We start from the raw sequence: 56003 nt of genomic DNA on the forward strand, positions 1-56003 counted from the left end.
TGGCCCCCTGGCGGACGACGCCGCGATGCTGGTCGTCGGCTGGACCGGGTCCGAGGACGTGCCGGGCGAGCGCTCCGCCATGCTCGCGGACTCCGTGGAGTGGCCCGATGGGTCCTGAACGCTCCGTGCTGGACCGCGCGCGCCGGCTGCTGCGCTGGGGGACGGTGGCCCTCGTCGCCGGGCTGCTGCTGGCCCTGGTCGCCACGCTGGGTTCGCAGCGGCTGCTGGAAGCCGGTGCCGACGCCGCGGCGATCGACGACGCCCGGGTGTGGAACGAGGTGCTCCTGGCCGTGGTGGTCGTGCTGGGCGGCGTCGGCGTCGGCGTCGCCGTCACGGTCCTGCGCGAGGTGCGCCGGGGCCTGACGGTCCCGCTGGCCACCCTGGCCGCCGAGGTCCGCGCCGCCAGCACGGGCGAGCACGACCACGAGATCCCTCCGGTGGGTTCGGGCGAGGTCGCGGCCCTGGCGCGCGACGTCGAGGCGATGCGGCGCGAGCTGGTCGAGCAGGTCGCCGACGCCCGCGCGGCGCACCAGGAGGTGGAGGACGCCCACCTGCGGCTGCGCGAGCAGGCCGCCGAGCTGGAGCGGTCGAACCGCGACCTGGAGCAGTTCGCCTACGTCGCCTCCCACGACCTGCAGGAGCCGCTGCGCAAGGTCGCCAGCTTCACCCAGCTCCTGCAGAAGCGCTACGGCGACCAGCTCGACGACCGGGCCGACCAGTACATCGCCTTCGCCGTGGACGGGGCGCACCGCATGCAGCGGCTCATCCAGGACCTGCTCAGCTTCTCGCGGGTGGGGCGCTCCGGCGGCCGGCGCGAGGACGTCGACCTGTCCGACGTGCTCGACCAGGTCCTGTCCGACCTGTCGCACCGCCTCGCCGAGAAGGACGGCGAGGTGACCAGCGACCCGCTGCCGGTGGTCGAGGGGGAGCGCGGCCCGCTGACGATGCTGATGCGCAACGTCGTGGGCAACGCGCTGAAGTTCGCCCACCCGGACCGGCCGCCGCGCGTGCACGTGTCGGCCCGGCGGGTGAGCGGCCCCGACGGCGAGGAGTGGGAGCTGGCGTGCACGGACAACGGGATCGGCATCGACCCGCAGTACGCCGAACGCGTCTTCGTGATCTTCCAGCGCCTGCACCCCAAGGAGGTGTACAGCGGCACCGGGATCGGGCTCGCGCTCGTCAAGCGGGTCGTCGAGCATCACGGCGGCAGGGTGTGGATCGACCCGGAGGTGACCACCGGGACCACCGTCCGGTGGACGCTGCCGGCGGCCCGGTGACCCGGGTCCGCTGCCGGGCCAGCATCGGGTGGACCTGAGGCCGCCGTTCCGCCGACAGGGCGAGCGTTCGCCGGATGCAGGACGATGCGAGCAGGCGGCCCGCGTTCGTCGAGAGGACACCACGATGCGCATGACCACGAGCGTCCCGGAGGGCATCGCGACGCCGGACGAGCTGCACACCCGCATCGGCACGCTCCGGCTCCACGACGGGGTGCCGGACGAGGAGACGACGAGGCTGGTCTACGACAACCTCGACTTCCAGCGTGCGGTGCAGGCGTACCTGTCGAGCATCCAGATCGCCTCGATGCGTGCGATGCGCGCGGGGATCCTCGCCCAGGGTCCGGCGAACACCACGATCGTGGCGTTCGAGTCGATGATGGACTCCCGCGCGCTGTTCCTCACGCCGAACACGACCAGCGTCTACATGATGTCGTGGCTGGACCTGAGCGACGGGCCGCTCGTCGTGGAGACCCCACCGGACGTCCTGGGGGTCATCGACGACAGCTGGTTCCACTACGTGGCCGACTTCGGCAACGCCGGTCCCGACCGGGGCCGGGGCGGTCGGTTCCTCGTCCTGCCCCCCGGCCACGACGGTGAGGTGCCCGACGGGTACCACGTGGTCCGCACGCAGACCTTCGGCAACTGGGTGGTCTGGCGGGGCTTCCCGGTGGACGGCGACCCGGCGCCCGCGGTGCGGACGACCCGCGAGCGGTTCAGCATCCACCCCCTCGGCAGCGACCCCGTCGAGATGACGATGGTCGACGTGTCGGGGACCGAGCTGAACACCGTCCACCGGATGGACGCGGCACTGTTCGACGAGGTCGCCGCGACGGTGCGCACCGAACCGCCGGACGGCCAGGATCCGGAGATCCTCGGGCTGCTGGCCTCGATCGGCATCCGCCACGGTGCGCCGTTCGCGCCCGACGCGCGGATGCGGCGGATCCTGGCCGACGCGGCCGACGTCGGCGCGGCCACGGTCCGGGCGCTCGCGGCCCGGCCGCGCGACGAGGAGTACTACCTCTACCCGGGGGAGCGCGTCTGGCAGAACCCCTTCGTCGGGGGGAGCTACGAGTTCCTGCGCGACGGCGCTCGGCTGCTCGACGCCCGTGCCTACATGCACTTCTACGCCACGGGCATCACGCCGGCGATGAGCATGGCGATGGTCGGCAAGGGCTCGCAGTACGCCGTGGCGTACCTCGGCGCCGACGGAGCACCGTTGGACGGGTCGGAGACCTACGTCGTCCACCTGCCCCCCGACGTGCCGGCCCAGGACTTCTGGTCGTTCGTCGTCTACGACAACCAGACCCGGTCCATGCTGCAGACGGACCAGCGGCTGCCCGGCATCAGCAGCGCCCGGGGGGCCGAGCAGAACGCCGACGGGTCGTTCGACGTGTACTTCGGGCCCGAGCGGCCGTCGAACGGCGCGACGAACTGGGTCCAGACCGTCCCCGGGCGGGGCTGGAACATGCTGTTCCGCCTCTACGGTCCCCTCGAGACCTGGTTCGACCGGACCTGGCGGCCGGGCGACCCGACCCGGATCGACCAGGGCGGGGGGCCCGCGGCCTAGGCGGCTCCGCCCTCCCGCGGGACCGGGCGGGCGTCGACCGTGCCGCCCGGCGCCGTGCGACTATGGTGTCGTCCATGGCGGAGCAGCAGGTCGGCATCGAGGTCCTCCTGGTCGAGGACGACCCCGGTGACGTGCTCATGACCCGCGAGGCCTTCGCCGAGCACAAGGTCGCCAACACGCTGTGGGTCGTCTCGGACGGGGTCAGCGCGATGGAGTTCCTCCGCAAGGAGGGCCAGCACGCCGCCGCCCCCACCCCGGACCTGGTGCTGCTGGACCTCAACCTGCCCCGGATGGACGGCCGCGAGGTCCTGGCGTCGGTCAAGCAGGACGCCGCGCTGCGGCACATCCCGGTGGTGGTGCTGACGACCTCCGAGGCGGAGGAGGACGTGCTGCGTTCCTACAGCCTGCACGCCAACGCCTACGTCACCAAGCCCGTCGACTTCGAACGGTTCATCGACGTCGTGCGGCAGATCGACGACTTCTTCGTCTCGGTGGTGCGCCTGCCGCAGCGGTGAGCGCTCCCGGCGGCCGGGATGATCTCGGGCGCGGCGTGGGTTGTGGGTCGGCAGAGGTGCGACCGCACCCCGGAGCCGGTTCGTGAGGAGGAACGGTGCAGGACCCGCAGGGCATCTACGAGGTGGATCACGACGCGGTGGCGCGGACCCTGGGCACGGCCGACGAGGGCGGACCCGCCGCGGCGCCCGTCCTGGTGCACGCGGTGCGCGGTTTCGTGGACGCCGGTGCCACCGGGGAGCTCGCGGCGGAGCACCTCCTGGGGAGCTTCACGCCGACCCGCCTGGTGACCTTCGACGTCGACCAGCTCGTCGACTACCGGTCCCGCCGCCCGCCGATGACGTTCGACGCGGACCGCTGGGCCGGGTACGACGCACCCGTCCTGGCGCTCGACCACCTGGCCGACGACGAGGGCACCGGCTTCCTGCTGCTGCACGGGACCGAGCCGGACCTGCAGTGGGAGCGGGCCGCGGCCGCGGTGCGGCGGATCGTCGACGAGCTGGGTGTGTCGCTGACCGTCGGGCTGCACGGCATCCCGATGGCCGTCCCGCACACCCGGCCGCTGACCCTGACGGTGCACGGGACCCGGGAGGGGCTGGTCGACGAGCAGACGACCTACTTCGGCCGCGTGCAGGTCCCGGGCTCCTGGGAGGCGCTCCTGGAGTACCGCCTCGGCGAGACCGAGCACGACGCGATGGGGTTCGCGGTGCACGTCCCGCACTACCTGGGGCAGTCGCGGTACGTCCCCGCGGCGGTCCTGGCGCTGCAGCAGCTCGAGAAGGCCACCGGGCTCGCGCTGCACACCGGGGCCCTCGACGAGGCGGCGGGCCAGGCGCGGGTCGAGGTCGCCGAGCTCGTCGCGGAGAACGAGGAGGTGGCGTCCGTCGTGCACCAGCTCGAGGAGCAGTACGACGCCTTCGCACGGTCGGTGGGCCGGCAGAACCTGCTCGCCGAGGACTCGTCCCTGCCGACGGCGGAGGAGCTGGGCGCCGAGTTCGAGCGCTTCCTGGCCGAGCGCGGCGACGACTGAAGGTTCCCGCGGCCGCCCGCCCGCCGGGTCGGACGTGTCGGCTGCGTGACACCTGCCGGTCATCGCCGCCCATTCCGTGCAAACCGGTGTGTTCCATGCCACACTTGCCGCGTTGCATCGGCGGAGCAGCGCACGAGCCGGCGTCGACCGCCCGCTGCGACGGCGGGTGCCCGTCCGGGGCTCCCGTGCATCGGACGGAAGATCGAAGGATCAGCATGGCGCAGGGTTCCGTGAAGTGGTTCAACGCTGAGAAGGGCTACGGGTTCATCGCCCAGGACGACGGCGGTGCCGACGTCTTCGTGCACTACTCGGCGATCCAGACGCAGGGGTACCGCACGCTCGACGAGGCGCAGCGGGTCGAGTTCGAGATCACGCAGGGGCCCAAGGGGCCCCAGGCGGAGCAGGTCGTCCCGATCTGAGGCGTACCCGACCGGCGCAGGCCGTCTCCCCGCCGGGGAGACGGCCTGCGCCGTTCCCGGGCGCGTCGTCACGGCAACGGTGCGACCGAGCCGGTGAACCGGGCCAGCTCCTCGCCGGCGAGCACGTGCGCCGGAACGGCCAGCGACCGCAGCGCGCGGCCCAGGGCCGGCGCGCGGACGTCGAGCGAGGGCGGCCCGTCCGGGTCCGTCTCACCGTCGGGCGTCGGCGCCACCGCGACGATCGTCACGTTGCCGTACCGACGTCCCTTGAGGATCGCGGGCTCGGCCACCAGCGCGAGGCGGCCGCCGTCGATCGCGCCCGGTCCGAGGGCCTCGGCGAAGGCCGCGACCTCGCGCCGTGCCGTGGTCAGCGGCGGGCGGTCGGCGCAGTTCGCCAGCACCACCCCGCCCGGGCGCACCGCGCGGACGCACGCGCGGGCGAACGCCGTGCCGACGAGGTGGTCGGGGGTCGTGTCCCCGGCGAACACGTCCCGGACGACGACGTCGGCCAGCCCGGGGGACAGGCCCGCCAGCGCGTGCCCGGCGTCGTCCGCGCGGAGCCGCAGCGCGGGGGAGCGGGGCAGCTCGAACCAGTGGCGGACGAGTCGCAGCAGCTCGGCGTCGACGTCCACGCCGATCTGACGCGAACCGGGCCGGGTGTGATCGACGTAGCGGGGGAGGGCGCAACCGGCGGCGCCGAGGTGGACGGCACGCAGCGGGCCGTCCGGGAGCGCGTCGACGACCGCGGCCATCTGCTGCAGGTACTCGAAGGCGAGGAACCCCGCGTCGCCGAGGTCGAGGCAGGAGCTCGGTACGTCGTTGACGTAGAGGGTCAGGCGCTCGGGGTCCTCCGGGTCGGTCTCGACGCGTGCCGTCCCGGTGTCGATCGGCACCTCCCCGGCGGGCAGTGTCGGTGCCTCGCGGGAGGATCGGGGGCGACGGGCGCGCCGGGAGCGTGGAGCCATGGCCGACATTCTCCCCGAGCGGTCCGCGATCTTGACAGGAGTCGAACAGGTGTTCGACGATGAGGTGGCGGGACGAACCCGCTCTGGGGTCTGGAGGTGTGTGATGTCCGCACAAGACGACGTCCCGATGCCGGAGCGCGTCCAGCAGCTGCTCGCCCGCGCCGACGCCGAGCTCGCCGAGGCCGTCGACGCGCGGGACAGCGGCGACCGGTTCGTGCACGCGCACCTGGCGGCGCTCCGTGCGGCCGCCGCCGTGGTCGCCCGGCACGACGACGTGCCGCGCCGTGGCCGCGCGCGGCCGGTGTGGGAGCTGCTGAGCCGTGTCGAGCCCGAGCTGGCGGCCTGGAGCGTCTACTTCGCCTCGGGCGCGCGGCTGCGGGCGGTCGTGGACTCCGGCCACGGCGACCAGGTGCCCGCTCGCCGTGCCGACGAGCTGCTCGCGTGCGCCGAGGACTTCCGTGACGAGGTCGGCCTGCGGCTCGACCCGCGTGCCGGGTTCGCGCTGACGCGTCTGCGGGACCGCTCGACGGCGGCGTCGTGAGTCGCGGGCCGCGTTCGGCGGACGTGCGCCGGGACTGGGGGAGCGACGAGGACGGCGCCACGATCCTGCACGTCGACATGGACGCCTTCTTCGCCTCCGTCGAGCTGGCCCGCCGGCCGGAGCTGCGGGGGCGCCCGGTCATCGTCGGAGGACGGGACCGCGGCGTGGTGCTGGCCGCCACCTACGAGGCCCGGGCGTACGGCGTCCGGTCCGCGATGGCGATGTCCCAGGCGCTGCGACGGTGCCCCCAGGCGGTCGTGGTGCGCCCGGACCACCAGGCCTACCGCGACGTGTCGCGGTCGGTCATGGAGATGCTCGGGGACATCACCGCCGTGGTCGAGCAGGTGTCGGTCGACGAGGCCTACCTCGACGTCGCGGGGGCGCGTCGTCGCCTCGGTCTGCCGACCGAGATCGGTGCCGCCCTGCGTGAACGGGTGCGGTCCGAGCACGGCGTGACCTGCTCGGTCGGGATCGGTCGCAACAAGCTCGTCGCCAAGCTGGCCTCGACGCACGCGAAGCCGGACGGCCTGCTGCTCGTCCCGCGCGACGCGACCGAGCCGTTCCTGCGAGCCCTGCCCGTCGGGGCCCTGACCGGCGTCGGGGACAAGACCGAGGCGGTGCTGGCCCGGTGGGGCATCACCACCGTCGCCCAGCTCGCCGACTCCGAGGTGGACGTGCTGCGTACCGCGGTCGGCCCCGTCGCGGGACAGCACCTGCACGACCTCGCCTGGGGTCGGGACTCCCGTCCGGTGGTCGCCGGTCGGCCGGAGCGCAGCATCGGCGCCGAGTCGACGTTCGAGCGGGACCTGCGGGACACGGACGACCTGGTGGCCCGGCTCCGCGAGCTCGCGGACCGCGTCGCCGCAAGGCTGCGCCGGCACGACGTCCTGGCGCGGACCGTCACCCTGAAGCTCCGCACCAGCGACTTCCGCACGGTGAACCGGTCGCGGACCCTCGAGGCGCCGACGGACGTGGCCCAGGAGCTCTTCTCGGTCGCGCGGGAGCTGCTGGTCGGGGTGGACCGGGGAGGGCTCGCGGTACGGCTCGTGGGCGTCCGCGCGGAGAACCTGCGCCCGCGGTCCGGGCTGTCGAGCCAGCCCACCCTGTTCGACGCCGAGGACGACCGGGGCGAGGCCCGTCGGGAGGCCGAGATCGCCGTCGACGCGGTGCGGGCGCGGTTCGGGCGGTCCGCGGTGGCGCTGGGGGCGAGCTTCGCCCCGCCGTCGACTACCATGGACCCCTGAGCGGGCATATCCTAGAAGAACGTCAGTGGACCACAGCGAGATCGGGGGGCCCGATGCCTCTGTCGGAGTACGAGCAGCGCGTGCTGGAGCAGATGGAGCGCGCGCTGGAGAGCGACGACCCCCGGTTGGCGACCACGCTCCAGCACTCACGCCGCCGTTCTCCGCTGCGCTTCGTGCTCGCCGGGGCGGGCGTGGTGCTCGGTCTGCTGCTCCTGGTGATCGGTGCCGCGTCGCAGATGGCGTGGCTCGGCGTCGTCGGGTTCGCGCTGATGTTCGCCGGCGTGGCGTTCGTCTTCGCGGCGCCGCGCAAGAAGGGGCCGCAGGGCGTCGTCAAGGGTGACGGCACCGTGTCGCCGTCGGCGGCCTCCTCGGGGAGGACCACCCGGACGGCCAAGAAGCCCAAGAGCTCGGGGTTCCTCAACCGGCTCGAGGAGCGCTGGAACCGACGTCGCGACGAAGGCCGTTGAGCACCTGACCCGTCGGGCGCCCGCGCACGACGCCCGGCTCGCACCGCGGCGATCGCCGAACGTCCGCGTGGATGCGTGACCTGCTGGACCTGGTCGGACACCCGCTGAGCACCCGGCCGGACGTCGTCACCGACCGGACGTCGCGGTCCGTCGCGCCCGACGACCCTGCGCCAGTCCGCCGGCCACCGTCTCGGCCAGCTCGGCCAGGTCGTCGTCCTGCGCCTCCTCGACGGGGGCGGCGTACCGGCTCCGTTCGACGGCGTCGGCGATCCGCTGCAGGCCGTCGCGCACCTCGGGGGAGGGCCGTTGCCCGTGCGCCCGGGTCACCGCGGTGACGATGGCCTCCGGCGCCTGACGCGGCGTCGTCGGCGGTGGCAGGGTCACCCCGTTCTTGGCCAGCGCGGCGAGCACCTGCTCCCAGGCGCGCTCGGCGTCCACGGGGCGGTCCTCGCGCCGGCGACGCAGCAGGAAGCCGCCGGCGACGCCCGCCGCCACGACGACGATTCCGCCGACGACCCAGACCCAGGGCTCGGGGCCCTCGGGACCCCCACCACCACCGGCGGGCACCGCGACCGGTGGCTGCGAGACGACCTCGTCCTGGCCCAGACGTTCCTGCGGCGGCACCTGCTCGGGCACCTCGGGAGCCTGGTCCTGCTGACCGGCGGCGGGCCCGTCCCGCGGCGTCGTGTGGGCGGGCGGTGCGCCGGTCTGGACCGCCGGGGTCGGTTCGAACCGCACCCATCCGACCCCGTCGAAGTACAGCTCCGGCCAGGCGTGCGAGTCCTGGCCGGTCACCTGCCAGGTCGCCTGCTCCCCGGAGTCGGACTCGGACACCACCTCGCCGGGCAGGAACCCGACCGCGAGCCGTGCGGGGATGTCGAGCGTGCGGGCCATCATCGTCATCGTGGTGGCGAACTGCACGCAGTAGCCCGTCCGGTGCTGGAGGAAGTCCCAGACCGGGTCGCCCGTGCCGCCGCGCGGCAGCTCGGTGGAGTACGTGAAGGACGACGGGTCGCGCAGCCAGCGTTGCAGCGCGACGGCCTGGTCGTACGCCGTCGGTCCGTCGCCGGCGACCTCCTCGGCGAGCGCGGCCACGTCGGCGGCGCGGTCGGTCTCGGGGACCTGCAGGTACGCGTCCACCGCCGTGCCCGGACCGGCCGCGCGGAGCCGTTCCGGGTCGAGGTCGCGCGGTCGGACCGCGACGTCGAAGGTCTCGCCCTCGTCCGTCCGGTCGCCGACCACCTCGTCCCGGACCGCGTCGTAGCCCCAGGTGCCGCCGACGGTCACGCGCCGCGGCTCGCCCGGCACGGGGAGCTGGTCGTCGCGCAGCGACCCGACCGTGACCGCCACGGCCCGGGCGTCGGCCAGGGCGTCACGGTCGACGTCCTCGGGCCAGAGCAGGTCGTCGGGCCCGAACGGCTCGCCGGAGCGCTCGTCCCCGCGCTGCCACCGTCGGCCGTCGAACGCGGACGTGGTGTAGGTGCGCCAGGGACCGACCCCCTCGGTGGGGCCGGTGTAGGTCAGCACGACCTCGCTCGACCGTTCGGTCAGGCTGCCGAGCACGTCTAGGTCCTCGGCGAGCTGGATGGCGTCGCCCGAGGTGGTGAACGTCTGGTACCAGGCCCCCGCGTAACCGGGCAGCGACTCCGAGGCGGTGGCGACGAGCCCCGCGCCGGCGGCGACCACGACCGCCACGGCCGTGGTGACCACGGCCCGCAGACCCTCGGCGCGGCGTACCGAGCGCGGTGGCTGCTCACGCTGACGGGTCCGGGGGCCGCCCCGGGGCGAGACCGTCAGCAGCAGCAGCAGCGCGGCGACCACGACGACGAAGACCAGGCGCGGCACCGAGCCGACGAGGACCAGCGGCGGGGCCCAGAGGGCGAGCAGCGGCAGCCCGACGCCGGCGTGCCAGTGCAGGCCGCCCGCCAGGGCGTCGGCCAGCAGCAGCACGGCCAATGTGCCGCCCACCGTGAGCAGCGCCATCGGCAGCGTGCCCGGTACCGGGGCGACCTCGGACCGGATGATCTCGCCCGCCTCGCCCAGCCGTGCCACCACCCGGCTGACGTGCTCGGGGCCGACGATCAGGTCCGCCGCGGACGTCGGGGCGCCGTAGCGGGACAGGACGAACCACGCGGCGACCAGCGCGCCGGCGAGGGTGGGCAGGGCCGAGCCGCTCCCGGCGTCCCCCGCGACACCGCGGCGCCGCGCGCGGGCCTCCAGCAGGCCACGCGTGGTGGTCGTCGTGACCGTCACGAGCACGATGCCCAGCACCCCGGTACGCACCCACGGACCGGGCAGGACGAGCTGGGTCAGCGCCGTCATCGACGCCGCGACGGCCAGCGCGACCAGTGCGCCCGTGGCGACGAGCCGCGCGACCGGACCGGCGTACGGGGGGATCATGCGACGCGCTCCGTCAGTGCGGACCACACGCGTTCCGGCGGCGTGCCGGGGGCGCAGGTCGTCACGCGCCACCCCGCGGAGCGCAGGTCGTCGGCCGTGGGCTCCACGTCGTGGCGCATGCCCTCCGCCCGGGGGACGACCAGCAGCGCCCAGGCGACGCCGTCCGCCCCCAGCGAGGCGACCGCGTGGCGGGTCGGACCCGTGGTGGGCCCGAGGACGGCGACCGTGATCTCGGACTGCCGGCGGTCGGCCCGCAGCGCCTGGACGGTCTGCTCCAGGGCACGGGTGGCGGCCGCCCCGCGCAGGCCGCTCAGGTCCACGGTCGAGTCCAGCATCACGGCGCGACCGGTCCGGGCCCCGCTGAGGTGCGTCGCCGGCTGGTGGGTACCGCCGGTGGCGGACAACCGGGTGGGATGACCCGCCTCGAGGAAGGACGTGGCGATCGACGCGGCCAGCTCGACGGCCCACTCGCCGTCCTCGACGGTGGCGTGGGTCGGTGCGCGTCCGCCCGGCCGCTCGTCCGAGGCGGGCGCGAGCAGGCCGCTGTCGAGCAGCACCGTGACCGGACGCAGGCCCGCGCTCTCGTCGGCCCTCACCATGAGCCGGCCCTGGCGTGCCGATCCCGCCCAGTGGACCCGGCGCGGGTCGTCCCCCGGCACGTACTCGCGGATGACGGAGTCGTCGGAGGAGGCCAGCCGGGCGCCGGACGCGGCCCGGTCGACGTCACCGAGCGCCGCGCTGTGCGCGGGCACGTGCGTCGTGCGCGGCCAGACCGACACCGGCGTGCTCGCCCCGAGCGGCTGCGTGGTGCGGGCCAGGCCGAAGACGTCGCTCCGCGTGGTCAGGACGGGTCCGAGCGACCAGCGCCCCCGGCGCACCGGGGCGATCGTGTACTGCACCGCGACGCGGTCGGGGTGGGCGCGCACCCGGGCGCGGATGCCGTGCGGTCCGGCGAGCTCGTGCGCCGCCTGCTCGGACAGGCGCAGCCGGGCGAGCCGTTCGAACGCGGCTCCGGTCCGCGCCCGGGCGCGGACGACGAGCTGGGTGGTCGCGTGCTGCCCGGCCACCACGGGGTGGGGGTCGAGCCGGCGTTCCACGTCCAGCGCGCCGCGACCCGCGTCGAGCCGCTGCACGCCGAGCGAGACCCATGCGGCGAGCACCACCAGCAGGGCCGCGGCCCCGAGGCCCACGAGGTCGGGCAGGTCCAGCACGACGCCGACGACCACCAGGACGCCCCCGGCGCTGATCAGCGCCGCGCCGCGTGCCGTCGGCCGGACGCGGACCAGGCGGCGCAGCGCGCTCGTGACCTGCTCGACGTTCATCGTCAGCGGGGCTGGCGTGGCACGGCGGCGCCGCCGGGGGCGGCGTGCGCCCGGGCGGGCACCGGGGTCTGCCGGAGGACCTCCTCGATGATGCCCGGACCGTCCAGCCCGGTCAGCCGGGACTCGGTGGACAGCACCAGGCGGTGCGCCAGGACCGGGACCGCCAGCGCCTGGACGTCGTCCGGCAGGACGTGCATCCGCCCGGCCATCGCGGCGTGGGCCTTGGCGACCTTGAGCAGCTGCAGCGAGGCGCGGGGCGAGGCGCCGAGACGCAGCCCGGCGTGATCACGGGTCCGCCCCACCAGGTCCAGGATGTACTGCTTGACCGCGGGTGCCGCGTGCACCGCGCGGACCCATCCCGCGTAGCGCAGCATCGTGTCGGCGTGCGTGACCGGCTGGAGGTGGGCCAGCGGGTCTCCCGACGACTGGGCGTCGAGCATGGCCATCTCGGCCTCGTTGTCGGGGTACCCGACCGCGAGCCGGGCCATGAAGCGGTCCCGCTGCGCCTCGGGGAGCGGGTAGGTGCCCTCCATCTCGACCGGGTTCTGCGTCGCGACCACGAGGAAGGGCTTCGGCAGGACGTAGGTGGACCCGTCGACGGTGACCTGTCCCTCCTCCATGCACTCCAGCAGCGCGGACTGCGTCTTCGGCGAGGCCCGGTTGATCTCGTCGCCGATCACGACGTTGTTGAACACGGGACCGGGCCGGAACTCGAACTCACCGGTGGCCGAGCGGTAGACGTTCACGCCGGTGAGGTCGCTCGGCAACAGGTCGGGGGTGAACTGCACACGGCCGACACGGGAGTCGATCGTGCGCGCCAGTGCCTTGGCCAGGGTGGTCTTGCCCACACCCGGCACGTCCTCCACCAGCAGGTGCCCGCCGGCGAGGAGCACGGCGACGGTCAGCCGGGCCAGGTCGGGCCGCCCGGTCACGACGCCCTCCACCTGTTCGCGCACGTGGCTCGTGGTCGTCACGAGCTCGCGCAGGCCGGCCCGCAGGGCCTCCTGCCCGTCCTCGTTGGGCGGCGGCAGGGTGCCGGTGACGTGGTCGGTCTGCACGGTGCGGCCTCCGGTCGCGGGACGGTACGTCTTGCAGCCTAGCCCGTCCCGGGCGTGTCTCGTGAGTCGGGTCACCCGCTGAGGGGCTCTCGGGGAGTGGTTCCGCGGGGTGCGGTGGTGCCTGGCCCTCCACTTCACCCCCACCTCTCTGACCTGCGCAGACATGGGGAGGAAGTGCGCAGGTGGAGGGGAGGCGGCCGAATAGCCGCGCCCGGTGGAGGAAAGTGGAGTAGCGTGGAGGAAGCGGGAGCCCGAGGGGAGGTGCGGACCGTGGCAGGAACGCTGGGAGACCAGTTCCCGGGGACCGGGCTGCTGCTCGGCACGTACACCCCGAGGCTCGACGAGAAGGGGCGGCTCATCCTGCCGGCGAAGTTCCGTTCCCGACTCGCCGCCGGGCTCGTCATGACGCGGGGGCAGGAGCGTTGCGTGTTCCTGCTGCCGATGGACGAGTTCTCCCGCATGTACGAGCAGGTCCGGCAGGCGCCGGTCACCAGCCGCCAGGCACGCGACTACCTGCGCGTGTTCCTGTCGGGGGCGAGCGACGAGGTGCCGGACAAGCAGGGCCGCGTGGTGATCCCCGCGAACCTGCGAGAGTACGCGGGCCTCGGCCGGGACGTCGCCGTGATCGGCGCCGGCACCCGGGTCGAGGTCTGGGACGCCGGAGCGTGGGAGAGCTACCTGTCCGCGCAGGAGGCCGACTACTCCGACGTGGCCGAACAGATCTTCCCCGACCTGCAGTTCTAACCGACCGACGACGACATCAGCACAGCCGCGGCCCCGCACGGCGAGGCCTCTCCCCGCGAGGGTCTGGCGCACTTCCCCGGCGCCAGAACGACGCGGAGGGAGACCTGGTCGGGCGGGGCCGTCACCGACAGGAAGGAGAGGGCCCGTGAGCGACGACGCGACGCGACCGACGAGCGACCGGCACCTGCCCGTGCTCCTGCAGCGGTGCGTGGACCTCCTCGCGCCGGCCCTGGCCGAGCCCGGCAGCGTGCTGGTGGACTGCACCCTCGGCATGGGCGGGCACACCGAGGCCGTCCTCGAACAGGTCCCGACGACACGGGTGCTCGGCATCGACCGCGACCCGCAGGCGCTCGAGCTGGCGAGCCGACGGCTGGCCCGGTTCGGGGAGCGCTTCACCCCGGTCCACGCCGTGTACGACGAGATCGAGGACGTCGTCGACGAGCACGCGGGCGGCGCGGTCCAGGGAGTGCTCATGGACCTGGGGGTGTCCTCGCTGCAGCTCGACGAGCCGGAGCGCGGGTTCTCCTACGCACAGGACGCACCGCTGGACATGCGGATGGACCCGTCGCGGGGCATGACGGCCGCCGACGTGCTGAACACCTACGACGAGGCGGACCTCGTCCGCGTCCTGCGCCGCTACGGCGAGGAGAAGTTCGCCCCGCGGATCGCCCGTGCGGTGGTCCGGCGGCGCGACCGCGAGCCGTGGGCCCGCACCGCCGAGCTCGCGGACGCGGTGCGCGCGGCGATCCCCGCCGCCGCGCGTCGGACCGGCGGCAACCCGTCCAAGCGGACCTTCCAGGCGTTGCGCATCGAGGTCAACGGCGAGCTCGAGGTGCTCGAACGTGCCGTCCCGGCGGCGATCGAGGTCCTCGCCGTCGACGGTCGGATCGTCGTGGAGTCCTACCACTCGCTGGAGGACCGCATCGTCAAGCGGGCGATCGCCCGCGGCACGACGTCCAGCGCCCCGCCGGACCTGCCGGTGGAGCCCGAGACCCACCGGCCGTACCTCGAGGCCCTCACCCGGGGCGCCGAGGAGGCGGACGAGGTCGAGCGGGCACGCAACCCCCGCTCGGCGTCGGTGCGGCTGCGCGCCGCCCGCCGCCTGCGTCCCACGCCCGCCCACATGCTCGGCCAGACCCGGAAGGAGTCACGATGAGCGCTCTGCGAGCCACCACCGTCCACCCGGTCCCGCGTGGCGAACCCACCCCTCGCCGCGCGCCGCTGCGTGCCGTCGAGGGCGGTGCGGGCCGCCGCCTGGACGCCGTCCGCGCGCCCCTGCAGGCGACCTCGGGGCTGCCCTTCATGGTCCTGTGCGCCCTGGTGCTGGTCGCCGCGCTCCTGTCGGCGCTGCTGCTCAACACGACCATGGCGCGCGGTTCCTACGAGATGTCCCAGCTGCAGCGCGAGGCCGGTCTCGTGGCGCAGGACGTCCAGGAGGTGCGTGCCGAGCTGCGGGCTGCCGAGGCGTCCCTGCCCGAGCAGGCCGACCGCCTCGGCATGGTCCCCGCCGAGGAGATCACCATGCTCTCCGCCGCCGACCGTTCCGTCGTCCCGGAGCCGACGGAGCAGCCGTGACCCCGACACGCCCGGTGCGCCGCCGCACCGGACGGTCCGCGGGGGAGCACGATCGTGCTGTGCAGTCCACGAGACGACCGGACGGCCGTCGGCGCGGCGCCGTACCGGCGGCGCGCGCAGGCGCGGGCGCCGGACGTGGCCGCCCGGCGCGCCCGGCGGGACGGACGGCGGGGGATCCCGAGCGGCGCCAGCGCTGGCTGATCGTGCTGGCGGCCCTCGTCGTGTCGGTGTTCGTGGCCCGGCTGGTGGACGTCCAGGTCGTCCAGGGGCCGGCGCTCGCCTCCACGGCCCAGCAGGCGCGGCTGGCGACCCAGGTGACCCAGGCGCACCGCGGGGACATCCTCGACGCCGAGGGCCGGGTGCTGGCCACGTCCGTGGACCGCTACCGCATCGTGGCGGACCAGGTGAACATCCAGGGGTTCCGGGGCAACGGCCGCCACGACGCGGACGGCGAACCCGTGCAGGACGGCGCCCTCGGCATCGCCCAGCTGCTCGCCCCCGTGCTGGGGGAGAGCCGGGCCACCCTCGGCGCCCGGCTGAACGGGGAGGACCAGTACGTCGTGCTGGCCCGCGACGTCGTGCCCGAGGTGCAGCGCGCGGTCTCGTCGCTCGGCCTGTACGGCTTCGTGTTCTCCCACCTGACGTCGGAGCGGACGTATCCCGCCGGCACGGTGGCCGGCCCGCTGCTCGGGCACGTCAACAGCGAGCACACCGGCGTGGGCGGCCTCGAGGCCTCCTTCGACGACGTCCTGTCGGGGACCGACGGCACCCTGACCTACGAACGGGGCCGGGACGGTGCGCGCATCCCCACCTCCGAGATCGAGTCGGTGCCGGCCGAGCCGGGCGAGGACGTCCAGCTCACCCTGGACTCCGACGTCCAGTGGAAGGCGGAGGAGCTGCTCGACGAGGCCGTCGCGGACACCGGCGCGAGCTACGGGATCGCGATCGTGCAGGACCTCCGCACCGGCGACGTCGTCTCGATGGCCGACTCCGGCGACGTCGACCCGAACGGGAGCTCCGGGGACGTCGCGGACGGGTCCCGGGCGGTGAACGTGGTCTTCGAACCGGGGTCCACCGGCAAGGTCATCTCCATGGCGGCCGCGCTCGAGGGCGGCTACTGGGAACCGACCGACGAGTTCGAGGTCCCGGACACCTACACCGTGGACGGCGAGACGTTCCGTGACTCGCACCCCCACGCGGTCGAACACTGGACCCTCGCCGGGATCCTGGCCCAGTCGTCCAACACGGGCACGGTCATGATGGGCAAGGAGATCCCCTTCGCCGTGCGCTACGACTACCTGCGCAAGTTCGGCTTCGGGCAGCGCACGGCGCTCGGCCTGCCGGGGGAGAGCGCGGGTCTGCTGCCCGACGAGAACATCGACGAGATCGAGAACCGCACGCCGTACACGGTGCTGTTCGGGCAGGGCGTCGCGGTCAGCGCGATGCAGGCGACCCAGGTCTTCTCGACCGTCGCGAACGACGGCGTGCGGATGCCCGCCAACCTCGTGGCGGGCACCCGGACCGCTGCCGGGGAGGTCGTGCCCGCCGAGCGGGCGGAGGGGACGCGGGTGGTGTCGTCGCAGACGGCGCAGGACGTGCTGACCATGATGGAGGCGGTCACCGCGGAGGACGGCACGGGCACGGCCGCGCAGGTCCCGGGCTACCGCGTGGCGGGCAAGACCGGCACGGCCCAGATGTTCGAGGGCGGCGGGACCACGTACGTCGCGTCGTTCATCGGCGTGGCGCCCGCCGACGACCCCCGCTACACCGTGTCGGTGTTCCTCAAGAGCCCGCGGTCCTCGATCTACGGTGGTGTCGTGGCCGCGCCGGTGTTCAGCGAGCTGATGGGCTACGTCCTGCGTTCCGCGGGCGTGCCGCCCTCCGAGGAGCCGGCCGACCTGTTCCCGCTGACCTGGTGACGAGCCGGTACCAGGTAGGTTCTTCCCCGTGACATCCCCGACCGACCGCATCCGGCCCGCGGTGCTCGTCCCCCGCCCCGTGGCCGAGCTCGCCGCACGGTTCGACCTGACCACCTCGGACCCCGGGACGCTCGCCGAGGTGCAGGTCACCGCGGTGGCCAGCGACAACCGTGCCGTGTCCGACGGCGACCTCTTCGTGGCGCTGCCCGGTGCCCGGGCCCACGGGGCGGCGTTCGCCGCCGACGCCGTGGCCCGTGGCGCGCGCGCCGTCCTGACCGACCCGGAGGGGGCCGCAGGCCTGGGTGACCTCCCCGTCCCGGTGCTGGTGACCGAGGAGCCACGGCTGCTCCTCGGCCCGGTCGCCGCCTGGGTGCACGGCGCCCCCGCGGAGCGTCTGACGACCTTCGGCGTCACCGGCACCAACGGCAAGACGACCACGACCTACCAGCTCGACCACCTGCTGCGTGCACTGGGACGGCGTGGCGGCCTGGTGGGCACGGTCGAGACCCGCTCGGGCGACCGCGTGCTGCCCAGCCGGCTCACGACGCCGGAGGCCTCCGACCTGCAGGCGGTGCTCGCGGCGATGTGCGAGGACGGCGTGGACTCGCTGTCCATGGAGGTCTCCTCGCACGCGATCGCGATGCACCGGGTCGACGGGGTGGTCTACGACGTCGCCGGGTTCACCAACCTCAGCCAGGACCACCTCGACTTCCACGGGGACCTGGCCACGTACTTCGCCGCCAAGGCCGAGCTGTTCACCCCCGCCAGGTCGCGGCAGGGCGTCGTCGTGGTGGACGACGTCTGGGGCGAGCGGATGGCCGCCGCGGCGACCGTCCCCGTCCAGACCGTCCGGACCGGCCCGGCCCGCGAGGGCGCGCCGGCCGCGGACTGGACCGTCGCGGAGGTCGCCCCGCGCGGCACCGGGTCGGCCTTCACGCTGACCCATGCCGACGGCCGGTCCCTGCGGGCCTGGACGTCCCTGCCGGGCCACTTCAACGTCGCCAACGCCGCCCTGGCCGTCGTCATGGTGCTGGCCTCCGGGGTCGCGCTGGACGACGTCGTCGCCGCCCTCGAGGCGGGCGACGGGCTGTCCGCGCAGGTGCCCGGGCGGATGGAGGTCGTCGGACCCGGGGACGGCACCCATCCCCGCGTGGTCGTGGACTTCGCGCACAACACCGACGCCCTGGAGCTGGCTCTGGCGGCGCTGCGCCCGACCACCACCGGACGCCTCGTCGTCGTCTTCGGCGCGACCGGCGACCGTGACCCCGGCAAGCGCCCGCTCATGGGTGCGGCCGCCGTGGCGGGGGCCGACGTGGTCGTCGTCACGGACGACGACCCGCACGACGAGGACGCCGCCGCGGTCCGTGCCGCGGTGCGCGCCGGGGCGGAGGCCGCCCGGGACCGCGCCGTCGCGGCGGGCCGCGACGTCACCGTCACCGAGGTGGCACCGCGCGACGAGGCCATCCGGCGCGCCGTGCTCGAGGCGGCCGGCACCGATACGGTGCTCGTCGCCGGCCGCGGCCACGAGACCCTCCAGGAGGTCCGCGGCGTGGACCTCGAGCTGGACGACCGTGTCGAGGCGCGCGCTGCGCTGCGTGCCCGCGCAGAGAGGACCCCCACCGCATGATCGAGCTCACCGCTGCCGAGGTCGCCGCCGCGACCGCGGGGTCGTCGCACGGCGCCGGGGACGACGTGGTCGTCCGCGGCCCGGTCGTCGTCGACTCCCGGCAGGTGTCACCCGGCGCGCTGTTCGTCGCGCTCCCCGGCGAGCACGTCGACGGCCACGACTTCGCCGCGGCCGCGGTCGAGGCCGGGGCCGCCCTCGTGCTGGCCGCACGGCCCGTGGAGAACGTGCCCTGCGTCGTCGTCGACGACGTCCAGACGGCTCTCGGCGAGCTCGCCCGCGTGGTGCTGGCCCGGCTGCGCGAGCGGCACGAGGTCCGGGTGGTGGCCGTCACCGGGTCGGTGGGCAAGACCACCACCAAGGACCTGCTCGGCCAGCTCCTCGAGCCGTCCTTCGGTGCCGATGCCGTCGTGGTGCCCACCGGTTCGTTCAACAACGAGATCGGTCTGCCCCTGACGGTGCTGCGGGCGACCGCGGACACCCGGCTGCTGGTCCTGGAGATGGGCGCGGACCGGCCCGGCAACATCGCCGACCTGACCCGCATCGCCCCGCCGGACGTCGGCATCGTGCTCGCGGTCGGTACCGCGCACCTCGGCGTCTTCGGCGACGTGGAGACGATCGCGCGCACCAAGGGCGAGATGGTCGCCGGGGTTCGCCCCGGCGGTGTGGTCGCCCTCAACGCCGACGACACCCGCGTGACCGCGATGGCGGACCGCGCGGAGCCCGGCACGGAGGTGGTCACCTTCGGCACGATCTCCTCGGCCGACGTGCGCGCCCAGGACGTGACCGTCGAGGGCGGCCGCGCACGGTTCACGCTCCGCACGGCCGCGGGTTCGGCCCACGTCGCGCTGCGGCTGGTCGGCGCCCACCACGTGACCAACGCGCTCGCCGCCGCGACGGCGGCCCTCCGGCTCGGCGTCGACCTGCCGGTCGTGGCCGAGCGGCTGTCGTCGGCCACGCCGCGGAGCCCGCACCGCATGGCGGTCACCGAGCGGGCCGACGGTGTGACCGTCGTGGACGACTCCTACAACGCGAACCCCGACTCGATGCGGGCCGCCCTGCGTACCCTGGCCGTGATGGCCGGCCGGTCGCGCCGGTCGGTCGCCGTGCTGGGGGAGATGCTCGAGCTCGGCGAGGTCGCGCGCACCGAGCACGACGCGATCGGTCGGCTCGCCGTCCGGCTCAACGTCAAGCTGCTGGTCGTGGTCGGCGAGGGCGCGTACCACATCCACGAGGGGGCCCAGCAGGAGGGGTCCTGGGGAGAGGAGTCGGTGTTCGTGCCGGACCTGGACGCGGCCCGCGTGCTCCTGGCGGAGGCGCTCACGGACGGTGACGTCGTGCTGGTCAAGGCCTCGCACGGGTCCGGGCTGTGGCGGCTGGCCGACGAGCTGGTGGAGGCCGCCGGATGATCGCCGTCCTCGCCGCCGCCGGCGTCTCGCTCCTGGTCGCCCTGCTGGGCACCCCGCTGTTCATCCGCTTCCTGGTGCACCGCAACTACGGCCAGTTCGTGCGCCAGGACGGCCCGACGGCGCACTTCACCAAGCGCGGCACCCCGACGATGGGCGGCGTGGTGATCATCGCGGCGACCCTGCTGGGCGTCGCCGCCTCGATGATCCTCGCGGGCCGTCCGCCGAGCGCCTCGGCCCTGCTCGCGCTGTACCTCATGACCGGCCTGGGGCTGGTCGGGTTCCTCGACGACTTCACCAAGATCCGCAAGCAGCGGTCGCTGGGCCTGACGGCGCGCGCGAAGATCGTCGGCCAGGGCTTCGTCGGCATCTCGTTCGCGGTGCTGGCCCTGCAGTTCCCCAACGCCAACTCCCGCACGCCGGCCTCGACCAAGATCTCGTTCCTGCGGGACACCGACCTGGACCTCGCCTTCGCCGGGACGACGATCGGCCTGATCCTGTTCGTGATCTGGGCGAACTTCCTCATCACGGCATGGTCCAACGCGGTCAACCTCACCGACGGCCTGGACGGGCTCGCGACCGGGTCGTCGCTGATCGTGTTCGGCGCCTACGTGCTCGTGGGCATCTGGCAGCTCAACCAGTCCTGCCAGCGCCTCGCCGCCGCCGGACCGGGCTGCTACGAGGTGCGTGACCCGCAGGACCTGGCGATCGTGGCGGCGGCGGTCATGGGAGCCTGCTTCGGATTCCTGTGGTGGAACGCCAGTCCGGCCAAGATCTTCATGGGTGACACCGGGTCGCTGGCCCTCGGCGGTGCGCTCGCGGCGCTGTCGATCCTCACCCGCACCGAGATCCTCGCCGCCATCATCGGTGGTCTGTTCGTGATCATCGTGCTCAGCGACATCATCCAGATCGGGTCCTTCAAGCTCACCCGCAAGCGGGTGTTCAAGATGGCCCCGCTGCACCACCACTTCGAGCTGTCCGGCTGGGGCGAGGTCACCATCGTCATCCGGTTCTGGCTCATCGCGGGCCTCTTCTCCGCCCTCGGCATGGGGATCTTCTACGCCGAGTGGGTCGTCAGTTGAGGCTCACCGGTGCCCGGGTGGTCGTGGCCGGGCTCGGCGTGACCGGCCGCGCCGTCGTCGCGGCGCTCGCGGGTCGCGCGGCCATGGTGACGACGGTCGACGGCCGTGCCGGCGACGCGGACGTGACCGGGGCCGACGCGACGGACCCGCGGGTGGTCGCCGGCCTCGTCGCGGACGCCGACCTGGTGGTCGCGTCGCCGGGGTGGGCGCCGTCGACGCCGCTGCTCACCGCCGCCCGGCAGGCCGAGGTCCCGGTGTGGAGCGAGGTGGAGCTGGCCTGGCGGCTGCGGACCGGAGCCCCGTGGCTGGCCGTCACCGGGACCAACGGCAAGACGACGACCGTGCAGATGCTCGCCTCGATCCTCACGGCCGCCGGGCTGCGCACCGCCACGGTCGGCAACGTCGGCACCCCGGTGCTCACCGCCGCCCAGGACCCTGACCTGGAGGTGCTGGCCGTGGAGCTGTCCAGCTTCCAGCTCCACCACACCACGAGCATGGCGGCGGAGGCCGCGGCCGTGCTCAACGTGGCCGACGACCACCTCGACTGGCACGGCTCGGCGCAGGCGTACGCCGCCGACAAGGGCCGGATCTACCGCGGCGCGCAGGTGGCGTGCGTCTACAACGTCGCCGACCCGCGCACCGAGCAGCTCGTGCGCGACGCCGAGGTCGCCGACGGGGCGCGGGCCGTCGGGTTCACCCTCGGTCCGCCCGGACCGGGGCAGCTGGGGCTGGTCGAGGACGTGCTGGTCGACCGCGCCTTCCACGCGCCGACCGACGCCCCGGACCGGCACCGCACGGCCGCCGAGCTGGCCACCCTCGACGACCTGGCCCATCTCGGCGGCCCGCAGGGCCCGCCCCCGCACGTCGTGGCCAACGCCCTCGCCGCAGCGGCGCTCGCCCGTGCCCACGGTGTCGACGCCCGGGCGGTCCGTGACGGCCTGCGGAGCTTCTCCGCCGACGCCCACCGCGCCGCCGTCGTCCGCACCCTGGAGGGGGTGACGTACGTCGACGACTCCAAGGCCACCAACGCCCACGCCGCGGCCGCGTCCCTCGCGGCCTGCGCACCGGGCACGGGTGTCTGGATCGCGGGCGGGCTGGCCAAGGGGGCGTCCTTCGACGACCTCGTCGCGGGCCGCGCGGACCGCCTGCGCGCCGCGGTCGTCATCGGGACGGACCCGACGCCCTTCGTCGACGCGCTCGCCCGACACGCGCCCGAGGTACCGGTCACCGTGATCGATCCCGGCGACACTGGCACCGTGATGCGTCGCGCCGTCGCCGCGGCACGGCAGGCCGCCCGGGCGGGCGACACCGTGCTGCTGGCCCCGGCCGGGGCGTCCATGGACCAGTTCGCGTCCTACGCGGCACGGGGTGAGGAGTTCGCCTCCGCGGTGCGGGACCTGACGTAGGGAGCACGATGGCGGTCACGTCTGCCGCACGCCGCACCGACCGGCCGTGGCTGGGGCAGTGGAACTCCGCCGTGACGAGCTACTACCTCGTCGTCGGGGCGACCGGGCTGCTGCTGCTCATCGGCCTGGTCATGGTGTTCTCCAGCACGACCGTCACCTCGATCGCCGCGGGGGAGCCGCCCTACGCCGCCGGGCTGACCCAGGCGCGGTTCGCCCTGATCGGCCTGCCCCTGATGCTCGTCGCCGCGCGCCTGCCGGTGCACTGGTACCGGCGTCTCGCCTGGCCCGCGCTGGCGTGCGCGATCGTGCTGCAGTCGCTGACCCTCGTCCCCGCGCTCGCCCGGGCGCAGGGCGGCAACGTCGGCTGGATCTCCCTCGGCGGGATCACCGTGCAGCCCGCCGAGGTCAGCAAGCTCGCCCTGGCCGTCTGGCTCGGTGCCGTGCTGGGCCGCAAGCAGCACCTGCTGGGCTCGTGGGCGCATGCCGTCGTGCCCGCCGTGCCCGGGGCCATGGTGGTCCTGGGCCTGGTCATCGCCGGCAACGACCTCGGGACCATGCTCGTCATCGCCGGGCTCGTCGCCGGTGCCCTGTGGGTCGCCGGGGCCCCGTGGCGGATGCTGGCCCTGGGCGGCAGCGTCGCGCTCGCCGCGGTCGTGGGGCTGTTCGTGCTGGGCAACGCGAACCGCATGGGCCGCATCCTGGCGACCTACGGCGGGTGCACGGACGCCGAGGGGGAGTGCTACCAGTCGTTGCACGGGATGTACGGCCTCGGGACCGGCGGTCTGTTCGGCGTCGGGCTCGGGGCGAGCCGCGAGAAGTGGCGGTACCTGCCCGAGGCTCACAACGACTTCATCTACGCCATCATCGGTGAGGAGCTCGGTCTCCTCGGCACGCTGCTCGTGCTGTCCCTGTTCGTCGTGCTCGGTGTCGCGATGGCCCGGATCGTGCGCCGGCACACCGACCCGTTCGTCAAGATCACCACGGCGGCCGTGGCCTGCTGGATCGTGGGCCAGGCCTTCGTCAACATCGGCGTGGTGCTCGGGCTGCTGCCCGTGATCGGCGTGCCGCTGCCCCTGGTGTCGGCCGGCGGGTCCGCGCTGGTGACCACGATGGCGGCGCTCGGCATGGTCATCAGCTTCGCACGGTCCGAACCGGGTGCCGCCGAGGCGCTCGCGGCGCGGCCCGGTGTGGTCCGCCGCTCCCTGACGGTGCTGGGCCGCGCGGGGGGCCGGGGCCGGTAGGGTCTGCCCGTGTGAAGACTTCCTCCGTGCGTTCTGTCGTGCTGGCCGGCGGAGGGACCGCCGGCCACGTCAACCCGTTGCTCGCGGTCGCCGACGAGCTGCGCGCCCGCGACCCCGAGACGTCGTTCCGGGTCCTGGGTACCGCCAGCGGTCTCGAGGCGGACCTGGTGCCCGCCGCCGGCTACCCGCTGCACGAGATCCCGCGCGTCCCGCTGCCGCGTCGCCCGAGCCCGGACCTGTTCCGCCTGCCCGTCCGGCTCCGTGCGGCCGTGCGGTCGGCCCAGGACGCGATCACCGAGATCGACGCCCAGGCGGTGGTCGGGTTCGGCGGCTACGTCTCCACGCCGGCCTACCTGGCGGCCCGCCGGCTCGGCGTGCCGGTGGTGATCCACGAGCAGAACGCCCGCCCGGGCCTCGCCAACCGGCTCGGGGCGCGCTGGGCGGCGGCGGTGGGCACCACCTTCGCCGACACGCGGATCGCCGGTGCGACCTGCGTGGGCCTGCCGCTCCGTCCGGCGATCGCGGCGCTGGTCGACGAGCGCCGGGCGGACCCGGCCGGCTCCCGCGCCCGCGGCGCCGCGGCGCTCGGGCTCGACCCCGCCCTGCCGACCCTGCTGGTCACCGGCGGCTCCTCGGGCGCGCTGAACGTCAACCGGGCCGTCACGGGTGCCGCCGCGACGCTGCTCGACGCCGGGGTCCAGGTGCTGCACCTGACGGGACGGGGCAAGGACACCGAGGTGCGGGAGGCCGTGGCGGCGCTGGCCGGCGACCACGACGTGTCGCGCTACCACGTGCGCGAGTACCTCGGTGAGATGCAGCACGCGCTGGCGGCCTGCGACCTCGTCGTCGCGCGCTCCGGGGCGGGCACCGTCTGCGAGCTGGCTGCTCTCGGCCTGCCCGCGGTGTACGTCCCGCTGCCGATCGGCAACGGCGAGCAGCGGCTGAACGCCCGCGACGTGGTCGGTGCCGGGGGCGGGATCGTGATCGACGACGCCGCGTTCACCCCGGAACGGGTCGCGGCCGAGGTGCCCGCCCTGCTCCAGGACCGGGACCGGCTTGTCGCCATGGCCGAGGCCGCGGGATCCGTCGGGGTCCGGGACGCGGCCGCACGGGTCGCGGACATGGTCGCGGACGTCGCCGGGGCAGCCCGATGAGCGCCCCGACGGACGTGGCGGCGCTCGGTCGCGTCCACCTCATCGGCATCGGGGGCGCCGGGGTCTCCGTCGTCGCGCGGCTGCTCGCCGCCCGCGGCGTCCCTGTCCAGGGGTCGGACGCGGCGGAGGGGCCTGCGCTGGCCGCGCTGCGCGCCGACGGGATCCCGGTGTGGGTCGGGCACGACGCCGGGCACGTGGTCGCCCCCGACGGCACGCCGCGGGTGGACACCGTGGTCGTGTCCACCGCCGTCCGGGAGAGCAACCCGGAGCTGGCCGCGGCGCGCGCGGCCGGGTTGCAGGTGCTGCACCGGTCGCAGGCGCTCGCCGTCCTCATGGAGGGCCGGCGGACGGTCGCGGTGGCCGGTGCGCACGGCAAGACCACCACCTCGGCCATGGTCGCCACGGTCCTGGCCGCGGTGGGCGTCGACGCGTCGTTCGCGATCGGCGGCACCGTCCGACGGCGCGACGGGGCGGGGGAGCGGACGGTCCCGGGAGGTCACGCGGGGACGGCCGACGTGCTGGTCGCCGAGGCCGACGAGTCCGACGGCTCGTTCCTCAACTACAGCCCGACGGTGGCCGTGGTGACGAATGTCGAGGCCGACCACCTGGACCACTACGGGTCGCAGGAGGCGTTCGAGCAGGCCTTTGTCGACTTCGCCGCCCGGATCACCCCCGACGGCACGCTCGTGGCGTGCGCCGACGACGCCGGCTCGGCCCGGCTCGCGGCCGCGCACCGGGCGGCGGGCGGCCGGGTCGTCACCTACGGGACCGTCCCGGAGTCCGACGTGCGGGTCCGCGGCGTCGAGGTCGGGGCCGGGACCGCGCGGGCGACCGTCTCCGGCGGACCCCTGGGCGACGCGGAGCGGCTGCTGGCCCTCGACGTCCCGGGCGCGCACAACGTGCTGAACGCCACCGCCGCGGTGGTCACCGCCGTGCTGCTCGGCGCCGGCCCGTCGGCCGCGGTGGCCGCGGCGGGCACCTTCGTGGGCACCGGGCGACGCTTCGAGCCCCGCGGCGAGGCCGGTGGCGTCCGGGTGTTCGACAGCTATGACCACCACCCGACCGAGGTGGAGGCGCTGCTGCGAGCGGCGCGGCCCGTGGCGGGAACGGGACGGGTCCTCGTGCTGTTCCAGCCGCACCTGTACTCCCGCACGCGGATCTTCGCCGACCGGTTCGCCGCCGCGCTGTCCCTGGCCGACGAGGTCGTGGTGACGGGGGTGTACCGGGCGCGTGAGGACGTCGACCCGGAGGTGACCGCGAGGACGATCACGGACCTGGCCGGTCCGACGGTCTCCGGCGGGCGGGTGCGGGCCGTCGAGGACCGGGTCGAGGCGGCGCACGCCGTGGCCCGCCTGGCCCGCCCGGGGGACGTCGTGCTGACCGTCGGGGCGGGCGACGTCACCGAGCTCGGACCCGTCGTCCTCGCCGAGCTGGCGGCGCGCCACGGCGTGGCGGACCTCCCGGGACCGGCGCCGGACGCGACGATGGGGTGATGCGTCCCCCACCTCGTCCCCGCGCGCCCGAGCGGCCACGGCCCGCCCCGGCGGCGTCCTCGGCGTCCCCGGCGGGGTCCGGACGTCGTGCGGCCGGTGCGGCACGGTCGGCCGGCAGCGCGCGGTCCGCCGCGTCCCCGGCGCGGCCCCGGCCGGTGGCGTCCGCGCCGGAGCGGGGCCCCCGCCCGGTGCCGGCGCCCGCCGCCCGCGACCCCCGCGTCTCGACCGCGATGGCCGACCGGCTCGCCGAGCGTTCGGCCATGCGCCGCCACCGGTCCTGGCGCACGGCGCTCGTGGTGGTGCTGCTGGTCGGCCTCGTGGGCGGGGCGGGCTGGGTGGTCGGGTGGTCCGACCTGCTCGCGCTCGACGCGGAGGAGGTGACCGTCACGGGGGCGGACGTGCCCGTGGTCGACGGCGAGCGGGTGCACGAGATCGCCCTGGGCGCGGCCGGCACACCGCTGCTGCGTCTCGACACGGCGGGCATGGCGGCCGAGATCCGTTCCCTGCGTGGTGTCAAGGACGTCACGCTCGCCCGGTCGTGGCCGCACGGTCTCGGCGTCGTCGTCGTCGCCCGCGAACCCGTGGCGGCGGTCCCGGACGGCACGGACTACGTGCTGCTGGACGACGAGGGTGTGCGGCTGGGCCGCCGTGCCGGCGTGCCCGAGGGGCTCCCGGTGGTGTCCGTGCCGCTGGAGAAGGAGTCCGCCCGGGCGTTGCAGGCGGCGCTGGCGGTCGTCGCCGCGCTCCCGCCCGGGCTGTCCGCGCGGGTGGAGCAGGTCAGCGCCCGCACCCAGGACGACGTGGAGACCGTGCTGCGCGACGGGCTCAGCATCCGCTGGGGCGGGGCGGACCGCCTGCCGCTGAAGGTGGAGGTCGTGCGCACGTTGCGCGCGGTCGGAGGGGACGTCGCCGTCATCGACGTCTCGTCGCCCGAGCTGCCGGTGACCCGGTGACCGCCGTCCGACCCGTCGCGACACGCCGAGGCACGTGCGGCGCGGGCGGGTTCCGGCGAAATACCGTCGTCACAAGCAGCAACCTGACATAACACTCACCTTCAACTATAACCTGAAGGTTTGACCGGTGGGGTCAGGACCCGAACGACCCGAGAGGCAACGACGTGGCAACTCCGCAGAACTACCTGGCAGTGATCAAGGTGGTCGGCATCGGCGGTGGCGGCGTGAACGCCGTGAACCGCATGATCGAGGTCGGCCTCAAGGGTGTCGAGTTCATCGCCATCAACACCGACGCGCAGGCCCTGCTGATGTCGGACGCCGACGTCAAGCTGGACGTCGGTCGCGAGCTGACGCGCGGGCTCGGGGCCGGCGCCGACCCCGAGGTCGGCCGCAAGGCCGCCGAGGACCACGCCGACGAGATCGAGGACGTCCTGCGCGGCGCCGACATGGTCTTCGTCACCGCGGGCGAGGGCGGCGGCACCGGGACCGGGGGCGCCCCGGTCGTGGCGCGCATCGCGCGCTCCCTCGGCGCGCTGACGGTCGGGGTCGTCACCCGCCCGTTCACCTTCGAGGGCCGGCGCCGGTCGGTGCAGGCCGAGCAGGGGATCGAGCAGCTCCGCGAGGAGGTGGACACGCTCATCGTCATCCCGAACGACCGGCTGCTGTCGATGTCGGACCGGAACGTGTCGGCCATCGCCGCCTTCCACTCCGCCGACCAGGTGCTGCACTCGGGCGTGCAGGGGATCACCGACCTCATCACCACCCCGGGGCTGATCAACCTCGACTTCGCGGACGTCAAGTCCGTCATGCAGGGGGCGGGGTCCGCGCTCATGGGGATCGGGTCGGCCCGTGGGGAGGACCGCGCGGTCCAGGCCGCCGAGCTGGCGATCTCCTCGCCGTTGCTGGAGGCCTCCATCGACGGTGCGCACGGCGTGCTGCTGTCGATCCAGGGTGGCAGCGACCTGGGACTGTTCGAGGTGCACGAGGCCGCGCGGCTCGTGCAGGAGGCGGCCCACCCCGAGGCGAACATCATCTTCGGCACGGTCATCGACGACGCGCTCGGCGACGAGGTGCGCGTCACGGTCATCGCGGCCGGGTTCGACGGCGGGCTGCCCAAGGCGCGCGAGGACTCCCGCGCCCTGGGGCAGGTCGCGGGCAGCTCCTCGGCGAGCCGTGCGGGCGGGGACGACGGCGCGGCCGGACGTCAGGGCTCGTCCGCGGCGAGCCCGGGCACCGGCCACGGCGGCTCCCCGGCCACGGCGCCGGTGCCCCTGCCGGCCGCCGAGCCCGCCCACGCGCGCCCGCGGCCGATCCCGGCCGGTCCGGACGACGTCCCCGCCAGCCTGGAGCCGGTGGGCAACGTCCAGCGGCCGACGAGCCTCGGCGTGGTCGAGGAGGGCGCGGGGGAGGGCGTCACGGTCGAGCGTCCGGTGGACGTGCCCCGCATGGTGGACCAGTCCCGGCCCGCCGAGGACCTCGACGTCCCCGACTTCCTCAAGTGACCTCGTCCGTCCCGTGGGCCCAGGAGGCCATGTTGCCCGAGGACTTCGGTGCCGGACTGCTCCGTGTCGACCTCGGCGCCGGAGTCGTCGCCGGCTTCACCACGCGGCACGGGGGCGTGTCGCCGGCGCCGTGGTCGTCGCTCGACCTGTCCGACGGCACCGGTGACGACAGCGCCCGGGTCCAGCGCAACCGTGACCTGCTGGCCGACTGGGTCGGCAGCCCCGTGGCGTTCGCCACGCAGGTGCACGGAGCCGACGTCCTCGAGCTCGGGCCCCACGAGCGCGCCGAGTGGTCCGGCACGCCCCCGACGAGTGCCGGCACGGCGGACGGTCTGGTCACGGCGGAACCGGGGCTCGGTCTCGGGGTGCTCGTCGCCGATTGCGTGCCGGTGCTGCTCGCCGACGCCACCGCGCGGGTCGTCGGTGTCGCCCACGCGGGTCGGCGCGGGCTGGTGGCCGGCGTCGTCGACGAGGTCGTCGACCGGCTGCTGACCCGCGGTGCCGAGACCGGTCGGCTGCGCGCCGCCGTCGGCCCCGCGGTCTGCGGTCGGTGCTACGAGGTGCCCGAGCAGATGCGCGACGAGGTCACGGCCGTCGTGCCCGAGGCGTGGTCCACGACGTCGGCGGGCACGCCCGGGCTCGACCTGCCGGGCGCCGTGGTGACTCGGCTCGTCGCGCGGGGGGTCGCCACCACGCGCGTGGACCGCTGCACGATGACCGACCCGGACCTGTTCTCGCACCGCCGTGCGACGGCCGCCGGGGAGGTCACCGGGCGACAGGCGGGTGTCGTCGTCCTCTCGTGACCTCGGCGTGTCGCGCTCCGCATAGCGTGTCCCGCTGGATACCGTCAAGTACCTGACGTACCGACGAACGGAGCAGAGCGATGGGCGGAGCGCTTCGCAAGACCATGCTGTACCTGGGGCTGGCCGACGACCAGCGCCCCGACGGGGACTACCTCGACGAGTACGACGAGGAGCTGGAGCCGGTGCGTGACGACGACTACCAGGCCGAGGTCACGCCGCTGCACCGTGACGGTGTGCCGGCCGACGCCCTCGTCGGTGCCGACCTGCGCCGCATCACCACGATCCACCCGCGGTCCTACAACGACGCGCGGTTGATCGGTGAGGCGTTCCGCGGGGGGACCCCGGTCATCATGAACCTGTCGGACATGGACGACTCCGACGCCAAGCGGCTGGTCGACTTCTCCGCCGGTCTCATCTTCGGCCTGCGCGGCTCGATCGAGAGGGTGACCAACAAGGTGTTCCTGCTGTCGCCCGAGCACGTGGAGATCACGGGCGAGGAGCAGGTCGCGCCGCGTCCCACCGAGGCGCGCGCGGGCGCGTTCTACAACCAGAGCTGACCCGCGCACGGCCGCTGCCCGAGAACGCCCCTCGGGCCGTGCGTCGTGCGTCGGGTAGGTTGCCCTCGTGAGCGTGATCTTCAGCCTCGTCGGCTTCGTCCTGCTGCTGTTCCTCGTCTGCCTGATCGTCCGGCTGGTGTTCGACTGGGTCCAGTTCTTCGCCCGTGACTGGCGCCCGCGCGGTGTCGTGCTCGTCATCGCGGAAGGTGTGTACACCGTCACAGATCCGCCCCTGCGCGCCCTGCGGCGGATCATCCCGCCCCTCACCCTGGGCAGCGTGCGTCTGGACCTCGCGTTCCTGGTCCTGTTCCTGGCCACGTCGATCCTCATGCAGGTCGCCAACAGGCTGGCCGCCAGCCTGTGACGACCCCTCCCCGTCCGAGGCGCGGTCCGGGGCGGGGACGGCAGACTGTTCGCCGCCTGTGAAGACGTCGTGTGCTCGCCGCGCTCGGAGGGCCGTGGCGGCGGCCGTGGGCTACCGTGGGCACCCACGGACGCTCCGGGTCCGTGCACGAACGCGCTACGGCAACGAGGTGACACGATGGCACTGCTGACGGCAGAGGACATCCTCAACAAGAAGTTCTCGGCGACGAAGTTCCGCGAGGGCTACGACGTCGAAGAGGTCGACGACTTCCTGGACGAGGTCGTCCGGACGCTGACGGCGGTGCAGGAGGAGAACGACGACCTCCGTTCGAAGCTCTCCGCCGCCGAGAGCCGTGTGGGCGAGCTGAGCCGCAACGAGGCCGCCGCGCAGTCGGCCGAGCAGCCCGAGGCCCCGGCGCCGCAGGCCGCCCCGACCCCGGCGCCCGCGCTGGCCGAGGCCGCCGCCGGCAAGCAGGGTGCCGAGCCCGAGTCGGCGACGGGCATGCTGCAGCTCGCCCAGAAGCTGCACGACGACTACGTGCGCTCCGGCCAGGAGGAGGGCGACCGGCTGATCGCGGAGGCGAAGGCCGAGGGGTCGCGCATCGTCCGCGAGGCCGAGGAGACCAGCCACCGCACGCTGTCCCAGCTGGAGCAGGAGCGGTCGCTGCTGGAGCGCAAGATCGACGAGCTGCGCCTGTTCGAGCGGGACTACCGCACCCGCCTCAAGAGCTTCCTGCAGAACCTGCTCGGCGACCTCGACGCCCGCGGTTCGGCGCTCCCCCCGCAGCGGCAGAACGCCGGGGCAGGACGCTCGCAGGACCTCTGACACCGCACCCGGAGCACGCGGCGCACGGATCGGCCCGCACCGGCAGACACGCCCGAAGGGCGCCTGCTGTTGTGCGGGCCGATCCGTGCGCTTACTCTTCGGTGACCTCGAAGAACGGAAGGGCGCCGAATGTCCAAGCTCTCCACCTCCCAGCGGGCGACGATCCGCGAGGAGTTCCCGAACCTGGCGCGTGACGTCAAGGACTTCCCGGTGCGTGACGGCGAGGAGCCGTGGACGCTTCAGGAGGTCTCCGAGCTCGCTCTGCTGCTCCTGGAGGACAAGGAGCGCTACACCGACGAGCTCGCCGCCGCGGACGCCGAGCTGTCCGACCTCCTGCGCAACTCCGGCGACGGCGCCGGTGACGACCAGGCGGACTACGGATCGAGCGCGCTCGAGCGCGAGCAGGAGCTCACCCTGGTGAACAACCTGCGGGACCTGCTCGACCAGACGACCCACGCGCTGGACCGCATCCGCAGCGGGAAGTACGCCACGTGCGAGGTCACGGGCGCGCCCATCGGCAAGGCCCGGTTGCAGGCCTTCCCGCGCGCCACCCTGTCGGTCGAGGCGAAGGCGCGCGAGGAGCGGCGCTGACCGTAGACTCTGCGCGATGTCCACGACGCCCGCCGGGTCCGACCCGGCTCCCGACCTCCCGCACGAGCCCGTGTCACCCGCTCCGCAGGACGCCGCCGGCACCGCCGCGGATCACGACGCGGCCGTGACGGCCGCACGACGTCGTCGGCTCGGGGCCGGGGCCCTGGGTCTGGCCGCCGTGGTGCTGGTCGTGGACCAGCTGACCAAGTGGTGGGCGCTCGCCACGCTCAGCGAGGGCGAACGGGTCCCGCTGCTCGGCGACCTGCTGGGTCTGACCCTCGTCTTCAACCCCGGCGCGGCGCTGTCGTTCATGGCCAACGGCTACACCTGGGTCCTGACGATCGTCGTCGTGGCGGTCGTGGTGGTGATCCTGCGGGCGATGCGCCGCATCGGGTCGGTGGGCTGGGCGGTCGCCCTGGGACTGCTGCTCGGGGGAGCGCTCGGCAACCTGGTCGACCGGCTCCTGCGCCAGCCCGGGTTCGCCCGGGGGGAGGTCGTCGACATGATCGCCTACGCCGACCTGTTCGTCGGGAACGTCGCCGACATCGCCATCGTGGTCGCGGCCGGGATGATCATCCTGCTGACGTTCCGCGGGATCGGGCTGGACGGGTCGCGGCACACCGAGGACGGTGACTGATGGCCCTGCGGACCCTGCCCGTGCCCGACGGGCTGGCCGGCGAGCGCGTGGACGTCGCCCTGGGTCGGATGCTCGGTTTCTCCCGCAGCCAGGCCGCCGATCTCGCCGCCTCGGGCGCCGTGCGCGCCGACGGGCGCACCGTGGGCAAGTCGGACCGGCTGCTGCCCGACACGCTGCTCGAGGTGGATGTCCCGGACGCGCCGGCGGACGCCCCGGAGGTCGTCGCCGAACCCGTCGAGGGCATGACGATCGCCTACGAGGACGACGACGTGGTGGTCGTGGACAAGCCGGTCGGCGTGGCCGCCCACCCGTCGCCCGGCTGGACCGGTCCGACCGTGGTCGGGGCGCTGGCGGCGGCCGGCTACCGCATCGCGACCTCGGGTGCGGCGGAGCGCCAGGGGATCGTGCACCGGCTCGACGTCGGCACCTCGGGGCTGATGGCCGTCGCCAAGTCCGAAGCCGCGTACACGGGCCTCAAACGCGCCTTCAAGGAGCGCACGGTCGACAAGGTCTACCACGCGCTCGCCCAGGGACACCCGGAGCCCACGACGGGCACCATCGACGCGCCGATCGGCCGCCACCCGCACCACGACTACAAGTTCGCCGTCGTCGCGGAGGGCAAACCGTCGGTGACCCACTACGAGGTCCTCGAGATGCTGCCGGCGGCCTCGCTGGTCGAGGTGCACCTGGAGACCGGGCGCACCCACCAGATCCGGGTGCACTTCGCCGCGCTGAGGCACCCGCTCGTCGGGGACCTCACCTACGGGGCCGACCCGGTGCTGGCCTCGCGCACCGGGCTGCAGCGACAGTGGCTGCACGCGATGCGCCTCGGCTTCACGCACCCCGTGACGGGCAAGGACGTCGTCGTGGAGTCCGAGTACCCGGACGACCTGGCGCACGCCCTGGAGACCCTGCGCGACGCCTACCGGTGAGCCGGTGACCGCTCTCACGGCGGGGCCGGGCGGGGACGTCGGAGGCCGCGCCTAGACTCGGGGCATGCCGGACGCCGCCACCCAGAAGACCGACGACTTCGTCCACCTGCACGTCCACACCGAGTACTCGATGCTCGACGGCGCCGCGCGGATGGACGACCTGTTCTCCGAGGTCGCGCGGCTCGGCCAGAAGGCCATCGCCATCACGGACCACGGCTACCTCTTCGGCGCCTTCGACTTCTGGAGCACCGCGCAGAAGTACGGCGTCAAGCCGATCATCGGCGTCGAGGCGTACGTCACCCCCGGCACCAGCCGCCACGACCGCACGAAGGTCCAGTGGGGCGAGCAGCACCAGAAGCGCGACGACGTCTCCGCCGGCGGCGCCTACACCCACATGACGCTGTGGTCCCGGAACAACACCGGTATGCACAACCTGTTCCGGGCGTCCTCGCTGGCATCCCTCGACGGGCAGATGGGCAAGTGGCCGCGCATGGACCGCGAGCTGCTGGAGACGTACGCCGAGGGGCTGATGGCCACCACCGGCTGCCCGTCGGGCGAGATCCAGACCCGGCTCCGGCTCGGTCAGTGGGACGAGGCGGTCCGCGCGGCGGGGGAGTACCAGGACATCTTCGGCCGCGAGAACTACTTCGTGGAGCTGATGGACCACGGGATCGAGATCGAGTCCCGCACGTCGAAGCAGCTCCTGGAGCTGGCCCGGCACATCGGGGCCCCGCTGGTGGCCACCAACGACCTGCACTACACCCGCCAGGAGGACTCCCACGCCCACGAGGTGCTGCTGGCGGTCAACTCCGGGTCGACCCTGGACGAGCCCACCTACGACCAGGGCGGCAGCCGGTTCGCGTTCAGCGGCGACAACTTCTACGTCAAGTCCGGCGCCGAGATGCGCCGCCTGTTCGCCGAGATGCCCGAGGCGATCGACAACACGCTGCTCATCGCCGAGCGGTGCGAGGTCTCGTTCGACACCGGGGCGAACTACATGCCGAACTTCCCGGTGCCCGCCGGGGAGGACGAGGTCTCCTGGTTCGTCAAGGAGGTCGAGAAGGGCATGCACGTCCGGTACCCGCAAGGGGTCCCGGACGCCGTGCGCGCCCAGGCGAAGTACGAGACCGAGGTGATCGTCCAGATGGGCTTCCCCGGGTACTTCCTCGTGGTGGCCGACTTCATCAACTGGGCCAAGGAGCAGGGCATCCGCGTCGGCCCGGGCCGTGGTTCGGCCGCCGGGTCGATGGTCTCCTACGTCATGGGCATCACCGAGCTGGACCCGCTCGAGCACGGCCTGATCTTCGAGCGGTTCCTCAACCCCGAACGCGTCAGCATGCCCGACGTCGACGTCGACTTCGACGAGCGCCGGCGCTCGGAGGTCATCCGCTACGTCTCGGACAAGTACGGCGACGACCGGGTGGCGATGATCGCCACGTACGGCTCGATCAAGGCCAAGCAGGCTCTCAAGGACGCCTCCCGGGTGCTCGGGTTCCCGTTCGCGATGGGGGAGAAGCTCACCAAGGCGATGCCGCCGCCCGTGATGGGCAAGGACATCCCGCTGTCCGGCATCTTCGACCCGCAGCACGACCGGTACTCCGAGGCCGGGGAGTTCCGTCAGCTGCACGACACGGACCCCGAGGCGCAGCGCGTGGTCGAGACCGCCCGCGGCATCGAGGGGCTCAAGCGCCAGTGGGGTGTGCACGCCGCCGGTGTCATCATGTCCAGCGACCCGCTGATCGACGTCATCCCGATCATGCGGCGCCCGCAGGACGGGGCGGTGATCACGCAGTTCGACTACCCGACCTGCGAGGGTCTCGGCCTGATCAAGATGGACTTCCTGGGCCTGCGCAACCTCACGATCCTCGAGGACGCCCTGGAGATCATCGAGGCCAACGGCAAGGACCCGGTCCAGATCGAGACGATCGCCCTGGACGACAAGGCCTCCTACGAGCTGCTGGCCCGCGGGGAGACTCTCGGCGTGTTCCAGCTCGACGGCGGCCCCATGCGGTCGTTGCTGCGGCAGATGCGTCCGGACAAGTTCGACGACCTCTCGGCGGTCATCGCCCTGTACCGGCCGGGGCCGATGGGCATGAACTCGCACGTCAACTACGCGCTGCGCAAGAACGGCATGCAGAAGATCGAGCCGATCCACCCCGAGCTCGCCGAGCCGTTGTCCGAGGTGCTCGACGAGACCTACGGCCTGATCGTCTACCAGGAGCAGGTGCAGCGCGCCGCCCAGGTGCTCGCCGGGTACTCCCTGGGCCAGGCGGACCTGCTGCGCCGTGCCATGGGCAAGAAGAAGCCCGAGGTGCTGGCCAAGGAGTTCGTGAACTTCGAGGCCGGCTGCAAGGAGCGGGGCTACTCGGACGCCGCCATCCAGGCGGTGTGGGACACGCTGGTGCCGTTCGCCGGGTACGCCTTCAACAAGGCCCACTCGGCCGGCTACGGCCTGGTCGCCTACTGGACCGCCTACCTCAAGGCGAACTACCCGACCGAGTACATGGCGGGGCTCCTGCAGTCCGTGCGGGACGACAAGGACAAGATGGCGCTCTACCTCAACGAGTGCCGTCGCATGCGCATCACGGTGCTGCCGCCGGACGTCAACGACTCGGCCGCGAAGTTCACGGCCGTCGGCGAGGACATCCGGTTCGGGCTGACGGCGGTGCGCAACGTCGGTGCCAACGTCGTGGACGCGATCGTGGCGGCGCGCGAGGAGCACGGCGCGTTCACCTCGTTCACGGACTTCCTGGACAAGGTCCCGGCCGTGGTGTGCAACAAGCGCACCATCGAGTCGTTGATCAAGGCCGGCGCGTTCGACTCGCTGGGCCACCCGCGCCGGGCGCTGCTCGTGGTGCACGAGCAGGCCGTGGACTCGGTGATCTCCGTCAAGCGCAAGGAGGCCGAGGGGCAGTTCGACCTGTTCGCCGACTTCGGCGGGGCCGACGACGAGGTGGTGAGCTTCTCCGTGGACGTCCCGGACCTGCCGGACTGGGACAAGAAGCAGCGCCTGTCCTTCGAGCGGGAGATGCTCGGTCTCTACGTCTCGGACCACCCGCTGTCCGGCCTCGAGCACGTGCTGGCCCGGGCGGCGGACACGTCGATCGCCACGCTCGTCGCCGACGAGCACCGCTCCGACGGGTCGGTGGTGACCGTGGCCGGGCTGCTCACCTCCGTGCAGCGCAAGATCAGCAAGAACGGCAACCCGTGGGCAGCCGTGACCATCGAGGACCTCGACGGCGGCGTCGAGGTGATGTTCTTCGGGGAGACGTACCTCGCCTACTCCACGGTGCTCGCCGAGGACCAGGTCGTGACGATCAGGGGCCGGATCCGGCGCCGTGACGAGCAGATGCAGCTGCAGGCCCAGGAGGTCTCGCTGCCGGACACCTCCGCGGTGGCCGACGCCCCGGTGCACGTGACCGTGCCGCACACCCGCTGCGTCGAACCGGTCATGATCCGCCTGCGGGAGGTGCTGTCCACGCACCCGGGGTCCGCGCCCGTGCACGTGGCCGTCGCCGAGCCCGGGAAGAAGACGCTCGTGCAGGCCGGGGACGGGCTGCGGGTGGAGAAGTCGCCCGCCCTGTTCGGCGACCTCAAGGCGTTGCTCGGACCGAGCTGCCTGTCATGAGCGGCACCTGGGACGACGGCAGCGCCGGCGACCGCTTCCGGTTGGTGCCGGCGGCCTACCTGCTGCTGCGCCGCGAGGGTCAGGTGCTGCTCCAGCTGCGCCGCGGCACCGGCTACATGGACGGCCACTGGGCCGCCGGCGCCGCCGGGCACGTCGAGCCGGGGGAGTCCGCGGTCGCGGCGGCGGTGCGCGAGGCGGCCGAGGAGCTCGGGGTCCGGGTGGCGCCGACGGACCTCGTGCCGCTGACGGTCCAGCACCGGGGCATCCCGGGCGGGCCGGCCCTGGAGCAGCGCGTCGACTTCTACTTCGCGGCCGACCACTGGGACGACGAGCTGCAGATCCGCGAGCCGGAGCGGACCGCGGACCTGCGGTGGTTCCCGCTGGTCGCGCTGCCCGACCCGGTGGTCCCGCACGAGCTGCCGGTGCTGCGCGGCCTGCACGACGGGGTCCTGCCGGCCGTGCTCACCTTCGGTCTCTGACCGGCCGGGGGCTCGCCGGCCTCAGTGGTGGTGCCCGCGCGGTGCGTCCGGGTCGAACGGCGCAGCGCCGGGACGCGTCCACTGCGGCACCGGCCGCCCCCGGTCCGTCCACCAGGTCCCGGTGGGGTGCTGCGGCCAGCCGTCGGGGGAGTCCTCCCAGGCCTCCTGGCGGCCGTAGACCGTCAGGTCGAGCACCTGGAGCTGTGCCATGACGGCCTCGACCCCGCGGTGGGTGGTCTCGTGCGTCAGGTACACGTCCTCGCCGACCCGCAGGTAGCACGAGAGCAGGCCGCGGTCGTCGCTCAGGCCGCCGCGCACCGCCTCGTCCTCGGCCTCCTGCAGCGAGTACCAGGGCACGCGGTACCCCATGAACGCCACGTACGGCGCGACCTCGTCCCAGGGGCCCTCGCACACGACGGCGAAGGAGACGCCCCGGTGGTGGAGGTAGGCGGCGTCCTGGAGGCTCCACACGCTCGCCGTGCACCCGACGCACTGGCCCTCGACGGGGTGCCCGGCGTGCCACATGTGCTGGTAGGTCACGAGCTGGTCCCGCCCCTCGAACAGGTCCAGCAGCGTGACACGGCCGCCGGCGCCGACGAGGACCGTCGCGGGGTCGACGGCCGTCATCGGCTGTCGGCGACGCGCGGCGGCGAGCGCGTCGCCCTCCTTGGTGTGCGCCTTCTCGCGGGACAGGAGCGTCCGCCGCGCGCGCAGCCAGGTCTCGCGGTCGACGACGGCAGGGCGTCCGGGTCGGGCGGGCGCCGAGGGGTGGACGGACATCGGGGCCTCCTCGGGTGACGTGTGCAGGGTGGGACGACCGGACCCGCCGGAACTCATCGCTGCGCCGCGTAGGCTGGCGCCGATGATCCGACTCAACCCCGAACAGCTCGTCTTCGTCACCGAGCGCCACCTGGCCACGCTGACGACCCTGCGCGCGAACGGCACCCCGCACGTCGTGCCGGTCGGCTTCACCTGGGACGCCGAGCGGGGGATCGCCCGCGTCACGGCACGACGGGGGTCGGTCAAGGCCGCCAACGCGCGACGGCGCGGGCCGGACGGCGAACCGCCCCGGGCCGCGCTGTGCCAGGTCGACGGCGGGCGGTGGCTCACCCTGGAAGGCACGCTGGAGGTGGTCGAGGACCCCGACGCCGTGGCCGAGGCGGTGCGGCGCTACGCGCGTCGCTACCGGCAGGTCGCCTACGACCCGCGGCGGATCGTGCTGGAGCTCACCGTCGACCGGACCATGTCCTCGGCGTACATGGCGTCGTGAGGCGACGGGCCGCGGAGGCGGTCGACCTCAGGTTCAGGTCGAGGTCGAGGGTCACCCTCAGGTCGAGGTCGAGGGTCAGGAGACGACGACGGTCTCGTCACCCTCGGGTCCCGCGACGGTGACCCGCATGCCGCGCGTGAGCTGACGCCCACGTCGGGTCTCGACCTCGCCGTCGACGCTCACGTCGCCGTCGGCCACCAGGTCGCGGGCGTGGGTGCCCGACTCGGCCAGGCCGGCCAGCTTGAGGAACTGGCCCAGGCGGATGACGTCGTCGCGGATCGGTACCTCGATCGGGGTGTCCATGCGCCCATTGTCCGGGACGCCCGGACGTGCTGCGGCACGCCGCACCTAGACTGGTGGGGTGATCCGACGCATCGATCTTCGGGGCCGGTCCCTGTCCCGCCGTGACCTGATCGGGGTGCTGCCGCGCCCCGAGGTCGGCGTGGAGCAGGCGACCGAGGCCGTCGCTCCCGTCCTGGCCGACGTGCGGTCCCGTGGCGCTGCCGCGCTGCGCGACCTGGCCGAGCGTTTCGACGGGGTGCGTCCCGAGCATCTGCGGGTCCCGGCCGCGGCGATGCGCTCCGCGCTGGCCGAGCTCGACCCGGGTGTCCGCGCCGGGCTCGAGGAGTCGATCCGCCGGGTGCGGGCGGTGCACGCCGCCCAGGTCCCCCGGGAGCACACGACCGTGCTGGCCGACGGGGCCGAGGTGCGTCAGCGCTGGATCCCGGTGCAGCGCGTGGGCCTCTACGCGCCGGGCGGGCTGGCGGTCTACCCGTCCTCGGTGATCATGAACGTGGTCGCGGCCCAGGAGGCGGGGGTGCCGGGGCTCGCGGTCGCCTCCCCGCCGCAGCGGGACGCCGGCGGGCTGCCGCACCCGACGATCCTCGCGGCGTGCGCGCTGCTCGGGGTCGACGAGGTCTACGCGGTCGGGGGTGCCCAGGCGGTCGCCATGTTCGCCTACGGCGCGGCGGGGACCGACCCGGTCGACGGGGACGTGCTGTGCGAGCCGGTGGACGTCGTCACCGGCCCGGGCAACGTCTACGTGGCGGCGGCGAAGCGCCTGGTCCGCGGCGTCGTCGGCATCGACTCGGAGGCCGGCCCCACGGAGATCGCCGTCCTGGCGGACGACACGGCCGACGCCGGTCACGTCGCCCTGGACCTCATCAGCCAGGCCGAGCACGACCCGATGGCCGCCTCGGTGCTGGTGACGCCGTCGCCGGAGCTCGCGGGCGCCGTCGAGGCGAAGCTGACCGACCTCGCGGACGCCACGAAGCACACCGAACGAGTGACCACCGCGCTGTCCGGTCCGCAGTCGGCCGTCGTGCTCGTCGACGACCTCGAGCAGGGGCTCGCGGTGGTGGACGCCTACGGTGCCGAGCACCTGGAGATCCAGACGGTCGACGCCGCCGCGTGGGCCGAGCGGGTGCGGTCGGCGGGGGCGATCTTCGTCGGGCCCTACTCGCCGGTCTCCCTCGGCGACTACCTGGCGGGGTCGAACCACGTGCTGCCCACGGGCGGGACGGCGCACTTCGCCAGCGGGCTCGGCGTGCACGCGTTCCTGAAGTCGGTGCAGGTGATCGAGTACGACCGGGACGCCCTGGCGGAGGTGGCCGACCGGATCGTCGCGGTCGCCGACGACGAGGACCTGCCGGCGCACGGCGAGGCGGTCCGCGGGCGCTTCTGAGCGGCCCGGCGCGCATCGCGACCGGTGTGATGGCTCGCGAAATAGTGTGCCAAGCGGTCGACGACACCCCGGCGCCGGGCGTCGGTGGGGCGTGACAGCATGGACGCCATGCCCACCGTCCCGCCCCGCGTCGACCCGCTCGAGATCGGCGGACTGGTGGGGGCCACGACCTTCCGCCGCGCCCAGGGCTACGAGCGCGGCGGCATGGTCGTCTCCTGGAGCTGGGACGACGAGGCCCGGGTCCTCGCAGCGCGGGTCGCCGGCAGCGCGGTGCGGCCGTACGGGTGCCGCATCCGGTTCACCGTCGACGCCGACGGCCGGTACGCGGTCGACGAGGCGTCGTGCAGCTGCCCGGTCGCGACGGACTGCAAGCACGTGGCGGCAGCCCTGCTGCACGTGGGCCGGCACGGCGCGGACGGCCCCGGAGGACAGGACGCGCCGGGAGGATGGCGCGGTCGGCTCGCCGCGGTGACGTCGGCCGGACCCGACCCGGCGAGCGCCGGCGCCGTCCTGCCGGTCGGCCTGCGGTTCCGGCTGGACGGGGCCTTCGCCGAGGCACCCCCCGAGCTGTCCGTGCGACCGGTCGTCCCGGCCCGCAACGGCGGGTGGAAGACGGCACCGGAGGCCGGCTGGGAGGCGCTGGCCCGGGGCCTGTACGCCTTCGCCGACGTCCGGGCCACGCCTACCCCCGCGGTGCGGCGCTGGTTCGCCGACCTCGGGGCCGCGCTCAGCGACGGCGTCACCCGCAGCCGCGAGGCCTGGCGACCGCTGGCCACGGCAGGACGAGGGCTCTGGCCGCTGCTGGCCGAGGCCGCCGAGCTGCAGATCCCCCTGGTGGGGCAGGGGAGCCGCGACGAGGTGCTGCTGGGGCGCACGGCCTCCCTGCGGCTGACCGCCCGGTCCGTCGCGGACGGCGTCCGGCTGGACCCCGTGGTGTCGGTCGACGGCGAGGACGTCGTGGGACCCGAGCGTCAGGGTGCCGTCGGCACCAGCGGGCTGTTCACGGTCGAGACCCGCGGCGGCCGCACGCTGCTGCGCCTCGCGCCCACCGGCGCCCGGCTGACCGACGGTGCGCGCGAGCTCGTCGGTGGCGGGTCGCTGGACGTGCCGGCCGCCGACGTCGACGAGCTGGTCGGCGAGCACCTGCCCGCCCTGCGTCGTGCCGTCACCGTCGTCTCCGACGGCAGCGTCGAGCTGCCCGAACCCGCACGGCCGGTGCTCGTGGCCCGCGCCGACTTCGACTCCCCGCAGCGCGCCGTCGTGCGCTGGTCGTGGCGGTACCCGCGCCCGGCCGGTGCGCCTCGCGAGGTGCCGCTGGACGGTGCGGCGCACGACCCCTCCCGTGGACGCGAGGCCGAGGACGAGATCCGGGCCGCTGCCGTCGCGGCCGTGCGCGGACTGGCCGGGTTCGAGCGCTTCGAGATCGCCCGGCAGCAGACGTACACCGGCCTGGAGGCCCTCGACCTCGCCGGTGAGGTGCTGCCCGCCCTGGCCGGCGCCGGTGTCGTCGTCGAGGCGCCCGACGTCCCCGACTACCAGCACCTGGACGCCCCGCCCCGGGTCGTGGTCGACGGCGCCGCGTCCGGCGACGCGGACTGGCTCGACCTCGGGATCTCCGTCACGGTGGCAGGCCGGGAGGTTCCCTTCACCCGCCTGTTCACGGCGCTGGTCCGCGGGCAGAAGCGTCTGCTGCTCACGGACGGCTCCTGGTTGCGGCTGAACCACGCCTCGTTGCGTCGCCTGCGGAACCTCGTCGACGAGGCCTCCGCCCTCGAGGACGTGCCCGGCCGGCTGCGGGTCAGCCGGTACGACGCCGAGCTATGGGGGGAGCTGGAGGACCTCGCCGACTCCGTCGACGTGTCCGCGCGGTGGCGGCGGACCGTGGCGGACCTGCGTCTCCTCGCTGCCGGCGACCGGACCGTGGCACCGGTGCCCGCGCCGCCCGGACTGTGCGCCGAGCTGCGGCCGTACCAGCACCGCGCGTACGAGTGGCTGAGCTTCCTGCACGGCCACGGGCTGGGCGGGATCCTCGCCGACGACATGGGCCTCGGCAAGACGCTCGAGGTCCTCGCCTTCGTGGCCGGGGTCCGGGTACGGGCCGAGGACGGCCCGCGTCGACCGTTCGTCGTGGTGGCTCCCGCCTCCGTCGTCGGGAACTGGGTCGACGAGGCCGCACGCTTCACCCCGGACCTGCGCGTCGTGCCCGTCCCGTCGACCACGAAGAAGCTCGGCCGGTCCCTGGCCGACCTCACCGACGGGGCCGACGTCGTCGTGGTCTCCTACGCCGTCTTCCGGCTGGACGTCGCCGCCTTCGAGGGACGCCCGTGGGCCGGGCTGGTCCTGGACGAGGCGCAGTTCGCGAAGAACCCCCGGACGCGGGCCCACCAGACCGCCCGCCGGCTCGACGCCCCCTTCAAGCTCGCCGTCACGGGCACCCCGCTGGAGAACAACCTCACCGAGCTGTGGGCGATGCTCGCGATCGTCGCCCCGGGGCTGTACCCGTCGTCGCACCGGTTCCGCGCCGAGGTGGTGCGACCGGTCGAGGCCGCAGCACGCGACGACGACCCGCAGGTCGTGGCCGCCGGGAACCGTGCGCTCGGGAGGCTGCAGCGTCGGCTGCGCACCCTCATGCTGCGCCGCACCAAGGAGCAGGTCGCCCCCGAGCTGCCCGCCCGGACCGAGCAGGTGCTGCGGGTCCCGCTCACCGCCGACCACCGCAAGATCTACGACACCCACCTGCAACGGGAACGGCAGCGCCTGCTCGGGCTGCTCACCGACTTCGAGGCCAACCGCGCCGCGATCTTCCGGTCGCTGACCACGCTGCGGCGGCTGGCGCTGGACGCCGCCCTCGTCGACGACGCCTACGCCGGGGTGACGTCGGCCAAGCTCGACCTCGTGGTGGACCAGCTCGTCGAGCTCGTCGCCGAGGGTCACCGGGCGCTCGTCTTCTCCCAGTTCCCCTCCTTCCTGCGCCGGGTGGCCGCCCGGTGCGCCCAGGCCGGGCTGGCGACCGTGTCCCTCGACGGCAGCACCCGCGACCGTGCCGGGGTGATCGCCGGGTTCAAGGCCGGCGAGGCACCGGTGTTCCTCATCAGCCTCAAGGCGGGCGGGTTCGGGCTGAACCTCACCGAGGCCGACCACGTCTACCTGCTGGACCCGTGGTGGAACCCGGCCGCCGAGGCCCAGGCGATCGACCGCACCCACCGGATCGGCCAGACCCGGCCGGTGCAGGTCACCCGACTGGTCGCGGCCGACACCATCGAGGAGAAGGTCATGGCGCTCGCGCGGCGCAAGGCCGCGCTGTTCGACGCCGTGGTCGACGACGCCGCCGGGCGGTTCGCCGGGGTCCTGGACGCCGACGACGTCCGGGGCCTGCTGGGGGCGTAGGCCGGCCGGGAACCCTCAGCGCACGCCGAGCACGAACGGGTGCACGGCCGCTGCGCCCGCCTGACGCAGCAGCCGGGCCGCGACGGTGAGCGTCCACCCGGAGTCGGTCCAGTCGTCCACCAGGAGCACGCGGCGACCGGGCAGGCCGGACAACGCCGCCTCGTTGAGCTCCAGCCGCAGCCGTCGGGCCACGCCGGCGAGGCGCATCGCGGAGTTGACGTCGTGCCGTCCGGGCTCCTCGGCGCCCGGCGCCGGGCCGACGGCCCCGATCAGCGGCACGCCCAGATAGGCGGCCAGGCCGTGGGCCAGGTGGTACGTCAGCTGCGGCCGTGTGACGGAGCGCACGGCGACGACGCCCTCCACGACGACCGGGCGCTCCCCGCCCTCCTGGGCGGCGTCGCCGTGCAGGGCGTCCCAGTCGTCCAGCACGCGTGCCGCCGCGCCGCGCAGGGCGACCGGGGTCTCGCCGTCGGGCGTCGTGGGGGCGAACAGGTCGCGGACCGGGTTGGACCAGCCGAGACCGTCGAACCGTGCCACGGCCCGTCCGGGCTCGGCGCGCTCGCCGGGGTCGATCTTGCCCTTGAGGTCCAGCCCGAGGGTGGACAGCCCCGAGGGCCACATCTTGCGCGGCTCGACGCCGACGCCGGGTCGGTCCATCTCCGAGCGCGCCTCGGCGACGGTGTCGTCCGCGGGGGGCGGCGGCAGCGTCACGCCCCCGCAGCGGTCGCAGCGCCCGCAGCTCCACCCGTCGGGCAGCTGCGGGTCGTCCAGCTGCTCCCGCAGGAACCGCATGCGACAGCCCGGGGTCGCGATGAAGTCGAGCATCGCCTGCTGCTCACGGTGGCGGGTCTCCGCCACGCGGGCGTAGCGCTGCGCGTCGTAGACCCACTCGGCGCCGGTCGCGACCCAGCCGCCCTGCACGCGGCGCACGGCGCCGTCGACGTCGAGGACCTTGAGCATCGTCTCCAGGCGTGACCGCTTGAGGTCGACGTGCGTCTCCAGCGCGGCCGTCGAGAGCGGGGCCCCGGCGTCGGACAGTGCGGCGAGGGTGGCGCGGACCTGGTGCTCCGCCGGAAAGGCCTGCGACCCGAACCAGTCCCAGATGGCCTTGTCCTCGTGGCCGGGCAGCAGCACGACCACGGCGTCGTCGACGCCGCGGCCGGCGCGGCCGACCTGCTGGTAGTACGCGATCGGCGAGGACGGTGCGCCCACGTGCACGACGAAGGCCAGGTCGGGCTTGTCGAAGCCCATGCCGAGCGCCGAGGTCGCCACGAGCGCCTTGACCTCGTTGGTCTTGAGGTCCTCCTCGAGCTGGGCGCGCTGGGTCGGGTCGGTGCGTCCTGTGTAGGCCGCGACGGCGAGTCCGGCGGACCGGAGCTGGGCGGTGATCTCCTCCGCCGCCGAGACGGTCAGGCAGTACACGATCCCCGACCCGTCGATCTCCTGCAGCGCCTCGACGAGCCAGGCCACGCGGGTGGGCTGGTCGCCGAGCTCGAGCACCGCCAGGTGCAGTGACTCGCGGTCGAGCCCGCCGCGCAGCACCAGGACGTCGTCGCTGGTGGCGAGCGTGCCGTCGGCGCTCGCGACCCCCTCGCCGTGGACGGCCATCTGCTCGGCGACGTCCCGGGTGACCCGTTCGTTCGCGGTGGCCGTGGTCGCGAGCACCGGGATGCCCGGCGGCAGGTCGGCGAGCAGCGTGCGGATGCGCCGGTAGTCCGGACGGAAGTCGTGGCCCCAGTCGGAGATGCAGTGGGCCTCGTCCACGACGACCAGGCCGGCGTCCGCCGCGAGCCGCGGCAGCACCTCGTCGCGGAAGGCCGGGTTGTTCAGCCGCTCCGGCGAGCACAGCAGCACGTCCACCTCGCCGGCGGCGATCTGGGCGTGGATCGCGTCCCACTCGGTGACGTTCGAGGAGTTGATCGTCACGGCGTGGATGCCGGCCCGGTCGGCCGCCGCGATCTGGTCGCGCATGAGCGCCAGCAGCGGGGAGACGATGACCGTCGGCCCGGCGCCGCGTGCCCGCAGCAGCTGCGTGGCGACGAAGTACACGGCGGACTTGCCCCAGCCGGTGCGCTGCACCACCAGCGCCCGGCGATGGAACGCGACGAGGGCCTCGATCGCGGTCCACTGGTCCTCGCGCAGCACGGCGTCGTCGCGGCCGACCAGGGCCCGCAGCGCGGCGGCGGCCTCGTCGCGCAGGGTGCTCGAGCCGTCGGCGCCGCCGGCGGTGTCCATCAGGCCGCGCAGCATCGCCAGCTTGGCCCGCCGCGTCGCCTCGGCGCGGTCAGCGCCCGCGGACGAGCCGGGGGCCGCACCGGGTGCGGGAGCGGCCGCGGGACGGGCCAGGTGGGCGTCCGCCGGCGGCCCGCTCTCGTCGTCCGGCGGCGGGGCGTCGTCGTCCGGCGGCACGTCGGCGTCCGTCCAGACGGGCTCGAGGTCGGCGTACGGGTCGTCGGCGGAGGTCACCCTGCGATCGTAGGGGGCGACGGCGACAGCACGGGTGCCGGTCCACAGCCTCAGCGGCGCTGCTCGCGCAGCAGCGCGACCGTGGAGGCGACCACGGCGAGGACCTCGGCGACCGCGGCGATGGTCTCGTCCCGGCCGAACATCAGCGGTCCGGACACGTCGAAGAACCCGACCGTGCCGGAGGCCACGAACGCCAGCAGGGTGGTCGCGCCGAACACGATGCCGCCGACCAGCGGGAGCCAGCGCCGCCAGACGACGAGCAGCACCGCCAGCACGGCCCCGCCGGCGGCGTTGAGGAGGAACAGCGGCCCGACCACGTCCAGGTCCTGGTACCCCTGGTTCCACAGCAGGAGGTGCACGACCGCCGAGGCGGCCACGCCGACGGCGGCCGCCGAGCGCCAGAACCAGGCGACGTGCGTGCCGGACACGCCGTGCTTCGCTGGCACCGGCCCGCTGGGTGCGTCCATGATGGTCATGCTGCCACCGGAACGTGAGATCCGTCACCCCTGACACCCGAGGAGTCGCCATGACGCCGTCCACCCCGCCCTGCTGCTCGCGCCGTCAGCTCCTGCGCGGTGCCGGTGCCGCCGCCGGCGTCGCGGTCGCCGGCGGGGTGCTCGTGGCCTGCAGCGAGGGCACCGACCCCGGCGCGTCCGCGGACGACGCCGCCTCGTCCGGCGCGGGCGAGGCGGTCGTCGCGCTCGCCGACGTCCCGGTGGGAGGCGCCGTGAGCGCCGAGGTCGGGGGAGTGCCGGTCCTGGTGACCCAGCCCGCGGAGGGCGAGGTGCACGTCTTCAGCGCGGTGTGCACGCACCAGGGGTGCACCGTCACCCCGGGCGACGGTGTGCTCGAGTGCCCCTGCCACCGGTCCGTCTTCGCCCTCGACGACGCCGCGGTGCAGTCCGGCCCGGCTCCCGAGCCGCTGGCCGAGATCGCGGTCGAGGTGTCCGGGGGCGACGTCGTGGTCGTCTGACAGTTCGTAGACTGGGGCGGTGACCACCCCCGACGCGCCGGCCCTGCCGCTGCGCCCCGAGCTCGCCGACCAGGTGCCGTACGGCGCCCCGCAGCTCGACGTCCCCGTGCTGCTGAACGTCAACGAGAACCCGTACCCGCCCTCCGAGGAGGTCGTGGCCGGCATCGCCGCCGGCGTCGCCGACGCCGCGCGCTCGCTGAACCGCTACCCCGACCGCGACTTCCCGGCGCTGCGCCAGGACCTGGCGGACTACCTCGCCGTGGAGTCCGGCGTCCGGGTCGCACCCGAGCAGGTGTGGGCGGCCAACGGGTCGAACGAGGTCATGCTGCACCTGCTGCAGGCGTTCGGCGGCCCGGGTCGCACGGCGCTGTCCTTCGCCCCGACCTACTCCATGTACCCGGAGTACGCGCGGGACACGCACACCCGGTGGGTGACCGGTCGCCGGGCCGAGGACTTCACGATCGACGCGACCACGGCCGTGGCCACGATCGAGGCCGAGCAGCCCTCCGTGATCCTGCTGGCGAGCCCCAACAACCCGACCGGGACCGCGCTGCCGCGCGCCACCCTCGAGGTGGTCCTGGAGGCCGCGGCACGGATCCCCGCCGTGGTCGTCGTCGACGAGGCCTACGCCGAGTTCCGACGTGCCGGGACGCCGTCCGCGCTGGAGCTGGTGGACACCTACCCGCACCTGGCGGTGACGCGCACCATGTCCAAGGCCTTCGCGGCGGCCGGTCTGCGCCTCGGCTACCTCGCCGCGTCGGCACCGCTCGTCGACGCCCTGCGGGTGGTCCGTCTGCCGTACCACCTGTCGGCCGTGACCCAGGCCGCCGCCCGGGCCGCGCTGTCCTACCGCGACCTCCTGCTGGCTCAGGTGGCGGACCTGCGTGCGCAGCGGGACGCGCTCGTGGCATGGTTGCGTCGGCAGCACAGCGCCGGTCGTCCGGTGCAGGTGGCCGAGAGCGACGCCAACTTCGTGCTCTTCGGGACCTTCGCCGACCGGCACGCGGTCTGGCAGGGGCTGCTGGACCGCGGTGTGCTGATCCGCGAGACCGGGCCGGACGGCTGGCTGCGGGTCTCGGTCGGCACCCGGGAGGAGACCCAGGCGTTCCAGGACGCGCTGACCGACGTGATCGCCGAACAGGAGCAGGGATGACAGGCCGCACCGCGCGCATCGAGCGCGCCACGAGCGAGTCGACCGTCGTCGTCGAGCTGGACCTCGACGGGGCCGGGCGCACCGACATCTCCACGACGGTGCCGTTCTACGACCACATGCTCACCGCGCTGGGCAAGCACTCGCTGATCGACCTGACGGTGCGCGCCACCGGCGACACCGACATCGACGCGCACCACACCGTGGAGGACACCGCGATCGTCCTCGGCGAGGCGCTCAAGCAGGCCCTCGGCGACAAGAAGGGCATCGCGCGCTTCGGCGACGCCCTCGTCCCCCTCGACGAGGCCCTCGCCCAGGCCGTGGTGGACGTCTCCGGCCGTCCGTACCTCGTGCACTCCGGGGAGCCGGCCGGGCAGGAGTACCACCTGATCGGCGGGCACTTCACGGGATCCCTGACCCGGCACGTGCTCGAGTCGATCGCCCACCACGCGGACATCTGCCTCCACGTGCGTGTCCTGGCCGGTCGGGACCCGCACCACATCGTCGAGGCCCAGTTCAAGGCCCTGGCCCGTGCGCTGCGGGCCGCCGTCGCGCTCGACCCACGGGTCGAGGGCATCCCGTCGACCAAGGGAGCGCTGTAGGTGCCCAACTTCCCCGAATCCGACCGGCCCGGCCTGTCCGGGTCGTCCGAGCCCGAGCTGCCGGAGGGCCTGGAGATCCCGGACGACCTGTCGGCTCTGACCGGTTCCGACGAGCCCGAGATCGCGGTGCTCATCACCCAGGTCGCCGACGCCGAGGCGCTCGCGGCGGCCTGTGTGCTGGCCCAGATCGAGGTCGACGCCGTGCCGACGCCGGTCGGCGCGCTGGCGGTCCTGCGCGACCGCTCCGGCGAGGCCCCGCGCGCCGCGGCGGCCCGCATCTCGCAGGTCGTCAAGGGGGTGCCCCTCGTGCTGGTGACGCGGGACGGCGAGCAGCTCACCTGCCGCCGCTACACCGACGGCGCCGACGACGGCGAGCTGCCGCCCGGGCTGGTTCTCGGCGGCGCGCCCGAGGCGCTGGAGGACCTGCTCACCGGCCACCTCTCGCTCGACGAGCTGCCCGGCGTGGTGTCCTCGGACGGGATCGGCCGACTCAAGGCCGTCCGGATGCTCTCGGCCGTGTCCCGCAAGGCCCGGAAGAAGAAGTGATGGGCGCCTCCGAGACCCCCGAGCTGCTGCCCGAGGGAGGTGCCTCCGCCGAGCTCAACGCACGGCCCGTCCCCGCCGCCCGGTCGTCGCACCGTCCGGGCGTCGTGGTCCTCGACTACGGGTTCGGCAACGTGCGCTCCGCGGTCCGTGCCCTCGAGCGTGTCGGCGCGGAGGTCGAGCTGACCGCCGACCGGCACGCGGCCGGGGAGGCCGACGGGCTGGTGGTCCCGGGCGTGGGCGCCTTCGCGGCGTGCATGGCGGGCCTGCGCGAGGTGCGCGGCGACCAGGTCGTCGACCGACGCCTCGCCGGCGGGCGCCCCGTGCTGGGCATCTGCGTGGGCATGCAGGTCATGTTCGACGCGGGCGTCGAGCACGGTGTGCGCACGGAGGGCCTGGGGGAGTGGCGTGGCGTCGTCGAGCGTCTGGACGCGCCGGTCGTGCCCCACATGGGGTGGTCCCGCGTGGAGGCCGCGACCGGCTCGACGCTGTTCCGCGGCGTCGAGGACGAACGCTTCTACTTCGTCCACTCCTACGCGGCGCAGTCGTTCACCCAGGGTCACGACGACGACGCCGACCCGCGCTTCACCCCGCCGCTCGTCACGTGGTCGTCGCACGGACCGGCGGACTCGCCGGCGCGGTTCGTCGCGGCCGTCGAGGACGGCCCGCTGTCCGCCACGCAGTTCCACCCCGAGAAGTCCGGCGACGCCGGCGCCACCCTGCTCGAGAACTGGGTGCGCTCGCTCTGATCGTCCTCTCCCACCACGACTGGAGAACTCCCGCATGACCGAACGACTGGTGCTGCTGCCCGCCGTCGACGTCGCGGACGGCCAGGCCGTCCGTCTCGTCCAGGGCGAGGCCGGCTCGGAGACCTCGTACGGCGACCCGCTGTCCGCCGCCCTCGACTGGCAGGAGGGCGGTGCCGAATGGATCCACCTGGTCGACCTCGACGCCGCCTTCGGCCGCGGCTCGAACGCCGACCTGCTGGGCCGCGTGGTCCAGGAGGTCGACGTGCAGGTCGAGCTGTCCGGCGGCATCCGCGACGAAGCCTCCCTCGAACGCGCCCTGGCCACCGGCGCCCGGCGCGTCAACATCGGCACCGCCGCGCTGGAGGACCCGGCCTGGACCGCCCGCGTCATCGCCGAGCACGGCGACGCCGTGGCCGTCGGCCTGGACGTGCGGGGCACGACCCTGGCGGCCCGCGGCTGGACCCGTGACGGCGGTGACCTGTGGGAGGTGCTCGAGCGGCTCGACGCGGCCGGCTGCGCCCGCTACGTCGTCACCGACGTCACCAAGGACGGGACGCTGCGCGGCCCCAACGTGGACCTGCTGCGGGAGGTCGCCGCGCGCACCCCGGCCAAGGTCGTCGCCTCGGGCGGGATCTCGTCCCTGGACGACCTCGCCGCGCTGCGGACCCTCACCGGTGACGGTGTCGAGGGTGCGGTCGTCGGCAAGGCGCTGTACGCGGGGGCGTTCACGCTGCCCGAGGCGCTCGACGTGGCGGGCCGGCCATGAGGTCGATCCAGCCCACGAGCCAGTTCGCCGGCGACGACGGGTCCGCGGACGCCGAGCTGGTGCGTCGCCTCGAGGGGTGGCGCGCTGGGACGACACCGCTGCGCGAGGTCGTCGCCCGGCTCGCCGAGACGCGTGTGCTCGTCCCGGTCCTCGCGGAGGTCGAGTCGCAGGGCACCGTCGAGCACGACGGCGCCGAGCTCGCGGTCGACAAGGAGGCCTCGGCGGGCGTCGTCGCCCTCGAGTCGCCCGACGGTCGCCGCGCCCTGCCGATCTTCTCCTCCGTGGCGGCCATGCAGGCCTGGCGGGCCGATGCGCGGCCGGTGCCCGCCGAGGCGGCCCGCGCCGCCCTGTCGGCCGTGGACGAGAAGTGGTCGCTGCTGGTGCTGGACCCTGCCGGACCGGTCACCGCCCTGGTGCCCCGGCCCGCCGTCTGGGCGCTCGCCCAGGGTGTGGAGTGGCGCCCGGCGCTGGTGCCCACCGACGACGGGCTGGAGGTCGACGCCGAGGTGGCCCGGGCCATCGCGGACGCCGCCGCCCCGGTGCAGCACGTCGTGCGCGCGACGGCGCTGCCCGGCCGGTCGGCGGAGGTGGCGGTGCGCCTGGAGCTGAACCCCGGGCTCGACCGCGCGGGCCTCGACGCGGTGCTCGGCCAGGTCAACGCGCGGCTCGCCGCCGCCACGGTGGTGGCCGAGCGCGTGGACTCCCTCGAGCTGCGCATCGCCGCCGCTCGCTGAGGCCGTCAGCAGGCCGGCAGCGGCGTGAACGCGCTGGTGTCCTCTAGCAGCTCGCGCAGCGTCGACTGCGGGACGACCAGGGAGCGTCCGTCGGTCGTCTTGGCGTAGACCACGCCGATGACGCGCCCGGCCTCGTCCAGGGCGGCGGACCCGGAGGAGCCAGGTTCCACGGGAGCGTCCGTCACGAGCACCTCGCCGAGGTTCTCGTTGAGCGGGTCGGTCGTGGTGCCGATGACCTCGCCCGCGGTGACGGTCAGCGCGCCACCGGACGGGTACCCGACCACGCTGACCGACGCCCCGGGCTCCGGGTCGGCCTCGGCCAGCTCGGGGGCGGACGGCAGCTCGTCCTCGGTGCGCACGACCGCGAGGTCGGCGAGGGCGGCCGTGCTCGCCGCCGACACGTCGATGTCGCGTCCGTCGTAGGTGTTGACCTGCAGCGACTCCGAGTCCGCCACGACGTGACGGTTGGTGATCAGCGTGGTGGCGTCCAGCGCGAACCCGGAACCGGTCGACAGTCCCTGGCAGCCGACGTTGCGGATCCGCACGGCCATCCGCTGGACCGCGTCGAAGCCGTCGGGGGAGAGGCGGGCCGACTCCTCGGGGTCCAGCGACGGGACCGCCACGGTCGGGACCAGGTCGGCCGGGACCGGCGGCGGCATGTCGGGCAGCGTGCCGCAGGACGCCGCGAGCGCCACCGCCGCCGCCACGACGCCCGTGCGCAGCGGTGCCCTCACCGCGAGAGCTCCTGCTGCAGCTGGTCGTTGGCCTCGGTGGCCTCGTCGCACAGCGCCTGGACGTCCTCGCCGAACCGCTCGAGGTCGGCCGGGTCGTAGGCCTCCCGGTTCTCCAGGTACCCGATCAGCTGGAACTGCGCCTGGGTGCACTGCCCGAGCGCGGTGGCCACGACGCCCGCCGCCTCGCTGACGCGGCGCTGGTAGTCCAGGTACTGCTGGCTGGCGACGTTCTCGTCGCCGAGCTGGGCCTTCTCGTCGGCGAGCGCGGTGATCCGCTCCGTGGCGGTGTCGAGCTGCTCGCGTGCGGCGACGAGCTCGGCGGTGACCCCGTCCAGCTCCACCTGCAGCGCTGCGACCTCCTCCGCGTACCGCTGCGCCTCGCCCTCCCACTCGGCCGCGTGGTCCTCCCACGCGTCCGTGGTCTGCCACAGGTACCCGGCGGTGGCGACGGCCACGACGAGGGCCACGGCGAGCACGATCGTGGCGACCCGCCAGCCCCGTCCTCTCCGGGGCGTCCCGCGCCCGGGCGCGGGTTCGGTGCGGTGCACCGGCCCCGCGGCCTCCCAGGACGGCGTCGGCGACGTCATGTCAGACGACGGAACCCGTGTAGGACTCCCCGGGACCCTCGCCGGGGGCGTCCGGGACGACGGACGCCTCGCGGAACGCCAGCTGCAGGGACCGCAGCCCGTCCCGCAGAGACCGTGCGTGCTGGTTGCCGATGTCCGGCGCGCTGGCGGTGACGAGCGCGGCCAGCGCCGTGATGAGCTTGCGGGCCTCGTCGAGGTCGAGGTGCTCGGAGGCGTCGTCCTCGGCGGCGAGGCCGCACTTGACCGCGGCGGCGCTCATCAGGTGGACCGCTGAGGTGGTGATGACCTCGACGGCGGCCACGTCGGCGATGTCGCGCGTGGCCCCGGTCGCGTCGAGGGGGTCGGTGCTGGCGTTCATGGGGTACATCTTGGCACCTTCCGGCGCCCGCACGACCGAGGCCGGACCCGCGTCGGCGGGTCCGGCCTCGGGACGTCAGGTCACACCGGTCAGGCGGCGACCTCGGAGCGCAGCTTGGCGCCGAGCTCGGCGTCCACGTTCGTCCAGTACTGGAAGAAGCGCTCGCGGATCTCGTCGACCGTGATCGCCTTGCCCTGGCCCGTCAGGGTCTCCAGGAAGCGCGCCTTGGCGGCGTCGTCGAAGACCTCCCGGTAGAGGGTGCCGGCCTGCCCGAAGTCGTCGTCCTCGGCGTGCAGGGTGTAGGCGGAGCGCATCAGCTCGCCGTCGGTCTCCCAGCTGCCCTCGGCGGTGCGCGTCGGGTCCGCGGCCGGGCCGCCGAAGGAGTTCGGCGTGTAGACCGGGTGCTCCGGGCCGTTGAAGTGGTACTGCATCGGGCCCTGGTGCATGTAGGTGTGCACCTCGGAGGCGTGCGGCTGGTTCACCGGGAGCTGGTTGAAGTTGGCGCCGATGCGGTGGCGGTGCGCGTCGTTGTAGGAGAACACGCGGGCCATGAGCATCTTGTCGGGGGAGATGTCCGTCCCCGGCACCTGGTTGCCCGGCGAGAACGCGGCCTGCTCGATCTCCGCGAAGAAGTTGCGCGGGTTGCGGTTCAGGGTGAAGGTCCCGACCTTGATCAGCGGGTAGTCGGCGTGCGGCCAGACCTTCGTCATGTCGAACGGGTTGAACCGGTAGGTCTTGGCGTCCTCGTACGGCATGACCTGGACCTTGACGTCCCAGGAGGGGTGCTCGCCGCGCTCGATCGCCTCGTACAGGTCGCGGCGGTAGTAGTCCGCGTCCTCGCCGGCGATGCGCTCGGCGTCCTCGTTGCTCAGGTGCTCGACGCCCTGGTGCGAGATGAAGTGGTACTGCACCCAGAACCGCTCGCCCTCGGCGTTGATCCACTGGTAGGTGTGCGAGCCGTAGCCGTTGAGGTGGCGCCAGGACCGCGACAGCCCGCGGTCGCCCATGAGGTAGGTCACCTGGTGGGCGGACTCGGGCGACAGCGTCCAGAAGTCCCACTGCATGTCGGCGTCGCGCAGACCGGAGGCGCCGAGGCGCTTCTGGGAGTGGATGAAGTCCGGGAACTTCATCGCGTCGCGCAGGAAGAACACGGGGGTGTTGTTGCCGACGACGTCGAGGTTGCCCTCGGTGGTGTAGAAGCGCAGCGCGAAACCGCGCACGTCGCGCCAGGTGTCGGGGGAACCCTGCTCGCCCGCCACGGAGGAGAACCGCAGCAGGGTCTCGGACGTGGCACCGGGCTGGAACACGGCGGCCGCGGTGTACCGCGAGACGTCCTCGGTGACCTCGAACTCACCGAACGCGCCACCGCCCTTGGCGTGCGGGTTGCGCTCGGGGACGCGCTCGCGGTTGAACGAGGCGAGCTTCTCGACCAGGTACCGGTCGTGCAGCACGGTCGGGCCGTCGGCACCGACCGTGAGGGAGTACTGGTCGCTCGCGACCGGGCTGCCGGTCTGCGTCGTCGTGGGGGTCGTCATGGAGTGACGTCCTTTCTCAGGGGGTTGTGTCAGCCGCGGCACCGGGGGCACAGCCCCCAGAAGGTCACCTCGGCGAGGTCGACCGTGAAGCCGTGGTCGTCGCTCGGCAGGAGGCAGGGCGCGTGCCCCACCGTGCAGTCGACGTCCGCGACCGCTCCGCACGCGCGGCAGACGATGTGGTGGTGGTTGTCGCCGACCCGGCGCTCGTAGCGGGCGGGGTGGCCGGCGGGTTCCATCCTGCGGAGCAGGTCGGCGTCGGCCAGGGCGTGCAGCGAGTCGTACACCGCCTGGACCGAGACCGTGCCCAGCTCGGCCCGCACGGCCCGCACCACGGTGTCGGCCGTCGAGTGCTGGTGCTCACCGAGCGCACGCAGGACGGCGAGCCGTACTCCCGTCACGCGCAGACCGGCGTCGCGCAGCAGCTGGCGCTCCGCCGGGTCGTCGATCGGTGTCCTGGTCATGCCGTCACCCTAGATCGTTCCCTGGAATCGTTCCAGTCTTGGGGTCGTGTCGTGGTGACGGAGGCGACACGGGTTCCCGTGGCCGCCCTACGGCGCCTCCGTGCTACAGTGTGTGGTCGACCGACCCGGCTGCCCAGTGGCCGGGTGCAGCAAGTGGAGATCATCCCACCCGCGCACCGACAGGCAGATGCCGACAGGGGCCGGGTCCGGTCGGACGACTCGCGTCGTCCCACCAGGTCGTCCGTCGGTGCGGGGCACCGGAGGACGACGGTATCGATGGCCTCCG

General features: G+C 74.0%; 54 protein-coding genes (1 of these 54 only partly in view). 41 read left to right on the forward strand and 13 right to left on the reverse strand.

What is annotated here, in order from left to right:
* From Q6347_RS11155 to Q6347_RS11180, 6 genes are all read left to right on the forward strand, one after another.
* Positions 1 to 118: the end of a PP2C family protein-serine/threonine phosphatase gene (locus tag Q6347_RS11155; protein ID WP_304607379.1), read on the forward strand. 1208 nt of this gene lie to the left of the window's left edge; the window shows 118 of its 1326 coding nt (coding positions 1209-1326); its start codon lies off the left edge, out of view; the stop codon is at positions 116 to 118.
* Positions 108 to 1277 (forward strand): ATP-binding protein, encoded by a 1170-nt coding sequence (locus tag Q6347_RS11160; protein ID WP_304607380.1) that lies wholly within the window; start codon positions 108 to 110, stop codon positions 1275 to 1277. The genes Q6347_RS11155 and Q6347_RS11160 overlap by 11 nt, the downstream gene beginning before the upstream one ends.
* Positions 1278 to 1407: 130 nt before the next feature.
* Positions 1408 to 2844, forward strand: coding sequence for a DUF1254 domain-containing protein (locus tag Q6347_RS11165; RefSeq protein WP_304607381.1), 1437 nt, complete (start codon positions 1408 to 1410; stop codon positions 2842 to 2844).
* Between the two features lie 74 nt (positions 2845 to 2918).
* A complete protein-coding gene (locus Q6347_RS11170; protein WP_304603717.1) occupies positions 2919 to 3359 on the forward strand; it encodes a response regulator in 441 nt (146 codons plus the stop codon).
* A gap of 95 nt (positions 3360 to 3454) precedes the next feature.
* Complete coding sequence (locus Q6347_RS11175; RefSeq protein ID WP_304603718.1) at positions 3455 to 4387, forward strand: PAC2 family protein; 933 nt, start codon at positions 3455 to 3457, stop codon at positions 4385 to 4387.
* A 215-nt stretch (positions 4388 to 4602) separates the two neighbouring features.
* Positions 4603 to 4806, forward strand: a complete 204-nt coding sequence (locus tag Q6347_RS11180; protein ID WP_171247753.1) for a cold-shock protein — start codon at positions 4603 to 4605, stop codon at positions 4804 to 4806.
* Between the two features lie 68 nt (positions 4807 to 4874).
* Here Q6347_RS11180 and Q6347_RS11185 read toward each other — a convergent pair whose 3' ends face one another.
* Positions 4875 to 5771 carry a spermidine synthase gene (locus Q6347_RS11185; protein ID WP_304603719.1) on the reverse strand — a complete coding sequence of 299 codons (897 nt, stop codon included), beginning with the start codon at positions 5769 to 5771 and terminating at the stop codon, positions 4875 to 4877.
* 103 nt (positions 5772 to 5874) lie between these two features.
* On the opposite strand from Q6347_RS11185, the gene Q6347_RS11190 reads away from it, so the two are divergent.
* The 3 genes from Q6347_RS11190 to Q6347_RS11200 are packed head-to-tail and all read left to right on the forward strand — an operon-like array spanning position 5875 to position 8023.
* On the forward strand, positions 5875 to 6312 hold the full coding sequence (locus Q6347_RS11190; protein WP_171247751.1) for an SAV_6107 family HEPN domain-containing protein: 438 nt from the start codon (positions 5875 to 5877) through the stop codon (positions 6310 to 6312).
* A complete protein-coding gene (locus tag Q6347_RS11195; RefSeq protein WP_304607382.1) occupies positions 6309 to 7556 on the forward strand; it encodes a DNA polymerase IV in 1248 nt (415 codons plus the stop codon). The genes Q6347_RS11190 and Q6347_RS11195 overlap by 4 nt, the downstream gene beginning before the upstream one ends.
* A gap of 53 nt (positions 7557 to 7609) precedes the next feature.
* A complete protein-coding gene (locus tag Q6347_RS11200; protein ID WP_304603720.1) occupies positions 7610 to 8023 on the forward strand; it encodes a DUF3040 domain-containing protein in 414 nt (137 codons plus the stop codon).
* A 126-nt stretch (positions 8024 to 8149) separates the two neighbouring features.
* Here Q6347_RS11200 and Q6347_RS11205 read toward each other — a convergent pair whose 3' ends face one another.
* From Q6347_RS11205 to Q6347_RS11215, 3 genes are read right to left on the reverse strand one after another with little or no spacing between them, the layout of a single operon-like run.
* The gene (locus tag Q6347_RS11205; protein WP_304607383.1) at positions 8150 to 10423 is read right to left on the reverse strand and encodes a transglutaminase domain-containing protein; all 2274 of its coding nucleotides are present in this window, start codon (positions 10421 to 10423) and stop codon (positions 8150 to 8152) included.
* On the reverse strand, positions 10420 to 11745 hold the full coding sequence (locus Q6347_RS11210; protein ID WP_171247747.1) for a DUF58 domain-containing protein: 1326 nt from the start codon (positions 11743 to 11745) through the stop codon (positions 10420 to 10422). The genes Q6347_RS11205 and Q6347_RS11210 overlap by 4 nt, the downstream gene beginning before the upstream one ends.
* Positions 11746 to 11747: 2 nt before the next feature.
* A complete protein-coding gene (locus tag Q6347_RS11215; RefSeq protein WP_369810838.1) occupies positions 11748 to 12803 on the reverse strand; it encodes an AAA family ATPase in 1056 nt (351 codons plus the stop codon).
* Between the two features lie 270 nt (positions 12804 to 13073).
* Between Q6347_RS11215 and mraZ the strand changes: the two genes are divergently transcribed.
* The 22 genes from mraZ (at position 13074) to Q6347_RS11325 (ending at position 37718) form a co-directional block, all read left to right on the forward strand.
* Positions 13074 to 13547, forward strand: a complete 474-nt coding sequence (mraZ, locus tag Q6347_RS11220) for a division/cell wall cluster transcriptional repressor MraZ (RefSeq protein WP_304603722.1) — start codon at positions 13074 to 13076, stop codon at positions 13545 to 13547.
* Positions 13548 to 13692: 145 nt separating this feature from the next.
* Positions 13693 to 14703, forward strand: a complete 1011-nt coding sequence (gene rsmH, locus Q6347_RS11225) for a 16S rRNA (cytosine(1402)-N(4))-methyltransferase RsmH (protein ID WP_304603723.1) — start codon at positions 13693 to 13695, stop codon at positions 14701 to 14703.
* The gene (locus Q6347_RS11230) at positions 14700 to 15122 is read left to right on the forward strand and encodes a hypothetical protein (RefSeq protein WP_216077671.1); all 423 of its coding nucleotides are present in this window, start codon (positions 14700 to 14702) and stop codon (positions 15120 to 15122) included. The genes rsmH and Q6347_RS11230 overlap by 4 nt, the downstream gene beginning before the upstream one ends.
* A gap of 59 nt (positions 15123 to 15181) precedes the next feature.
* Complete coding sequence (locus Q6347_RS11235; protein WP_304603724.1) at positions 15182 to 17041, forward strand: penicillin-binding protein 2; 1860 nt, start codon at positions 15182 to 15184, stop codon at positions 17039 to 17041.
* 28 nt (positions 17042 to 17069) lie between these two features.
* The gene (locus Q6347_RS11240; protein ID WP_304603725.1) at positions 17070 to 18668 is read left to right on the forward strand and encodes a UDP-N-acetylmuramoyl-L-alanyl-D-glutamate--2,6-diaminopimelate ligase; all 1599 of its coding nucleotides are present in this window, start codon (positions 17070 to 17072) and stop codon (positions 18666 to 18668) included.
* Positions 18665 to 20074 carry a UDP-N-acetylmuramoyl-tripeptide--D-alanyl-D-alanine ligase gene (murF, locus tag Q6347_RS11245; protein ID WP_304603726.1) on the forward strand — a complete coding sequence of 470 codons (1410 nt, stop codon included), beginning with the start codon at positions 18665 to 18667 and terminating at the stop codon, positions 20072 to 20074. The genes Q6347_RS11240 and murF overlap by 4 nt, the downstream gene beginning before the upstream one ends.
* Positions 20071 to 21153: a phospho-N-acetylmuramoyl-pentapeptide-transferase gene (gene mraY, locus Q6347_RS11250; protein WP_171247740.1), complete on the forward strand. Its 1083-nt coding sequence runs from the start codon at positions 20071 to 20073 to the stop codon at positions 21151 to 21153. The genes murF and mraY overlap by 4 nt, the downstream gene beginning before the upstream one ends.
* Positions 21150 to 22559, forward strand: coding sequence for a UDP-N-acetylmuramoyl-L-alanine--D-glutamate ligase (gene murD, locus Q6347_RS11255; RefSeq protein WP_304603727.1), 1410 nt, complete (start codon positions 21150 to 21152; stop codon positions 22557 to 22559). The genes mraY and murD overlap by 4 nt, the downstream gene beginning before the upstream one ends.
* An 8-nt stretch (positions 22560 to 22567) precedes the next feature.
* Entirely contained in the window at positions 22568 to 23800 is a 1233-nt protein-coding gene (gene ftsW / locus Q6347_RS11260) for a putative lipid II flippase FtsW (RefSeq protein ID WP_304603728.1), read from the forward strand.
* Between the two features lie 26 nt (positions 23801 to 23826).
* The gene (murG, locus tag Q6347_RS11265) at positions 23827 to 24954 is read left to right on the forward strand and encodes an undecaprenyldiphospho-muramoylpentapeptide beta-N-acetylglucosaminyltransferase (RefSeq protein WP_304607384.1); all 1128 of its coding nucleotides are present in this window, start codon (positions 23827 to 23829) and stop codon (positions 24952 to 24954) included.
* Positions 24951 to 26447: a UDP-N-acetylmuramate--L-alanine ligase gene (gene murC / locus Q6347_RS11270; RefSeq protein ID WP_304603730.1), complete on the forward strand. Its 1497-nt coding sequence runs from the start codon at positions 24951 to 24953 to the stop codon at positions 26445 to 26447. The genes murG and murC overlap by 4 nt, the downstream gene beginning before the upstream one ends.
* Positions 26447 to 27400, forward strand: coding sequence for a cell division protein FtsQ/DivIB (locus tag Q6347_RS11275; RefSeq protein ID WP_304607385.1), 954 nt, complete (start codon positions 26447 to 26449; stop codon positions 27398 to 27400). The genes murC and Q6347_RS11275 overlap by 1 nt, the downstream gene beginning before the upstream one ends.
* Before the next feature lie 164 nt (positions 27401 to 27564).
* Positions 27565 to 28902, forward strand: coding sequence for a cell division protein FtsZ (ftsZ, locus tag Q6347_RS11280; RefSeq protein ID WP_304603732.1), 1338 nt, complete (start codon positions 27565 to 27567; stop codon positions 28900 to 28902).
* Complete coding sequence (gene pgeF / locus Q6347_RS11285; RefSeq protein WP_304607386.1) at positions 28899 to 29705, forward strand: peptidoglycan editing factor PgeF; 807 nt, start codon at positions 28899 to 28901, stop codon at positions 29703 to 29705. Before ftsZ ends, pgeF begins: the two co-directional genes overlap by 4 nt.
* Before the next feature lie 80 nt (positions 29706 to 29785).
* Entirely contained in the window at positions 29786 to 30262 is a 477-nt protein-coding gene (locus Q6347_RS11290; protein WP_171247733.1) for a cell division protein SepF, read from the forward strand.
* Positions 30263 to 30329: 67 nt separating this feature from the next.
* On the forward strand, positions 30330 to 30626 hold the full coding sequence (locus Q6347_RS11295; protein ID WP_304607387.1) for a YggT family protein: 297 nt from the start codon (positions 30330 to 30332) through the stop codon (positions 30624 to 30626).
* Positions 30627 to 30803: 177 nt separating this feature from the next.
* Positions 30804 to 31451, forward strand: a complete 648-nt coding sequence (locus Q6347_RS11300) for a DivIVA domain-containing protein (RefSeq protein WP_171247731.1) — start codon at positions 30804 to 30806, stop codon at positions 31449 to 31451.
* Between the two features lie 129 nt (positions 31452 to 31580).
* On the forward strand, positions 31581 to 32042 hold the full coding sequence (locus Q6347_RS11305) for a TraR/DksA C4-type zinc finger protein (RefSeq protein WP_304603734.1): 462 nt from the start codon (positions 31581 to 31583) through the stop codon (positions 32040 to 32042).
* A gap of 16 nt (positions 32043 to 32058) precedes the next feature.
* The gene (gene lspA, locus Q6347_RS11310; RefSeq protein WP_304603735.1) at positions 32059 to 32679 is read left to right on the forward strand and encodes a signal peptidase II; all 621 of its coding nucleotides are present in this window, start codon (positions 32059 to 32061) and stop codon (positions 32677 to 32679) included.
* Positions 32679 to 33611, forward strand: coding sequence for an RluA family pseudouridine synthase (locus tag Q6347_RS11315; RefSeq protein ID WP_304603736.1), 933 nt, complete (start codon positions 32679 to 32681; stop codon positions 33609 to 33611). Before lspA ends, Q6347_RS11315 begins: the two co-directional genes overlap by 1 nt.
* A 64-nt stretch (positions 33612 to 33675) precedes the next feature.
* Complete coding sequence (gene dnaE / locus Q6347_RS11320; RefSeq protein WP_171247727.1) at positions 33676 to 37239, forward strand: DNA polymerase III subunit alpha; 3564 nt, start codon at positions 33676 to 33678, stop codon at positions 37237 to 37239.
* A complete protein-coding gene (locus tag Q6347_RS11325) occupies positions 37236 to 37718 on the forward strand; it encodes an NUDIX domain-containing protein (protein WP_304607388.1) in 483 nt (160 codons plus the stop codon). The genes dnaE and Q6347_RS11325 overlap by 4 nt, the downstream gene beginning before the upstream one ends.
* A gap of 21 nt (positions 37719 to 37739) precedes the next feature.
* Here Q6347_RS11325 and Q6347_RS11330 read toward each other — a convergent pair whose 3' ends face one another.
* Entirely contained in the window at positions 37740 to 38498 is a 759-nt protein-coding gene (locus Q6347_RS11330; RefSeq protein ID WP_304603738.1) for a DUF899 family protein, read from the reverse strand.
* A gap of 82 nt (positions 38499 to 38580) precedes the next feature.
* Here Q6347_RS11330 and Q6347_RS11335 point away from each other — a divergent pair, with 82 nt between their 5' ends.
* Complete coding sequence (locus Q6347_RS11335; protein ID WP_304603739.1) at positions 38581 to 38988, forward strand: pyridoxamine 5'-phosphate oxidase family protein; 408 nt, start codon at positions 38581 to 38583, stop codon at positions 38986 to 38988.
* 75 nt (positions 38989 to 39063) lie between these two features.
* Here Q6347_RS11335 and Q6347_RS11340 read toward each other — a convergent pair whose 3' ends face one another.
* Entirely contained in the window at positions 39064 to 39291 is a 228-nt protein-coding gene (locus Q6347_RS11340; protein ID WP_304603740.1) for an RNA-binding S4 domain-containing protein, read from the reverse strand.
* Between the two features lie 58 nt (positions 39292 to 39349).
* Between Q6347_RS11340 and hisD the strand changes: the two genes are divergently transcribed.
* Positions 39350 to 40672, forward strand: coding sequence for a histidinol dehydrogenase (gene hisD / locus Q6347_RS11345; RefSeq protein WP_304603741.1), 1323 nt, complete (start codon positions 39350 to 39352; stop codon positions 40670 to 40672).
* A 108-nt stretch (positions 40673 to 40780) separates the two neighbouring features.
* Positions 40781 to 44059 (forward strand): DEAD/DEAH box helicase, encoded by a 3279-nt coding sequence (locus tag Q6347_RS11350; RefSeq protein ID WP_304607389.1) that lies wholly within the window; start codon positions 40781 to 40783, stop codon positions 44057 to 44059.
* A gap of 15 nt (positions 44060 to 44074) precedes the next feature.
* Here the strand turns inward: Q6347_RS11350 and Q6347_RS11355 are convergent, their stop codons facing one another.
* Both Q6347_RS11355 and Q6347_RS11360 read right to left on the reverse strand, forming a co-directional pair.
* A complete protein-coding gene (locus Q6347_RS11355; protein WP_304607421.1) occupies positions 44075 to 46309 on the reverse strand; it encodes a RecQ family ATP-dependent DNA helicase in 2235 nt (744 codons plus the stop codon).
* A 266-nt stretch (positions 46310 to 46575) separates the two neighbouring features.
* A complete protein-coding gene (locus tag Q6347_RS11360) occupies positions 46576 to 46992 on the reverse strand; it encodes a hypothetical protein (protein WP_304607390.1) in 417 nt (138 codons plus the stop codon).
* Between the two features lie 59 nt (positions 46993 to 47051).
* On the opposite strand from Q6347_RS11360, the gene Q6347_RS11365 reads away from it, so the two are divergent.
* From Q6347_RS11365 to Q6347_RS11395, 7 genes are read left to right on the forward strand one after another with little or no spacing between them, the layout of a single operon-like run.
* Positions 47052 to 47498: a ubiquinol-cytochrome c reductase iron-sulfur subunit gene (locus tag Q6347_RS11365; RefSeq protein ID WP_171247720.1), complete on the forward strand. Its 447-nt coding sequence runs from the start codon at positions 47052 to 47054 to the stop codon at positions 47496 to 47498.
* A gap of 19 nt (positions 47499 to 47517) precedes the next feature.
* A complete protein-coding gene (locus Q6347_RS11370; protein ID WP_304603744.1) occupies positions 47518 to 48651 on the forward strand; it encodes a histidinol-phosphate transaminase in 1134 nt (377 codons plus the stop codon).
* Positions 48648 to 49250 carry an imidazoleglycerol-phosphate dehydratase HisB gene (hisB, locus tag Q6347_RS11375; RefSeq protein ID WP_171247718.1) on the forward strand — a complete coding sequence of 201 codons (603 nt, stop codon included), beginning with the start codon at positions 48648 to 48650 and terminating at the stop codon, positions 49248 to 49250. Before Q6347_RS11370 ends, hisB begins: the two co-directional genes overlap by 4 nt.
* Entirely contained in the window at positions 49251 to 49796 is a 546-nt protein-coding gene (locus Q6347_RS11380) for a hypothetical protein (RefSeq protein WP_304607391.1), read from the forward strand.
* Positions 49796 to 50542 carry an imidazole glycerol phosphate synthase subunit HisH gene (gene hisH / locus Q6347_RS11385; protein ID WP_304607392.1) on the forward strand — a complete coding sequence of 249 codons (747 nt, stop codon included), beginning with the start codon at positions 49796 to 49798 and terminating at the stop codon, positions 50540 to 50542. The genes Q6347_RS11380 and hisH overlap by 1 nt, the downstream gene beginning before the upstream one ends.
* 34 nt (positions 50543 to 50576) lie before the next feature.
* On the forward strand, positions 50577 to 51308 hold the full coding sequence (gene priA, locus Q6347_RS11390) for a bifunctional 1-(5-phosphoribosyl)-5-((5-phosphoribosylamino)methylideneamino)imidazole-4-carboxamide isomerase/phosphoribosylanthranilate isomerase PriA (RefSeq protein WP_304607393.1): 732 nt from the start codon (positions 50577 to 50579) through the stop codon (positions 51306 to 51308).
* Complete coding sequence (locus Q6347_RS11395) at positions 51305 to 52042, forward strand: SseB family protein (RefSeq protein ID WP_304607394.1); 738 nt, start codon at positions 51305 to 51307, stop codon at positions 52040 to 52042. Before priA ends, Q6347_RS11395 begins: the two co-directional genes overlap by 4 nt.
* A 5-nt stretch (positions 52043 to 52047) precedes the next feature.
* Here the strand turns inward: Q6347_RS11395 and Q6347_RS11400 are convergent, their stop codons facing one another.
* From Q6347_RS11400 to Q6347_RS11420, 5 genes are all read right to left on the reverse strand, one after another.
* Positions 52048 to 52776 carry a S1C family serine protease gene (locus Q6347_RS11400; RefSeq protein WP_304603747.1) on the reverse strand — a complete coding sequence of 243 codons (729 nt, stop codon included), beginning with the start codon at positions 52774 to 52776 and terminating at the stop codon, positions 52048 to 52050.
* On the reverse strand, positions 52773 to 53363 hold the full coding sequence (locus Q6347_RS11405; protein WP_304603748.1) for a hypothetical protein: 591 nt from the start codon (positions 53361 to 53363) through the stop codon (positions 52773 to 52775). Before Q6347_RS11405 ends, Q6347_RS11400 begins: the two co-directional genes overlap by 4 nt.
* 1 nt (position 53364) lies before the next feature.
* Entirely contained in the window at positions 53365 to 53721 is a 357-nt protein-coding gene (locus Q6347_RS11410) for a DUF1844 domain-containing protein (protein ID WP_171247712.1), read from the reverse strand.
* Positions 53722 to 53810: 89 nt separating this feature from the next.
* Positions 53811 to 55256, reverse strand: coding sequence for a catalase (locus Q6347_RS11415; RefSeq protein WP_304603749.1), 1446 nt, complete (start codon positions 55254 to 55256; stop codon positions 53811 to 53813).
* Positions 55257 to 55285: 29 nt separating this feature from the next.
* Positions 55286 to 55717, reverse strand: a complete 432-nt coding sequence (locus Q6347_RS11420; protein ID WP_304607395.1) for a Fur family transcriptional regulator — start codon at positions 55715 to 55717, stop codon at positions 55286 to 55288.
* Between the last annotated feature and the right edge of the window lie 286 nt (positions 55718 to 56003).

The organism is Isoptericola sp. b408, from assembly GCF_030588085.1.
Lineage (GTDB): Bacteria > Actinomycetota > Actinomycetes > Actinomycetales > Cellulomonadaceae > Isoptericola > Isoptericola sediminis.

Bases quoted from the DNA above. Each gene is read 5' to 3' on its own strand.
- Q6347_RS11160 (WP_304607380.1), top strand. From the start codon at position 108: ATGGGTCCTGAACGCTCCGTGCTGGACCGCGCGCGCCGGCTGCTGCGC.
- Q6347_RS11165 (WP_304607381.1), top strand. From the start codon at position 1,408: ATGACCACGAGCGTCCCGGAGGGCATCGCGACGCCGGACGAGCTGCAC.
- Q6347_RS11170 (WP_304603717.1), top strand. From the start codon at position 2,919: ATGGCGGAGCAGCAGGTCGGCATCGAGGTCCTCCTGGTCGAGGACGAC.
- Q6347_RS11180 (WP_171247753.1), top strand. From the start codon at position 4,603: ATGGCGCAGGGTTCCGTGAAGTGGTTCAACGCTGAGAAGGGCTACGGG.
- Q6347_RS11185 (WP_304603719.1), bottom strand. From the start codon at position 5,771: ATGGCTCCACGCTCCCGGCGCGCCCGTCGCCCCCGATCCTCCCGCGAG.
- Q6347_RS11190 (WP_171247751.1), top strand. From the start codon at position 5,875: ATGTCCGCACAAGACGACGTCCCGATGCCGGAGCGCGTCCAGCAGCTG.
- Q6347_RS11200 (WP_304603720.1), top strand. From the start codon at position 7,610: ATGCCTCTGTCGGAGTACGAGCAGCGCGTGCTGGAGCAGATGGAGCGC.
- Q6347_RS11205 (WP_304607383.1), bottom strand. From the start codon at position 10,423: ATGATCCCCCCGTACGCCGGTCCGGTCGCGCGGCTCGTCGCCACGGGC.
- Q6347_RS11210 (WP_171247747.1), bottom strand. From the start codon at position 11,745: ATGAACGTCGAGCAGGTCACGAGCGCGCTGCGCCGCCTGGTCCGCGTC.
- Q6347_RS11230 (WP_216077671.1), top strand. From the start codon at position 14,700: ATGAGCGCTCTGCGAGCCACCACCGTCCACCCGGTCCCGCGTGGCGAA.
- murF (WP_304603726.1), top strand. From the start codon at position 18,665: ATGATCGAGCTCACCGCTGCCGAGGTCGCCGCCGCGACCGCGGGGTCG.
- mraY (WP_171247740.1), top strand. From the start codon at position 20,071: ATGATCGCCGTCCTCGCCGCCGCCGGCGTCTCGCTCCTGGTCGCCCTG.
- ftsW (WP_304603728.1), top strand. From the start codon at position 22,568: ATGGCGGTCACGTCTGCCGCACGCCGCACCGACCGGCCGTGGCTGGGG.
- murC (WP_304603730.1), top strand. From the start codon at position 24,951: ATGAGCGCCCCGACGGACGTGGCGGCGCTCGGTCGCGTCCACCTCATC.
- Q6347_RS11275 (WP_304607385.1), top strand. From the start codon at position 26,447: ATGCGTCCCCCACCTCGTCCCCGCGCGCCCGAGCGGCCACGGCCCGCC.
- Q6347_RS11290 (WP_171247733.1), top strand. From the start codon at position 29,786: ATGGGCGGAGCGCTTCGCAAGACCATGCTGTACCTGGGGCTGGCCGAC.
- Q6347_RS11300 (WP_171247731.1), top strand. From the start codon at position 30,804: ATGGCACTGCTGACGGCAGAGGACATCCTCAACAAGAAGTTCTCGGCG.
- Q6347_RS11305 (WP_304603734.1), top strand. From the start codon at position 31,581: ATGTCCAAGCTCTCCACCTCCCAGCGGGCGACGATCCGCGAGGAGTTC.
- lspA (WP_304603735.1), top strand. From the start codon at position 32,059: ATGTCCACGACGCCCGCCGGGTCCGACCCGGCTCCCGACCTCCCGCAC.
- Q6347_RS11315 (WP_304603736.1), top strand. From the start codon at position 32,679: ATGGCCCTGCGGACCCTGCCCGTGCCCGACGGGCTGGCCGGCGAGCGC.
- dnaE (WP_171247727.1), top strand. From the start codon at position 33,676: ATGCCGGACGCCGCCACCCAGAAGACCGACGACTTCGTCCACCTGCAC.
- Q6347_RS11325 (WP_304607388.1), top strand. From the start codon at position 37,236: ATGAGCGGCACCTGGGACGACGGCAGCGCCGGCGACCGCTTCCGGTTG.
- Q6347_RS11330 (WP_304603738.1), bottom strand. From the start codon at position 38,498: ATGTCCGTCCACCCCTCGGCGCCCGCCCGACCCGGACGCCCTGCCGTC.
- Q6347_RS11335 (WP_304603739.1), top strand. From the start codon at position 38,581: ATGATCCGACTCAACCCCGAACAGCTCGTCTTCGTCACCGAGCGCCAC.
- Q6347_RS11340 (WP_304603740.1), bottom strand. From the start codon at position 39,291: ATGGACACCCCGATCGAGGTACCGATCCGCGACGACGTCATCCGCCTG.
- Q6347_RS11350 (WP_304607389.1), top strand. From the start codon at position 40,781: ATGCCCACCGTCCCGCCCCGCGTCGACCCGCTCGAGATCGGCGGACTG.
- Q6347_RS11355 (WP_304607421.1), bottom strand. From the start codon at position 46,309: ATGCTGCGCGGCCTGATGGACACCGCCGGCGGCGCCGACGGCTCGAGC.
- Q6347_RS11360 (WP_304607390.1), bottom strand. From the start codon at position 46,992: ATGGACGCACCCAGCGGGCCGGTGCCAGCGAAGCACGGCGTGTCCGGC.
- Q6347_RS11365 (WP_171247720.1), top strand. From the start codon at position 47,052: ATGACGCCGTCCACCCCGCCCTGCTGCTCGCGCCGTCAGCTCCTGCGC.
- hisB (WP_171247718.1), top strand. From the start codon at position 48,648: ATGACAGGCCGCACCGCGCGCATCGAGCGCGCCACGAGCGAGTCGACC.
- hisH (WP_304607392.1), top strand. From the start codon at position 49,796: ATGGGCGCCTCCGAGACCCCCGAGCTGCTGCCCGAGGGAGGTGCCTCC.
- priA (WP_304607393.1), top strand. From the start codon at position 50,577: ATGACCGAACGACTGGTGCTGCTGCCCGCCGTCGACGTCGCGGACGGC.
- Q6347_RS11395 (WP_304607394.1), top strand. From the start codon at position 51,305: ATGAGGTCGATCCAGCCCACGAGCCAGTTCGCCGGCGACGACGGGTCC.
- Q6347_RS11405 (WP_304603748.1), bottom strand. From the start codon at position 53,363: ATGACGTCGCCGACGCCGTCCTGGGAGGCCGCGGGGCCGGTGCACCGC.
- Q6347_RS11410 (WP_171247712.1), bottom strand. From the start codon at position 53,721: ATGAACGCCAGCACCGACCCCCTCGACGCGACCGGGGCCACGCGCGAC.
- Q6347_RS11415 (WP_304603749.1), bottom strand. From the start codon at position 55,256: ATGACGACCCCCACGACGACGCAGACCGGCAGCCCGGTCGCGAGCGAC.
- Q6347_RS11420 (WP_304607395.1), bottom strand. From the start codon at position 55,717: ATGACCAGGACACCGATCGACGACCCGGCGGAGCGCCAGCTGCTGCGC.